A 57,671-nucleotide genomic window follows, 5' to 3' on the forward strand; every position below is an offset into this window, starting at 1 on the left:
CACGCGCTCAATTTTATCAATAAAAGGAATAAGGATGATAAGCCCGGGTCCTTTAACTGATTGAAACTTACCGAGCCTGAATACTACGGCACGTTCATATTCACGCAGAATTTTGAAAATTTGTGGGGCTAATAACACAAGAAATACGACAAGTGTAATTACCCATGTTATATATCCGGAAAAAATCTCAGTTGACTCCATTGTCAATCTCCTTATTTGGTGTGTACGGTTTTACGGTGACGGTTAGCCCTTCAAACTGGACAATCTCGCACCATTCGTTAGATTTAATTTTTTGATCAGAAATGGCGTTCCAGTATTCACCGGAAATAAGCACCCGGCCGCCATCCTGACTTACGGTATCAATAACTTTTGCTTTCTTTCCAATCAGTGCCTCCAGGCCGGTCCTATGCCCGGTAAATTGAGCTTTAATCCCGGACGTGGCTATCCATCCAAAAAAGATAACCATCATGATGGTTGCAGGAACCAGCCAATACCAATCCAGTTGCATATCCTTGGGAAATTCCTGGAAAAGCATCAATGCTCCAAGGAAAAATGAGACGGCTCCGCCAGTCATTAAAATTCCAAAAGTTGGCGTGAAGGCTTCAATAATAAAAAGGGCTACTGCCAATCCGATTAAGACAAATCCAGCAACGTTAATAGGCATGGTGGCCGAGCCATAGAGTAACAGAATCAGGGAAATGACTCCGGCAACTCCGGGTACAATTGCTCCGGGATTGGTGACCTCGCCTACAATCCCATAAATAGCGACCATAGTTAAAATCAGCATAATTTCAGGGCGCATAATGAAGCTGAAAAACTTCTCAGCAAAGCTCTCCTCAAGCCGGTTGATATTTGCCTGAGCTGTTTGCAAAGTGTCTCCTTCAAACTCCATTCCATCCATTTGAATCAATAGTTCGTTTAGGTCCGTGGAAATGAAATCAATTACATTAAGTTCGAGTGCTTCAGCTTCAGTAACGGCTTCACCATCTCTTACTGCAGATTTTGCCCATTCCGCATTTCGTCCCCGTTCTTTAGCGATGTTTTCTATGAAGCTTTCGGAGTAGTTAAAAATCTTTTTCTGCATCACCGAATCTTGCTGTCCGCCCCCCATAGAAACCGGAGAAGCTGCACCAATGGTTGTTGTAGGCGCCATAGCTGCAACGTGAGCGGCTAAAGTGATAAAGGTGCCTGCACTACCCGCATTTCCACCCGAAGGCGTTACGTACACCACAATCGGCATCTCCGAGGCCAACATGTTTTGTACAATGTCTTGGGTTGAAGTTAAGAGTCCGCCGGGGGTATCTAGTTCAATAATCAGGGCTTCATCCCCTCGTTCATTGGCAGTCTCCAATCCGCGGTTAATGTAATTGGTTGTGGTAGGCCCGATAGTTCCTTGAATAGAAATAACGGTAACTGAAGATGTTGAAACATCAGACTGAGCCAGGGCTGATAACGAAAAAACCGTAGCAGAAATCAGCGCCAGAATAAACAGTGATATATTTTTGATCATGTTCATATAAACCTAATGTAAGAGGTTGCTGAATGGTTCCTTATTGTAAGCAATCAGCGTAAAAGAACAAAAATCTATTCGTTTCGGATAGCCTGGACTGGATTGATCAGTGCTGCTTTAACAGAATGATAGCCAACGGTAACAAGAGCTATAATTACAATAATTATTCCTGCCCCAATAAAAATTAACGGTGCGCTGGAAAGGAGGTCGAAACGATAGGAGAAGTTTTCGAGCCAAGTGGAAGCAAAATAATAAGTAACCGGCCAAGCGATGATATTAGCAATTAAAACCAGGAGCAAAAAGTCCTTAGAAAGTAGCGTGACAATATTTGATACAGATGCGCCAAGGCTTTTTCTTATTCCAATTTCCTGCTTTTTCAGTTGGGCTGAATATGATGCTAAACCTAATAAACCAAGGCAGGCGATTAAAATACACAGGAATGAAAATGCCGTTGCCAATGAACTAATTGTATTTTCAGTTTCATAAATTTTATCGAGGCGTTCATCCAGAAAAGTATACTCAAAGGGATCAATCGGGTTAATTTCCTTCCAGACCTTTTCAAGATGAGCCAGTGCTGCCGAAGGATTGCCGGGAGCTAGCTCAACAGCAGTGTGTTCTATATACCCAAGGATAGGTTGAGTGCCTTCAACCAAGCGAAGGATTAGCGGCTCAATTTCTTTCTTCAGTGAGGTATAGTTGAAATCTTCCAAAACCCCAATTACTGTGAAAGGCTGCCGGTCACCGGTTGGCGGGTAGAAATAGAAAGTCTCTCCAATAGCATCTGCAGGAGTTTCTACATCGAGTTGGGACAGCATTTTCCGGTTGATGAGTATAGCATTATCGGCATCTGTCGAAAAATCTCGGGAGAATGATCTGCCGGCTAGAATCTCTAGGTCAAAGGTTTCGCTGACATCGTGGGTGACATGCAGAACGAGGTTTAATCCGTCTTGTGATTCTCCTGTACCTGCCGGCGTGTAGCGATAGTATTCTTGTTTTTCGGATCCCGGAATTTTACCTAATCCGGTTACAGATTCAACCTGAGCGTGGGATAAAGCTTGTTCTTTAAAGTTTGGAAACTCCCAGGCGGTCAGGTTTTGGTAGGTAGGTAACATGACCACAAAATTCTTATCAAAGCCAAGGTCTTTGTCTTGTATGTACTGAAGCTGAAGGTAGATTACCGCGGTTCCGATAATAAGTATAACGGACAAAGTGAATTGAAAAGTGACCAATGCCTTTCTGAAGAAGGTAGCGCCACGTCCATTTTGGGCATTTCCTTTTAAGACTTTTACCGGTTCAAACGAAGAAAGAAAAATAGCGGGATATGAACCAGCGAGTATTCCGACAAATGCTGTTAGCAGTAATAAACCCGGTATGGTCCACATATTTTGGAACAGGCCAAAAGTAAGCTCTTTATTAGTGAGCTCGTTGAAAAAAGGTAGTGCCAATACTACTAAAACAACTCCAAGTGTAATGGCGATAAAGGATACCAAAAAAGACTCTCCCATGAACTGGTAGAAGAGTTGCTTTCTGTGACCTCCTAAAACTTTCCGCATCCCAACTTCGCGACTGCGTTCAAGTGATCGTGCCGTCGATAGGTTCATGAAGTTGATGCAGGCAATAATCAGAATAAAACCGGCGACAGCCAGCAAAATGTAGATATAAGTGATTGAGCTATTTACCTCCATTTCCTGATCCCGATTTGAATAGAGATGGATGTCCTTGATGGGTTGAAGGTCAAGTTCAACCGATTCAGCAGTGGGCCAGCCTGAATAAGCGTAATAATAATTGTTTGCGATAGCTGGAAATTGAGAAACAAGTCCTTCCGTACCGGCTCCGTCTTTAATTTTTACATAGGTCCAGATGGGATTCCAAAGCCAGCTTTGATCGTAGTTTGGGCTCCCGGAATAAATTTCGTTCAGGCTGGTGAATGATGCTAACACATCAATCTTCATATGTGATTGATTTGGCCACGGTTCCATCACTCCGGTAACTGTCATATCGCGAATACCCTTATAACTCAGGGATTTACCAATTGGATTTTCTTCTCCAAAATATTTTTGAGCAAGTTCTTCAGTTATGACCAGTGAAAGAGGATTTTTAAGTGCTTCGGAAGGGTTGCCCTGAATCAGTTCAGCAGAAAAGACATCAAAGAAAGTGGAATCAACAAAGTAGAAATTGCTTTCCCGAAAAGAGATTTGATCTTCGCGATTCAGGAAGGTGTGGTTAGCTTCCTGCATGTCAAAAAAGCGAACGGTTTTGTCAATCAGGTTAGGGTAATCGGCCTGAAGGATCGGTGCCAAAAGGAAGGGTGTACTTGCTTGTTCTTCAGTACGGTCTTCAGAATCCATGGTTTGCACAACCCTGAATATGTTATCCGAATCGGTGTAAAACTCATCATAGCTTGATTCATTCAGAACATATAAAACAATAAGAAGGCTCGTTGCCAGCCCTATTGCCAACCCAAATATATTTATAAGAGAATACACCTTATTCTTAAGGAGATTCCTTATCGCAATCTTAACGTAATTTTTAAACATCAGCGATACCAATCACTTTTTTCAACCCACAAAACTTTATTGCATTCCCAAAGAATTTTTTAAAAGCCAAAATGCAGCGTTCTTTGGCTCAACGTATCACACTATTAGAGTAGCTAGCTCTTCGTTTGTTACAAAATACTTTATCTAATCTAGTCTTTAGGTACGAATGTGTTTAAAACTGATAGTTGGCCCTTTGTTTTTAATAATATTTAGAATAGCTTAAAAGGGTTAAGTAAAATAAAATAAGGTACAAATGAGATTTCAAAATATTCTATTATTCATCGTTGCGGGTACACTAATTACAGCATGCAGTTCAAGCAAGCAAACCTCTAACAAAACAACATCTGAACAACAAGCTAACTGTTCGTTGTCTGATTATGCAGAGTATTATAACAAGATCTCTCAAAATGCAGTTTGCGGAGAGAAGTATGAGGAAGGTTCCAACCTGTACGGATTAGGAGATATGAATGGCCCTGAAAGACAATCGGAAAGACTAGAAAGAATTGCACAATCAAATGCAAGAATGGAGCTTGGTCAAAAGGCTGCTGCATTTCAGAATAAAATTAAGGGCAGTATTACTGAAGTTCAGAACGCTGATGGTACAACTTCTTCAATTTTTAGTATGGAAATTGATGTACAGCTTAATAAAGTGTCAGAAGTGGCAAGTGCTTGTGAAGAAGGATCCAGAGGATTTGCATGCTACTCTCTTATGGAGATGCCAAAATCTGTACTTTTGGAATCCACAGCGACAGCACTTCAGGAAGAAAATGAAGAGCTTTATCAGAAATGGATGGCTTCTGAACAATACCAATCTCTATTGGCCGAGTCGACCGGTAAGTAATCAGGAAGCTTCCTGATTCAGGTATGGGATGATATAACTTCCCAGTAAATCAAAAATGGGCTCTTTATACGACCGGCGCTGAGTAGCTGTAGTTAATGAATTTGTGATGACTACCACGCTGTTTAGTTCCGGGATCATAAAAATGTATTGCCCGCCGTATCCCCAGGCGAAGAATACTTCTACTCCGTTAACGGGGCGATTCCACCACATATAACCATAATCATAGGGGTTGTAGTTACTGCGGGTGTAGCTTTTAAAAGAATCGGCTACCCATTGTTTAGACACAATACGTTGACCGTCGTAGGTGCCTCCGTTTAACATCATCTGACCAATTCTGAGTAAACCAGTGGGAGTGAGAGCTAAATTATTTCCTCCCATATAATAACCCTGAGGATCACGATCCCAGCCTCCAACTCTGACATCCAAAGGATCAAAAAGATTGGCCTCGGCAAAAGCTTTCGTACTCATCCCCGTAGCTTTTGTGAGGATAACGGAAAGCAGATGAGAGACTCCGGTGCTATATACCATAGTTCCACCCGGTTCTTCTTGAAAAGGCTGGTCTAACTGAAATTCTGCCCAATTATCACTAATAACCCAGGCGCCATAGTTATAAAAACTTGTGGTTTCTAAACCCGCCTGCATAGAGAGTAACTGCCGAACGGTAATTTCTTCTTTTTTGGGATTTGGGTTCTTTTCAAAATACTCCGGGAAATAATCACCGAGCGTTTCATCAGTAGAAATTTTGTTCTGATCTACTGCTATCCCAACCAACAGGGAGGTGACACTTTTTGAAGCCGACTTGATGTTATAAGGATGACTGGCGGAAGCATTTCTGAAATATTCACCACCCAGTAATTCTCCATCTTGTTGAATCAATACACTCCGGAGAGAAGAAATAGATTCAGCTTGTTTAAATACCTCGTCTAAGCTTAATGATTTTGCCGGAGCCTGAGCTTTGAGCGGTAAAGTCTGGATGATAAAAAGGCTAAGAAGCAGAAGTACCTGTTTTAAAAAAGGATTCATTCGTTAGTTTTATATCGAAAAGTTACCGGGATTCTATCATCAAACGGAGAGCCGATGTGATAGAGTTCCCATTCCGAATCGTAATTCATAATTCGTTCTCTGAGAATGGTGATGAGATCTTCGGAGCTGCCATTTTCGGAATGCCACTCAAAAGTCTCTACACGAAACTTCATATTTCGCTTTTCACCGTTTACGTGTACATCCAGATTGACAACGCTTTCTACATTTGGGACCGTAAATTGAACTCGTACATTATGCATAGCTTTTAGTCTTAAAGTTAGCTTTCCAGTGAGGCACCTCTACTCATAGCTCAAGAATAGTGCCATATTCACCTTTTAAAGCCCAAACGCCTTTCAGAACATATCCTGCAAGTGGATATGTCCGAAAGTGATACAGCAAGTGTGCATTTACGAACAGAAGCCGATTAATCTTGAGCTTTGTTATACTGCTTGTCCAGATACGGAATTCCCTCGGTAATCCAGTCAGCCGGTGGTACTTCTTTTACATAGTGATCAAACCATTCTTTCATTCGAATCTGGAAATCAATTTGGTTGGCTTCTCTTCCAAGGTGATGTCCTTCACCCGGATAAGAAAGCAGAACCACTTCTTTATCTAATCGACGGGCTGCATTATAAAACTCAAGTCCTTGCATCCAGTCAACAGCTCCATCGTCGGTACCGTGCAGGATCATAAACGGGGTTTCAATTTGAGGGACATAAAACATGGGATTTTCACGCTGATAAACATCCCGATGACTCCAGGGAGTAACACCTCGTCCCATTCGTACCTGACCGATTTCCATAATTCCGTGGTGATTCGTTCCGGTTCGGCCATAGATGTTGTTATAAAAACTAGTCAGATTTGTTGGAGGGGCACCCGTTACCACCGTCGCAAACATATCGGTTTGGGTGAGGATAAAAGAAGACTGATAACCTCCCCAGCTATGTCCCTGAAGACCAATTCTTTCCGGATCCGCATAGCCTAAATCAATCACTTTTTGGGTAGCTGAAGTGATACAATCAAGCGAGCTGGTTCCCGGGCGGCCTTCCTGAAAAACATTGTCCGGCATTAAAACCATGTAGCCATTGCTGGCATAAGTTGACATATGAGGACGATCATCATAAACAGGCATAGAATACTGGTTATGGCGATCCGACATCTTCTCGTAGAAATAGACAATCATCGGATATTGCTTGCCCGGTTCGTAATTGGCGGGAAGCGTTAACGTGCCCTGAAGCTTGATTCCACGGCTATTTTCATAGTCAACCAGTACGCGTTCTCCCCAAGCGTATTCCGCTTGTTGAGGGTTGGCATCGGTAACTTGCTTCAGGTTTTTAAAGCTGGAATTTGTTGCGTAATAATCTGGGAAGTCAACAAATGTTTCTTTTGTGAGGATGACGCGATCGGAGTCACGGGCTTTTTCCCAATCATCAAAAAGTGCATCTTCATAGATCAATGATTTGGGTGAATTGCCAATTTTGAGCTCATAGAACCCATTCATTTTAGTCCGTTCTCCAAAAGCGGTGAGCATTAAATTTTTAGATGCATCGATGTATTCTTCATCTTGATCAAGGGTTTCGTAGCGGAACCGTATTTTTTGATCTTCGCCTACTCCACGAGTGATGTTGGTAGCTTTGGAGCCATCGAGGGCAAGCATCCATAAGTCATATTTATGGTTTACGATGACGTTCTTTCCGTCTTTAGTCCATCCCGCTACACCGTAGGTTGGGTTTTCATGGGGGTAAGGGTGATCCATATCCATAAACTGTACCGGCGCCGAAGCAGAAAGATTAGTGTTTTTATTTTGCTGAAGGTCATACACAAAAAGCACCGTATCTCCGGCGGTAATATTTTGATACAGGTAATAACGGCCATCCGGTGAATACCCCAGCGTACGTTTTACTTCCTGTGCAAAGCGTGTTCGTTCTCCATTCTGAACATTCACCCGGTATAGGTCAGCCGGTGAAACTCCCCAGTTTACATCATCTATGTATGGGGTTTCATCCCGCCCAACCATAAACTGATTGTGGTTGGAAGTATTTAGCTCCTTCATCTCCTCATCGGTAAGACGGGTAAAAGCAGAGTTGTCCGGGTTGAAGGTTGCCACATATGTGAATCGGCGGTCGCGACCTGCTTGTTGCTCCTGAACGGTTTGAATACGATCGTCTTTCCAGTGAAATACATCAACGTTTGCAACGGTGTCTTTGGCCATTTTCAACTTAGGCTCTTGCATGCGGATTCCTAAAAACACGAGCTTTCCATCTGTACTCCATGACAGCCCACCGTTTTCACTGATAACCATTTCATCCGGGAAGTTCTGCTTGGATTCAGGGTCCAGAGTTGTTTTTGTGACTCTTGAATTCAATCCTCTGAATACCATTACCTTATTTTCGGAATGTAGCAGAGTATCTACCTTAATGCCTTTCAGTACAGCGAGTGCGGTTCCTTTTTTGTTCCAATCTTTGCGATGAGCGTCATCATCATCCCAGCTTAAAGTTGAATAGGTTGTGGAATCTGTATCAAGAGTTGTGAGGTTGCCCGAGGATAAATTTTTGAGATAGACTCCATTTCCGGTTTTATCGCTGGCATCAACCAGGTAAGCAAGGTGGGAGCTCTTTTTGTTGAATGCGAATTCTGAGACGTTACCAATATTGACAACACTTCCATCCTGCAGATTTCGGACAATCAGGTCACTGCCTTTATGCTTACTTTTGTCATCTTCCGGTTTCTGACGATGAACGGCCCAATAGTTTCCATCTTCAGAAAAAGCCATGGAAGCTGCTCGCTCAATAGTGTGCTTTTCTCCGGTTTGGAGGTTTAGCAGCTGAGCCTGATTATAAATTTTATCTCCTTTTTTACTCATCTTTCTTCGAGTTTCTTCATCAACGGTAAGGATGTAGGCAACCCAGCTATTGTCACTAGAAAAAGTGGCATTTTCGCCTAACGGTATTTCATAATGAGTTCGGTCGTTATTGAGAGAGATCACATGAAGGGTGTCATCGCCACCATTTGGCTGAAGTCCATAGGCCATCCAATTTCCATTATTTGAGATTTCAGCTCCCCTGATATGCGACCAGCGGTCGTAATCATCAACATTCAGGACTTTATTTTGAGCCCAAGCTGATGAGCTTAAAATCAAAGTAATCAGGAACAAACTAGAAATAGATAGTGCTTTTTTCATGATGGATGGAAGTTTAGGAATGGTTGAAAGCGATATAACTCTAAAGGACATTCATTATCAAGGAATCCAATGTTAAAACTTGTGAGCAAAGGGAGCAACTAATGGCCGTAGAAGAATCCCTTTAAAAGATCAGTTTTAGGAAGGGAGGATATTTTTTGGTCACCTTTCAGGAAGTCATTGATTTCAGAATAAGCTCTTTCCAGCTTGTCATATTCACCTTGTTTAGCAAAAACGGTAAAACTGTAAAGGCGTTCTTTGCCTTGCCAAACTGTAACCCGGTAATGTCCGGTTATATCGCGGTCGGTTCTAATTTCAAGCAGATCATAGTGGAAGGAGTGAATTTTACGACCGGGTTCTATTACGTTGGTGGCTTCTTTATCGCTTATTCGATCAAGAATACCAGAGAGATTAAAATCTGGGGGAGGAGATTCTTCTTTTGAAGATCCAAAGCCACCAAACAGTTTTTTAAAGATGCTCATATTATAAGTATCTGGACTGGAGGCTTTGGATTAGTTTGGAAAAATATAGATCGTTTTATCTAATAATTATTACAGGGGGTGAGCTACCTTCCGCATAAGTGCCATCCTTTTTAACGAGAATAGAATATACGAACCTTCCCACAGGAGCGTCTTGTTTAACTTTAAGCTTAAGCTTTTTACCGTCCTTCACTTCTATGTAATAACTATCACCTACCGTACTTCCGTCTTCTTTTGTGAAGAAAACGCTCAGTTTATCCGGGAACTGAAATAGAAGATCGGATCCTTCAGCCGACCATTCGATATCGTCTTTTCTATTTGCTTCAATTGGAAGCGGCCTGTTCCTTTCATCTACAACAAACCATGTACTGTCCATTTTTTTTACTGAGTACTTGATCTTTTTCATTTGTGAAACAGATGCTGTACTGACCACTGCTACTGCAATAAGTGCTACCCATGTTATTATTTTACTCTTCATTTGTACCTCTTTTTTTTAAACTCCGAATTGTGGAATAATGTACTTTATTGCCGAAATGAATCCTAATCACTGGGAGGAAAGTTATTTATTAACTCTTGAAATCGTTGATCAGATACCAACTCAGATAGTTCAGGCTGATTTAGAATATTCTCAAGAGGGTAGTCTTGTTCTACCGCTTTAATCATCAAATCGATAGCTCTTTCTCTGTTGCCCAAGTTTTCGTAAGCACTTGCTGCTCTGAATGTGATGCTCGGGACTTGAGGGGCCAACCTTAGTGTTTTTTCAATATAAAAAACGGACTTAACGGAGTCTCCGATATCGGCATAATAGGATCCTAAGACAGCATTAATGTTTACGTCATTAGGGTTGACCTTAAGCTGGTTCTCAGCAACTTCAATTGCTTTTTCGTAGTTAGCTCGTTCCTCTTCCTCTTTCCCTAAAAGACCTTGTACGGAAGCTAAATTACCCCAGATGGCATAATTATTGGGGTTATTTTCTAAAGCTAAAGCGTAATACTTCGCTGCTTCTGAATAGTTTGATTCCAAATAATTAACAGTACCTAAATTCGAAGCAGCCGATTCCGTTGGTTCAATTTCGTATGACTGTGCAAAATACTGTTTTGCCATTTCCCAGTTCGACTGATAGTAGTAAGCTACTCCAATATTTGAATATCCATCAAAATTGTCTGGGGTAAGTTGAACAACTCTATATAAAGGATCTATGGCTTTTTGGTAATCTCCATTTCGAAGGTAAAAATTTCCAAGAAGCTTATAACTGAGCCAATAATCCGGCTTCAAAGAGATCGCCTTTTTGTAAGTTTGTTCCGCTTCTTCATACATACCAAGATTATCGTAAGCTTCTGCTAAACCGCCATATGCTATTTCATTACCCGGTTCCTGTTCCAGAATGGAAGTAAATATTGCAACAGCTTCATCATAATCACCTGTACCGAGGTCAAGTAAGCCCATGGTTTGTTGGACCGGTATCAATTCACTGTTGATATCCATGGCTCTGTTCAGGTACAACTTTGCGGAGTCGACATAAGTTACACCACCCGATATTTCATATCTACGCCAATAAGATTCTCCAAGAGCAGCAAATGCTAATGCGTAATTTGGGTCCTCTTCTACCGCTTTTTTGAACAGTATAATCGCATTTTCCAAGTTGTCGCTTTGCGAGTATTTGTACAGATAACCAACTCCATTCAGGTAATAAGATGAGGCTGCCGGGATTTCGGTAGTCCCCTGAGCTAGCGTGGCCTTGATTCTATCATTTGTTGTTATGTCCAGCATTTCTATCAGCTTCAAGACCGTCTCAGTCTGAAGGTTCACTACATTATCTCCCGAGATATCGATTACACTTGACTTCAGCTGCCTTAAATTTTTAGCATCGATTAAATTGATGGTCAATCGTTTTCTATCGTTTAAATCCTGAAAACTACCGGTAACCGCTAAATTGACTCCGAAAAGTTTATATGCTTCTTGAGGAGATTGCACATTATTACTTAAAACTTCACTAGACGGTATAACCCATAAAGCATCTTTATAATTATCAATTTGGGAGAGCTTGCTGGTCATAGTTTCCAGGACGCCATCCAATAAAATACGGCTAGCATCATCATTACTTACATTCTTAAAGGGAATGATGGCTAATTTTTGAGTATCAGGTTCAGATGAAGCAATCTGCATTCCACCATAAATAAAAACGCCTATCAGTGAAATACTGATGATTATTGTTAGGGCTATTTTTAACGGTGTGAAATTGCCCTTTGAAGAAGAGTCACTTCTTGCAGAACTTCGAGCATGATTTTCAAATACCGATAAAATTTCGTCAAAGCTTTGATACCGTTCTTCTGGCTTTTTTTGTAAACATTTGTTGATGATTTCTTCTACGTATGACGGGATGTTTTCTGCACGTTCTTTTACCGGTGTCGGTTCTTCATCTAGAATCGAATAGGTGATTGCCTGCTCATAAGCGCCATCAAAGGGGAGTTCACCCGTGAATAATTGATATAGAACCACACCGTAAGCCCATACTTCAGAACGAATATCAGCATCTTTTCCTACTACCAACTCCGGAGCCATGTAGGTTGCAGTACCCGAATACTCTCCCGAACTTGTTTCTTTTGTTGATGATGAAAGCTCGGCTATCCCAAAGTCTAGAACTTTAACCTCACCTTCAGGGGTAACCATTATGTTACCGGCTTTAATATCTTTATGTATAATATCTTTTTTATGGGCTGCTCCTATTCCGCGAGCTACCTTTAATGCGATATCTTCTTTTTGTTTAATCGAAGCGTTTTGTTCAGATATATATGTGCCGAGTTCGACCCCATCGACATACTGCATGGCTATGAAGCTCCCATGCTCTGAATCCTCTATAGCATAAACTTGAGCAATGTTAGGATGACTCAAAGAGGCTGTTATGCGTGCTTCGTTTCTAAAGCGCTCAACTTCTGAGTCATTAGAACTTATTCTAGAGGAAATGAATTTTAAAGCTACTTTTCTTTTTAGCTTTGTATCCTCCGCAAGATAAACCATCCCCATGCCGCCTTCCCCAAGTTTTTGCAAAACCTGGTAATGAAGAATTTGCTTTCCAATCATTGCCTTTTAAATATTTTGAACAAATATGCTGTAACAGATACTGCGTAACTCTATTTTAATGTACATTAAATAATGTATTAATGGTTTATTTTTACTTGCTTGATCTAAAAAATACTTTCTAGCCCGTTATTATGGATGAGTTTCAAAAGCTTACTGACGAGAATCAGAAATTAAAATTAGCTGTAAACGAGCTGTCAATATTGAACAATATTGCTTCATCGATAAGCTCAACACAGTCTGTTGAAGAAATCATTGATATGATTGTATTGAAATGTGTAAAGCATTTACACGTTGAAGAAGGTACAGTCAGTTTATTGGTGAAAGAGGAAGAGGGAGAGATTTTTCACACCATGATCCGGAAGCAGGATCTTACACAAAAACAGGTTCCATTTCATCTAGATAATCAGATCACGGGATGGATGCTTTTGAAACAAGAACCGCTATTAAGTAATGATGTAATTAATGATTCCCGTTTTACACTTCCGGATAATAATGACAGGTCTATACGAAATATGTTGTGTGTACCTCTAATTGCAAAAGGGAAGCTGATTGGGTACCTAGCCGTTTTTAATAAAAAAAATGAAAAAGATTTTGAGGACAAAGATCGCCGGCTTTTGACAATCATCGCATCTCAATCTGCACAGATTATCGAGAATTCTCGACTGTATGAGGAAGAAAAAGAATATCTGCTTTTAAAAGAGGAAATGAAGGTTGCTACAAGAATTCAAAACAACCTTCTGCCTGATAGTAATCCTGAGATTTCGGGGTACGAAATAGCAGGGATGAATATTCCAGCGAAAGAAGTGGGCGGTGATTACTACGACTTTATAACTCTGAGTAATAGCAATCTAGGATTCTGCGTGGGTGATGTTACCGGAAAAGGAATGCCGGCAGCTTTGCTAATGGCTAATTTACAAGCTTCTCTGAGAAGTCAGGCTTTAATAAATTTAGGATCGAGAGAGTGTGTGTCCAACATCAATAAGTTGCTTCATCGCAATACAGACCCAAGTAAATTCGCGACATTGTTTTACGGAGTGCTGGATCCCGCCAATCACGAGATACACTATTGCAATGCAGGCCATGATCAACCCCTTATATTTAGAGGGAAGAAGCTATTTTCGAGTTTAGAAGCTACCGGTATGCTCTTAGGCGTATTAGGTGAGGCGGAATATGAAAGTGAAAAATTATCTCTGTTGCCTAATGATACTGTAGTTATCTATACAGATGGAATTACAGAGGCAATGAATAAGGATTACGAACAATTTGGTCTTGAGAGAACGATAAATGTTGTCGAAAAAAATTACTCTGAATCGGCTTCCTTTATACTCAAGGAAATTTATGACCAGGTTAAGTTACATTCAGATGGCTTTAAGCAAAGTGATGATATTACCATTATGGTAATCAAGAGGGTGGAATAAAGCCTATACTATTGGCGCTCAGTGAACATTTTATTATCTCTACCTTTAAGTTATAAATAGATTATGCTATTTCCTTGGTTTCTTCATAGGGATCATCTTTCAAAAGCACCCCATCTTTAAGGTTGATTATTCGATTGCCGTAGGAAGCCATTTTTTCCGAATGGGTTACCTGTATGATGGTCACCCCTTCATCATTAAGCTTCTTAAACATCTCCATGATTTGCTCGCTTTGTTCGGAATGGAGGTTTCCGGTGGGTTCATCGGCAAGAAGAAGCTTGGGGCTTCCGATGATAGCTCGGGCAACACCAACCACCTGTTGCTGACCACCTGATAGCTGGGGAGGGAATAAGTCTTTTTTAGCCACGATATTAAATCGATCCAAAATATCCGCGACCATGGCTTTGCGCTGTTTTCCTTTTACTTTTCTGTAGAGAAGGGGCATCTCAATATTTTCATAAACGGTGAGCTCATCGATCAGATGGTAGGCTTGAAATACGAAACCAATGTGGGATTTATGATAATCTGATTTTTTCCTTTCACTAAGGTTATGAACCGGCTCTCCGAGGAATTGGTATTCACCTTCTGAGGCATCATCAAGAAATCCGAGAATATTCAGCAGCGTTGATTTACCCGCACCACTTGGTCCCATAATAGTAACAAAGTCGCCTTCAACAATATCCAGATTAATGTCTTTTAGGATAAAAGTGCGCTGAAACCGCTTATCGATATACTTGTCGATGTTTCTTAGTTGGATCATGAGATAATGTGTGAAAGTGTTTCTGTGTTTACGTGTACTCTAACGTTAACACGTAAACACCTTCAAAATGTTAGTACGTAAAATTATTCACTTCTTAAACTTTCAGTTGGATTAATTAATGTAGCTTTGATGGACTGATAACTCACTGTGAGCCAGGCCACGGCAAGCGTTACCATCCCAGCCAAAAGAAAAATGCCGATGCCGAGTTCAATGCGGTAAGCAAAATCCTGAAGCCAGGTTTTCATTCCATACCAGGCAACGGGAGCTGCAATTACGAAAGCAATAGCGACCAGTTTTGTGAATTCTTTATTGACCAATAGTACGATATTACCTGAAGAGGCTCCAAGTACCTTTCGAACTCCGATCTCTTTGGTTTTCCGGATGACCATCAGCGATGCTAAGCCAAATAATCCAAGGCAGGCAATGATAATTGCGATGATGGAACCCGTAGCTACAATTCTACTCAACCTTTGCTCTTGTCGATATTGCGCATCCAAAGCCTGATCTACAAAGGTATAATTAAAGGGAGTTCCAGGGGCAACAGTAGCAAATACTTCCCGGATATTCCCTACAGTCTGTTGGATATCAGATGTTGTGAGGTTTACAGAAATTCTGGGATCAAATGAATTGCTAATACCCAGATTCTGGATTCCTGAAAAAAGAGTTTCAAATGACATAGACATAGCTAGCGGATCTACTGAGGTATGCAGAGATTCATAATGGAAGTTTTCAACCACGCCAATTACTTCATGATCAACAAACTCCGGTCCGGGTAAGCTCTCGCCTAAAGGGTTTTCCCAACCGAAATAATCAACCATCGCCTGATTTACAATGATAGCCCGGCGCTGATCGCTGGTGTTTTCTTCTGAGAAATTTCTTCCTTCTAAAACTTGAATACCAAGTGATGGAATAAAGTCCGCATCAACCACATTACCGTGGAAGTTACGGACTTGTTGTTCGTTATCTGTAAAGCCAAGCTGAAACCAACCACCGGTTTGAACCGGAGTGAAAGAAGAAACTGTAATGGAGCTTATTTCGGGTGAAGCCCCAAGCTGATTTTCAAGCAATTGCTTAATACGAGCAGCATTTTCAAATACATCATCAGGATCGTTTTGTGGAGTATTAGTGATACCTGTATCAAATACCAAAACCTGATCCTTTTGAAAGCCGAGATTTTTGTTTTGAACATAGTTTAACTGCTGTTGAATGGTGATGGTGCCAATGATCAGGGAAATAGAAAGAGCAAACTGCAATACCACCATAAACTGTTGGAAGCGCCCTTTTCCAGATGACATCCTAATTCGTCCCTTAAGTACTTCAATCGGCCGGAACCCGGATAAAACCAATGCCGGATATATGCCTGCAAATAAACTCACAATGATAGCAGTTACAGTAAGGCTACCTATCATACCGAGAGAGTAACTGAGGTTCAGCTCTGTTCCTGATAATTCATTAAAGAGAGGAAGTAAAAACTCAGCAAAGGTAAGACCAAAAACAAAAGCAATGACCGTCATCAAGAGAGCTTCACCCCAAAATTGATACATCAAATGTTGACGAATCGCACCGATAGTTTTTCGTATTCCTACTTCTTTAGCTCTGGATGTAGAACGGCTGATGGAAAGTGTCATAAAATTGACACAGGCAATGAGCAAAATGAGGAAGGCGATTACACTGAGTATATAAGAGTAAACAGGATCGCTTACAGAGGCGAGTCCGCCGGCAAGTTCCGTGTTAAGGTGAATATCTGTCAAAGGCTGAAGGTTAATTGTGTATTGGGTTTCTTCATACACATCGGGGCCTAAAGTGCTTTCCATCATAGCAGCAAACTTCTCGTCCAGTGTTGAGGGATCCACACCTTCGCTTAAAGTGAGATAAGTACTTCCATAAATATTAAACCAACTCTGCCGGCCCTGCTCAGAAATGAGGTTCTTAAGGTTTTCGTAGGGCATCAGAATATTGTAGGGAAGGCTCGAATTAGTTGGAGTGTCTTCAATGACGCCACTTATTGAAAATTCCTGATATTCATCTCCGATTCGAATGGATAACCCCTGTTGAACCGGATTCTGATTTCCAAAAAGTCGCTTTGCTACAGACTCAGACAACACTACCGATGAGGGGTTGTTGAAAATAGTTGATTTATCTCCCTGCAATAGCTCAAAATCAAACATCTGAAAGAAATCATCATTAACAACCAAGACTCCTTCACTTTGCGCTTCCGGTTTTTGAACAGTTTTGACCAGGTTATTGAAGTTAAATAGGTAGGTGATGTGTTCAACCTCTGGGATGTTATCCTGAATTGTTGGACTTAGGATCACCGGCGTTGCCGTGTTAGCAAGTACTCGTTGATCGGGGGTAGTCTCTTCGTACCATACACGGTACGTACGATCCGCCTTAGAATGAAATGAGTCGTAGCTCCATTCATTATGTACATATAATGCTATGAGGATACAGCAAGCAATTCCAGCTGCCAGTCCAAAAATATTGATAGACGAATAAACCTTGTTTTTAAAAAGGTTCCGAAAGGCGATTTTGAAGTAGTTTTTCAGCATAGAAATATCCTGTTAATTTTATCTATACCTAACTATTCAACTATCATACCAAACCGGGAAATAGTTATGAAAAGGGCTTTAAAGCCTAAAGAGAGCTACGAGCCTGTTCGCTATTAAACAGCAGGTGTACATTATCGAACAGTTTTGGTTTTTCCGTATTCAATACATAATTGAAAGGTATTAAACCAGCTAACAGGAATTTCCATCACGGGATAGGGTTGCGATAGGTGAATTCCTGCAGCCGGTTATTGTATTTTTAGTTTATTCACTCCGAAGTGTTTTAACGGGGTTTGCTGTGGCTGATTTAATGGCCTGAACTCCAATGGTAAACCAAGAAACAATCAGTACTGCTAATGAGCAAAGAACAAAAACCCATAATGAGACGGTGGTTTGTTCACTGAAGTTGTTTAGCCAGCGGTTCATAAAAACATAGACTAGTGGGAGAGCAAGAACCTGAGCTAAAATCACAAGCAAGGTAAAGTCTTTTCCAAGTAGCATCACGATATCGGAGACCGTTGCCCCCATCACTTTTCTGATGCCAATTTCTTTAACCCGCTGTTGAATACTATAGGAAGCCAATCCAAGTAGCCCAAGGCTTGCAATTAGGATAGCAATGAAGGCAAAAGCTTTAAATATATTACTAAGCTTTGCCTCAGAGCGGTACATACTGTCGAAGGTGGTGTCTAGAAAGAAATATTCAAACGGACGCTCTGGGTTAAAGGCACTCCACTTTTCCTCAATGCTGGCAGCAACATCTCTGATTTCATTTGAAGTAAGTTTGACTGATAAATAGTCGTGATAAAAAGTGCGTTTAAAAACATGAATAATGACAGGGTCTATTTTGTTGTGCAGAGAATTGTACTGGAAGTCTTCTACCACACCAATCACTTTTCCTTTCTTGCGAACTAAGTCTGTAACATAAAAGCTAAGAGTAAGCTCTTTATCTAACGGATTGTCTGTCCATCCCAGGCGTTTAGCTGCTGTTTCGTTTATGATAAATGCTTCTTCCTCATCGGTGGAGAATTCTTCAGAGAAATCTCTTCCTGAAATCAGATTTAGTCCAAGTGTTTCCAGATAACCAAAATCAACGGTAAGGGTTTGCATCCCAACCGAGTCGCCGGGGTTATCTTCAGGAGTCACCATAAAACCGTGAATGCCAGATTTTATACCTGGTAAACCAGAGGCGGCGGAGGCGGATTGAACTCCCGGAATTCGTTCAATCTCTTCTTTAAGCGTAGAAATGTTAAACTGATTAGCCGTTTCACGGATGGGCATGATCAAAACTTGCTCCTTTTCAAATCCCAGCTTTTTATTTTGAATATAGTCTAGCTGTTGGGTTATGATAATGGTAGCGAAGATGAGTGCAGTAGAAACACAAAACTGAAATACAACCAGCCCTTTTCGGAAAGAAGTAATCGATGACTTTTCGGTTATACTTTTTCCTTTTAGTGTTTGAATGGGCTTAAATGAAGACAAGTAAAAAGCAGGATAGCTTCCTGCTAAAATACCTATCCCAACTACAGCCAGAATAACGGGTACGATAATATTCCAATCAGCAAAATAAGACAGAGAAAGTTTGTAGCCGGTTAATTCATTGAAGTAAGGGAAAATAGCTTCAACAAAAATCAGAGCAAACCCAAAACCCAGTACAGTCATGATAATAGCTTCGCCTAAAAATTGGCCTATAAGCTGACCCCGAACTGCCCCCATTGTTTTCCTCATTCCAACCTCAAGGCCTCTTTTCGCAGATCTGGCGGTAGCCAGGTTCATAAAATTGGTGCAAGCGATGATGAGTATGAAAAGTCCTATTCCGGAAAAGATGTAGATGTAGGTAATGTCAAAATTAGCAGATATTTCATTCTGAAGGTTTGAGTGGAGATGAATATCAGAGATAGGTTGAAGGCCAAAACTGCTGGCCTCAGCGTACTCATTCCCATAATATTTTTCCTCAAATGCAGGAAATTGAAATATAAGGCCCTGTACATCCTCAGGCTTGTTTAACTGAACATAGGTATACATTGGGGGATGATATTTCACGTTATATTCCCAAGGTCTGAGGCGGCTCAAACTTTCATATGAGATAACATAATCAAACTGAATATGAGAGTTGCTTGGTGGGTTTAACGCAACTCCTGTAATTTCAAAATCAAAAGTATTTCTTGAGTCCTTAAGTCTTAAAGACTTTCCCATAGGATCTTCATCGCCAAAAAACTTTGTGGCTACTTGTTCTGTGATGACCAAAGTAAATGGTTTATCTAAAGCGGTAGCTGGGTTTCCTTTTTTTAAGGGAAAGGAAAACATTTCAAAGAATGAAGAGTCTGCCAAGACAATCCCATCTTCTTGGTAACTAGTGTTATCAGGTCCGGTGATTAACCCTGAACTTGGATATAAATGTGTAACCCTTTTTATGGTTGGAAACTCCATTTCCAAAGCGGGAGCCAGTGCTGAATAGGTAGTTGCATAGGTATCGGTATTGCCATCAGCTTTATAGCTCTCGGTTACTCTGTATAACTCAGTATAATTTTCATGAAATTTGTCATAAGAAAGTTCATGCATTACATATACAGTAATTAACATAACGCAGCCTAACCCAACAGATAAACCAAGAATATTAATAACAGAGTAAAGTCTATTTTTGAAAAGATTCCTGAGGGCAATTTTAAAATAGTTCTTAAACATAGCTAGCTCCGTTTTGTGGATACGTTGTTAATCAAATAGAAACAAGATTAGCTATCCAACTATCGTACCAAAGTTTAGAGAACCCCTTCAAAGCTCTCTAAATAAACTTTTGCTATGTAAGCCTGTTCGCTTTTAAACACCGGGTGTGCGCTTGTGGACAGTAAGGTTTAACGTATTTGAGTGTTTAAGTGCCTCAAACACTTAAACACTTTAGCACGTAACAAATCACTCACTCTTCAAACTCTGAACCGGATTCATGAGTGCAGCTTTAATGGACTGCCAGCTTACTGTTAGCCAGGCTATTACTACTGCAAGAAATCCGGAACCGGCAAAAATCCACCAGCTTAGCCCGGCGTTGTATGCAAAATCAGAGAGCCAGGTATCCATCATCCACCAAGAAACAGGAATAGCTATAAGGATGGCAATAAGAACCAGTTTGGTGAAATCTTTGGTAAGGTGAATAACCAAACTTTGAACGGTTGCTCCCAATACCTTTCGAACCCCAATTTCTTTAGCTCGCTGTTCTGCAGTAAAGGCTGATAAGCCAAATAATCCAAGACAGGAAATGATGACAGCAAAAATGGAAAAGTATTTTGCTAAATCTCCTATGCGCTGTTCACTCCGGTATAATGCGGCGTATTGGTCATCCATGAACTCATAGGCAAATGGATAGGTGGGGTTGAATTCTTTGTATTTATCTTCGACTTGAGCCAGCGTTTCCCGGATATTATCCGATTCTATTCGAACATAGGCAGAGCCTCCAAATTCACTTAAGCGAAAGAATAAAGGTTCAATATCATTACGTAGATTTTCATAATTGAAGTCTCTTACCAAGCCAATGATTTCTGTTTCTTCACCCCAAAGGGTAATGAATTGGCCAACAGGGTTATCGAGTCCCATGACGTTAGCAGCTACTTCATTAATAAGGATTCGGGAAGTATCGGCTCCAAATTCTTCGGAGTGCGTGCGCCCTGAAATTACCTCAAAGCCCATAGTCTCGACAAGGCCATAATCGGCTGATACATTTTCAAACAATATTTGTGTATCGGGCAGTTTGCCAGGCCAGTCTAATCCGGATGTATTTGAATTCCGCCCAAGGAATGAAGAATTAGACCTGGAAGCATTTACAACACCTGGAATGGTTTTAATCTGTTCTTTAAAGGTGTCCCAGTTATTGCGAACATCGCCCTCAACTGTGAATGTAATCAGGTTTTCTTTTTTATAACCCAGGCTTTTATTCTGTGTGTATTGAATTTGTTGGTACACCACGATGGTAGAGATAATCAGGATGACCGAAAGGGTGAATTGAAATACAACCAATCCTTTTCGGGCAAATGCCTCACTCCCCGAAATTTTAAGATTTCCTTTGAGTGTTTTAACAGCCTCAAAAGAAGAAAGATAGAAAGCGGGATAACTTCCGGCTATAAACCCGGTAAAGAGAGCGGTTCCCAAGAAGATCAATAGAAGTGTTGGGTCTCCATATTGTACATCAATGGCTTTACTGGTGAGGTCATTAAATACCGGGAGGCTCAATTCAACAAAAAACACAGAAACAATCAGCGAGAAAAAAGTGATCATCATAGACTCACCGAGAAATTGACCAATCAATGAACCCTGACTGGCACCGATTGACTTTCGGATTCCAACTTCTTTTGCCCGCTTAGTTGCTTTAGCCGTGCTTAAATTCATAAAGTTGATACAGGCAATTAACAAGATGAAAATAGCAACTACAGTAAATAGGCGAACATAATCGATGCGGCCACCGGTTTGTACTCGATTCTCAAACTGACCATAGAGATATAAATCAGCAGAAGGATACACGAAAAGTTCGACATTGGAGTCATCTTCATCCTTCTGCTGTACAAAATCAGCAATCTTTCTGTTGAGGGCATCCACATCAACACCGGGGTAAAGCTTAGTGATGGTTCGGGGACCGTTATTTCCCCAGGAAGTTGCCCAATCATTATTGGCTAACCAGTCTTCAAAGGGGAGTACGTAATCAAATTGGAAGCTGGAATTTTCAGGCAGTTTTTCAAAAACACCAGTTACAGTATGGACAGCATTTGAATTCAGGGTAATAGATTCACCTACGGCATTTTCGGTTCCAAAGTATTTTACCGCAATCTCTTTTGATACAACGACCGTTTTTGGACTATTGATAAGTTCATCCCGATTGCCATGAAGTAAGTTGATGTCAAGAATGTGGAAGATATCGGGCCGTGCATAAAACCCGGTTTCCTTTAAAGATTTACTCTCTTTTGTGAATAGATACTCCACAGGCCAAGTGTAAGTTGAGGTGTACTGGAATTCAGGTACTTCCTCTTTAAGTGCGGGCGCAAGAATACCGGGTGTCGAAAGGGTAGTCATGACATCCGCAGAGTAGGACTGATGCTCCATAACCTGATATATCTGGTCAACATCAGCATGGAAGCGATCATACTCAAGTTCATCGAGTACCCAAAGCAGAATCAAGATACTGCAAGCCATCCCAATGGAGAGCCCGATAACATTAATTAGAAAAGAACTTTTGTGACGTTTGAAACTCCGAAAAGCAGTTTTAAGATAATTTTTAAACATGGTCTAACCCGATTAAGTGTTGCGGGGATTACACGTCTAAAATCTTAAATCGTTACAGAGAAAATTGTTTTTCCTTAGAGAATAGTTCTTTTACGTCCATAAAGTATCCACTTTTAAAAGGGGAAACTTGTTTGTGGAGCGTTATTAATAGACTTCGATATTGGAAATGACAGGAGCCGCTTTAGAGTCAATAATCTTAACCCTGATCTTTTCAGTCATGACAGGACCAATTTCCAGAATTCTCTTATACCCTATGGTGGTTTCATCTGCAGCTTTGCTCCAGCTTTTTCCATCCCAGAGTTCTATTTCAAAAGCTTTAACGCGCTGTCCAAGCTGGATGTATTCCTGCAACACGATGTATTTAACTTCTTGGGATGATCCAAGGTCTAATTCTAAAGTTCCGGTATGAATTTCATCATCCGTAGCCCAATACGTTTCCGGGTCGTTATCGATGACGTTACCCGGACTAAACCGACGGTCAGATCCTCTGAAAGTATTAGTGGTGACTTGAGCATTCATAGCCAGATTCTTGCCAAACTCACGGTCAAGTAAGGCTCTCCATTCTTTTAAAGCCTGCACGTCATTTTCATGGAAAAGCCCTCGTTGATCGGGTGGGATATTGAGTAATAACGTAGAGCCGCGACCGACAGAAGTTAAGTAGGTATCGAGCAATTCGTTCGGTGTTTTAACGAGCGAATCTTCTTTTTCATGATAAAACCAACCCGGGCGGATAGAAGTATTTACTTCGGCCGGAATCCAATCAGTCCCGTCGATAGAACCGGTATTCAATAAGCCACCAATTCCGGGTTTCCCGGCATAGATTGTGTCTGGGGTGATGGTATTCCAGTTGGTCTTTCCGCCTACACCATTTTCATTTCCAGCCCATCTTAAATCGGGTCCGGCATCACTGAAGAACAATACATCCGGCTGCATATCCGAAACATGGGCAAGGGTAGCAGGCCAATCATAGTAATTCTGTTTGTCGATGGTTCGGGTTTCATTTGCGCCACCGTAATAGCCGTCACCACCATTGGCTCCATCAAACCACATTTCAAATACATCACCATAATTTGTGAACAATTCAGTAAGCTGATTTCGATAGTAGGTTATGTATTCGGGTTGCCCATACTTGGGATGATTGCGATCCCATGGAGAAAGATATATACCGAACTTTAACCCATATTTTTTGCAGGCATCAGAGAGCTCCTTGACGATGTCTCCCTCGCCATTTTTGTAAGGACTGTTTTCGATGGAATGATCTGAATATTCGGTGGGCCAAAGCGAGAAGCCATCATGGTGTTTTACGGTAAGTATTACTCCCTTAAAGCCCGTTTCCTTCAAAACCTGAGTCCATTGCTCGGTATCAAGTTGAGCAGGGTTGAAAAGCTCCGGAGACTCATCCCCAAACCCCCATTCTTTATCGGTGAATGTATTGATGCTAAAGTGAATAAAAGCGTTCATTTCCATCTGATGCCACATCATCTGATGTTCATCAGACACGGGGCCGATTGGAGAGGGCGCTGCTACTTGAGAAACTGCTGAGAAACTACCGAACAGTAAAGCGAGCAAAGAAAGTGTGAGTTTCGGAAGGCTGAGTGGGTTTTTCATAAGAGTAGGCTTGAAGCTAAAAAATAGAAAACCATCAATCGGTCATTGATTTTTTCAGAATTGTAAAAAATTTCTACGAATATATTTTTACGATGATAATGAATAATTCCTATTTAATTTCGTTTTCATTAAGCACTAAAAATTCATCAATACATTGGGTCTAAAAAGCTTTTTTGTTTTCATAATTCTCATAGTCATCTTTACAGTGACGATACAAAATGAGACCTTAGCGTGGCAGAATTCGCCATCTTCGGAAAAGAAGAAATTTAACGTGGCTGAGCTCACCATTAAAGAAGTTCATGCTGCTTTCAAGAAAGGGAATCTCACGGCTGAAGAACTGGTAACTATTTACCTGGATCGAATTCAAAAATTTGATCAGCCTACAAAAATTAACGCTATTACCGCGATTAATAAACAGGCCCTGGAATCGGCCCGCCTGCTAGATGAGGAATTTAAAACCACTGGCAAACTTCGTCCTCTCCATGGAATTCCTGTAATTGTGAAGGAAAATATCAATGTGGCAGGCATGGAGACTACGGCAGGTTCATTGGCACTCAAAGGCTATATGCCAAAAGAAGATGCTTCCATCGTGGTTCGGTTAAAAGAAGCGGGTGCTATAATCCTTGCAAAATCGAACATGGCTGAATGGGGAATTAACTCAAACGTAACCATCAGCTCTTTGACGGGAGAGACTCTGAATCCGTATAACACGGCCTATGCTACAGCTGGTTCAAGCGGAGGTACGGCTGCGGCTATAACATCAAATTTTGGAATGGTTGGAATAGGAACGGATACAGGCGGTTCAATTCGTGGGCCTTCATCACACAATGCATTGGTTGGAGTTCGGCCCTCCATGGGTTTGACAAGTAGGAAAGGAATTGTTCCTCTTAACCTCCGAAATGATGTTCCCGGTCCCATGACGAGAACAGTTGAAGATGCAGCCAGAGTCGTGGAAGTAATAAATGGCTACGATCACAAGGATCCTATTACTGAGTTTGGTAAAGAAAAAAAGCCGGATAGCTACACAAAATATTTAAAGCGGGGTTCCCTATCCGGGGTGAGGGTTGGGGTATTTAGAAAGCTCAGTGATTATGCAAGCCCAGCGATGAATGATTTATTTGATCAGGCTATTGAGGGTTTAAGAGAAATGGGAGCCATCATCATAGATCCTTTTGAGGTTCCAGGATTCGATGCACTTCGCCACAATCAATGGTGTGCTGTTTTTCAGGATGATTTGAATGCCTTTTTAGAAGAAATTGGTGAAGATGCTCCCTTTTCAGACTTAAAAGAATTAGTGGCTTCCGGTAAGTACTCCAAGTATATCGAAAGCGATCTTATCAACTATCAGCAATATATGAACCAACAGGGCGAAACAGTTTGTGGCGGTCCTTTTTCCGATACAAAAAGAATTGCTTTTCGAGAGGCTATAGAAAGCAGCATGAACAGGAATAGAGTAGATGTAATTATTTACCCGTCCTGGAATAAACCACCTGTGAAAGCAAGTACCTATCACACGCTGGGAGATAATAATCATATCATAGCTCCGCATACTGGGCAACCGGCAGTCACCGTTCCCATGGGGTTTTTAGATGAAAATCTGCCGGCTGGAATTCAGTTTTTAGGCCGAATTTTTGAGGATCATAAAGTGCTGAGTTATGCTTACGCTTATGAAGTGGGCACGAAGCATAGAAAGTCTCCAAATTTACCGCATGCCGTCAATACAGCTCAGAGAAAACAGGGTTTGAAAAAATCGACCGGATCTGCTAGCGGTTATTAGACAGATCTTTAATAAAATCCGGAGTAAGGGGATCATCCTCAAAAAATGTCCGATCTACTCCACGACTGATAGCCCATCGATCAATCCAGGAAATACCCCACGGTCCGTAACGGGTTACCGGTGTTTGATAAGATTCGTCTTCTAAAACTTCTTCCTGAGAAATAAAGGAATATCCATAGCTCACATACATTTCTGCTAAGTCATCCAGATAGTGAGCATTCAGAAGGTTGGCATGAATCAGAAGGGTTTGTGGGATATTTCTGCCAAATAAAGTCTCTGACGATTTTTCGTAGAACTGAAGTTTTTCTTCCATGTATTCCACATAAGTTTCTCCAACCTTTCCCATCAGTTCACGGTCATTTCGGCTATATGCAATGTGGTAGGCTTTGGCAAAAATGTAGTCTTCATTATCAATGGTAACGGGAGCCGGAGTGTATCCATTTTGTTGAAGAAACCTGCGAAGGGAATCGGCATGTGATTGGGAAGTGCCAATTCGCAAGTAAGGATGCCGGAAATATCGGTAAGGGAGGTCATGTTTTTGGGAAAGAGGTTTTGTGATTTTTTCTCCTCTCAGAACATTAGCGGAGAATCTATGAAAAGGTGTTTCATGATAATTGGGATGACTAAAGGTATGATTACCCAATTCAAAACCATTGCTTAGCCAAAGTTCTAAAAGTTGAACCTTGTTAGAATCCAGTTTGCCATCATCATAAAGTTTACCCTCATTCACATAGCCAATGGCTGGGATACTATACTCCTCAAAAGTTTTGATGAGTTGAAGAGTAAGTTCCTTTTGGAACTCAGGATCTTGAATACCATAATGAACAACTGGAAGGTCATCTACAGTGACGGCCATTTGTTGTTGAGCAAATGCAAAGGAACTAAAAAGAGTAAGAACTAAGGCTACAAAAAATATTCTATTCACTTTTCAAACTATCTACAGGATTTGCTAAAGCAGCTTTTATGGATTGCCAGCTTACCGTGAGGATGGCGATGAATGCTGCAATTATTCCAACAGACAGAAAAACCATAACGCCGATATCGATGCGGTAGGCAAAGTTGGTGAGCCATTGCTCCATGAGATACCAAGCTATGGGGGCTCCAACCAGAAATCCGATTCCCACTAACTTCAGGAAGTCAGATGACAGGAGGGCAACAATTCCTGCTACAGAAGCTCCTAATACTTTTCGTATTCCAATTTCTTTAGCCCGGCGCTCTATGAGGAAGGAGGAAAGTCCGATTAAACCCAGGCAGGCTATGAATATCGCCAATCCTGAAAAGACCATTGAAAGGTCACGGGTTCGTAATTCTGATTGATATAAGGCGTTCAGTTGCTGATCCATGAATTCGAACTCAAATGGTCGGTGGGGAGCAATATTGTCCCAGGTATTTTCCAGTGACGCTATTGTTCCTCTGATGTTTTCCGGAGCAACTTTAATCAGCAGGTAATTATACATTTGTTCATGCATGAATAGTGCGAGAGGTTCCACTTCTTCTCTTAAAGACTGGTAATTGAAGTCTTTCATAACTCCTACCACTTCTCCTTCACGGTTACCTACTACGTTAAAAAATTGACCGATGGCTTCTTCCGGTTCCCAGCCGTGTGCACTTGCGAGTTTCTCATTAATCAAATACCGGTAGCCTTGCTCACGGGTGTAAGTAGGATTTTTGGGAAAGCCAGTGCCAGCAATTAGCTCGATGCCTAAAGTCTCCGTTAAGTCGGCGTCGGCCGCTCCAGCAGCTGTGCCTATAGCTTCCATGGTGGAATTGTGTACAGAACCATATCCCCCAAAAACTTTACCGGGGACGTTAGACATATAGGTGGCATTAACGACTCCCGGCTGTCGAAGTATCTCTTCTTTCAGTAAGTCTTGTTTGTCAGCAAGCTGATTATCCCGTGCTGGTAGTACAATCACTTCTTCCTTGTCGAAACCCAGATCTGAAGTAAGTATGAAATTTGTTTGTTGAAATATGATGACGGTACAGAGAATGAGAAAGGTTGAGATCCCAAATTGAGAGATAACCAATCCTTTTCTGAGAATCCCTCCGGAAGCTTTTTCACCAAGAATTCCCTTCAGTACTTTTACAGGTTGATAGGAGGAAAGCAGAAAAGCCGGATAACTTCCAGCCAATGCTGCGGTAAAAAGTGTGATCACAGCCAATAAAATCAGAATAGAAGGATCCGTAAAAAGATTAAAGCTAACATCCTGCCCAAGTAGCTCGAAGAAAGGAGCTTTGAAAAACTCAACCAACAGTAGTGCAATACCTACAGAAATCATGGTTAGCAAGATTGACTCACCATAAAACTGCCGGACGAGCTGTCCTTTTACCGCACCCAAAGCCTTCCGAATTCCCACTTCAGCTCCTCTTCTGGATGAACGTGCTGTAGCCAGATTTACGTAATTAATAATGGCAATCAGCAAAACCATGATGGCAAGGAAAATGAAACCTATCACATTCTGCATGCTGCTCATGGGCTGAATCTCAAAATCAAAGTTTGAGTTGAGATAGAGATCAGTGAGTGGAGTGAAATTCAGTCCCCTGATCCGTTCTTCGGGTAAGTTGTTAGCTATAAAAGTAGCCGTTGTATTCTCAATCAAAGGAATTGAGCTCTCATTATTGAGAAGAAGGTAGGTATAGAAATTTGCGGCACGAATATTGGAATCATCAAGTTGAGACCACCTCTGAATCGTATTTAATGAGGCAAGATAATCGAAATCGAAGTGTGAGTTTGTAGGAACATCCTTGATAACTCCGGTTACCTCAAAGTCGATATCGGTATTGGAGATGCGGGCATTTACGGTCTCACCCATAGGATTTGCAGAACCAAATAGCTTTCTCGCTGTTGACTGTGGAAGAATCAAAGACCGAGGGTCGTCAAGTGCTGTTTCAGGGTTACCTGCGATAAATTCAAAACTAAAGACCTTGAAGAAGCTGGAATCAGCATACATGAAATGGTCTTCCTGAAATTTATTTTGGCCACTAGTAATAATGGCTGGGCTGTAACGGGTAGGTTCATAAAGGCGAACCCATTCTTCTACTTCTGGCGATATCTGATTCAAGGTTGGAGCTACCATAGATGGGGTAACGGCAATGGGCCGTTGTTCCCCGGTATCCATACTCACCCGAACGATCCTTTCAGATTTTTCGTGAAACTGATCGTAGCTAAGTTCATGCCGAACATACACCAGTATTAACAGGCAGCAAGCCATGCCAATGGCTAAACCAGAAATGTTTATCGCCGAATACCCTTTGTGTTTTTGGATATTCCGTAGTGCAATTCTAATATAATTCTTAAGCATGGTACAAAGTGTTTATGCGTTGAATTGGTAATGTGTTGAAGTGTTCATTGTTAGCGTTGGAAAACACGTAAACACCTAAACACTCAATCATTTTCACACATGAAAGCCTTCCTGCATATTCTCGGTTACCACATGGCCATCAAATAGGTGAATGACACGACGTGCGTAATCAGCATCATGCGGAGAGTGAGTTACCATTACAATGGTGGTTCCGGCTTCATTGAGTTCAGCTAACAGCTTCATCACTTCGTCTCCATGATCAGAATCCAGGTTACCAGTCGGCTCATCAGCAAGGATTAGTTTGGCGTTTGCTACTACGGCTCGGGCAATAGCTACACGCTGCTGCTGTCCACCAGATAGTTGCTGAGGAAAGTGATTGCGGCGGTGCATCATACTCATTCGTTCGAGTGCGGCTTCTACTTTTGTTTTACGCTCTGCTGAATCAACACCGAGATAGAGTAATGGTAATTCTACATTCTCGAATACCGTGAGTTCGTCAATCAGGTTAAAACTCTGAAAAATGAAGCCGATGTTCCCTTTGCGAAGCTGAGCACGTTCCCGTTCTGAGTGGGTTGATATTTCATGGTTTAGAAAGTGGTATTCACCATCAGACGGATTGTCGAGCAGTCCCATAATGTTTAGAAGCGTCGATTTTCCACAACCGGAAGGTCCCATAATAGCGACAAATTCCCCTTCTTTAATTTCAAGGTTCACGTTGCTTAACGCAGTCGTTTCCACATCTTCCGTGGTATATACTTTTTTAAGGTTTTTTGTTTGAATCATGATGTTTGGCTTTAGTTGATTTTATTGTGGAACGCGGATGACACTGATTCTGTGGATTATCACGGTTTTATAATATTTCTGCGGTCATCTGCTAAATCAGTGTCATCAGCGTTCAATTCAAGTGTTTTATTCAAGTACGAGTACTTCATTATCCCCAAAGGTATCATAGCTGGATGTAATGACTTTCTCGCCGGGGGAAATTCCGCCGAGGACTTCAAAATATTCCGGATTCTGTCGGCCCAATCTCAGATCTCTCCGATACGCTTTGCCGTCATTTTCATTCACTACAAAAATCCAGTTACCGCCGGTGGTTTGATAGAACCCTCCGCGAGGAACCTGAACCGCACTCGCCGATTCACCCAATTCCAATCTGATGCGTAAGGTTTGCCCACGACGCAAGCCTTCCGGTGCATTATTCACAAATTCCATGTCCACCTCAAACTGCCCGTTGTTAATGACCGGGTAGATTTTGGTAATCAACAGTTTGTGGTCTCTTCCGTCGAAAGTAAAGGAACCCTCAAGTCCACGTACAATACGGGAGAGGTGATATTCATCTATAGCGACCCGGACTTTGTAGCCATCCAAAATATCAACCTGACCAATTCGCTCGCCGGAAGAAATAGATTGCCCCTGATTTAATTCGATAGTGCTTAACTGCCCAGCAATTGGAGCCGTCACAGCGAGGTTATCCAGAATTTGCTGAACGGCATTCAGGTTTTGGAACATACGGTCTTCCGAGTTGTTGAGCTGCCTCAGCTGAGTGATAGTTTGAACTGAATCTTTTTTGTAAGACTCATAGGTGAGTTCATATCTCTTTCTCTGGTATTCGTAATTTTCTTTAGTTGTCTGAAACTCCTCTTCTGAAATCAGACCTCGATCAACAAGCTTTTGCTGGCGCTCAAATTGAGACTTTAGAATTTCTTTTTGAGATTCCGCATTAGCCAGCTGCTCCTGAAGTTGTAATGTATTTTGTTCCAGATTCAGACGGGAATTTCGGACGTTATTAATTTGATCATATAAACCCGATGTTTGCTGCAGTACCTGAAGCTGAAGACTTGAGTTGGTAAGTGTCAGAATGGTATCGCCTTCCTCAACCATGGTGCCGGATTCTAGAAAGACTTCCTGCACAACACCGCCTTCAATAGCATCAAGGAAAATAGTTTGTATGGGTTGAACGGCTCCGGTAACCTGAATGAATTCCTGAAAAGTATCTTCCTGTACCGTTGAAATTGTAATTTTATCCCGTTCCACATTCAGTGTTGATCGCACATCCATAAACCAAAACGCATAAATACTAAGTCCGATAAAAGCGGCTCCGCCAAAAATCATCAGGATGCGTTTAAGCGTCCATGTTTTCTTTTCTATCTTTCGATCCATTCCCATCCGTAAATGTCCTGCTCTATTATTTTGAATTACTTTCTTAGCATTAGTTCAATATACGTGCCAAACTAAGCCAACTGATCTAATAAGTGAATTAGAGGTGATTCTTTCAAGATTAATGTTCACATTCCAACATTGAATGTTCGATATCGAACACTTATTTCATAAGTTTCACACATTAGACTACTTCAAAAGAACAATGTTACAAACGGTATGATATTGGCATAGCGTATAGCGCAAAGTGTTTTGCGCTTAGCGTTTTTTAGGCGACTAAAATTATGGTATAGAATGGCAAAATTTAGATTTCAAGACTTAGAGATATGGCAGATGGCTATTGATATAGCAGAGGAGTTGTTTGAAATAGCTGATGAACTTGAGCAAATGAAGCTATTTAGGTTTGCAGATCAACTAAGAGGCTCCGGGCTGAGTATGTCGAATAATATTGCAGAAGGTTCTGGTTCTGGCTTTCCTAAAGTATTTAAGCGTTACCTCGATCATGCCCGAAGTTCGACATTTGAAAATGCGAATGTAATCGTGGTTTTATATAGAAGGGGTATAATCTCAACCGAGAAACACGAAAATTTGCTTGATAAACTCGACCACCTAAGTCGAAAAATCACCAATTTTAAGAAAACTTTATAAGAGCTAAGCGCAAAACGCTCTGCGCTTAGCGAGAATAGATTATGAAAAAAACCGGTCGAATTTTAGTTGTTGATGATGACACGGATGTATTGAATGCAGCCCGACTGTATTTGAAGCAGCATGTGGAAAAAGTAGATGTGGAGAGTAATCCCAAGCTCATTCCAACACTGATGAAGGAGTACGATTACGACGCTATTCTTCTGGACATGAACTTCCACGAAGATGTAAGCAGTGGAGAAGAAGGCTTTCACTGGCTTGAGAAGATTTTGGAGATGGATCCCGCTATGGCTGTGGTGTTGATTACTGCATATGGCGATGTGGAGAAAGCAGTTCAGGCCGTTAAAACCGGAGCATCTGATTTTGTACTGAAACCATGGCAGAACGAAAAATTATTGACTACCGTCACCTCAGCTATGAACCTCAGTCAGTCCAAGAGAGACTCGCAAAAACTCCGAACTGAAAACGCCGCGCTAAAGGCTGATATGGAGCAGCCCTATCAAAATATTATCGGGAAAAGCCGGGCGATGGAACAGGTTTTTCAAACCATTGAGAAGGTAGCCAAGACGGATGCCAACGTTCTGATTACGGGTGAAAACGGAACCGGAAAAGAATTGGTAGCCCGGGCACTGCACCGTCGCTCCAACCGAAGTGAAAATGCATTCATCACAGTTGATATGGGAGCCTTACCGGAGACCTTATTTGAGAGCGAGCTCTTTGGTCACGAGAAAGGAGCCTTTACCGATGCCAAGGAATCCCGGGCAGGAAGATTCGAAATTGCTAACGGAGGGACTCTATTTCTGGATGAAATTGGGAATCTGCCGGTACAGCTTCAGCCCAAATTACTGTCTGCATTGCAAACACACGAAATTCGAAGAATAGGCTCCAACAAAACCACCAAAATTGATATCCGTCTGATTTGTGCAACGAATGTTGCTTTAGGTGAAATGGTAGAGAAACAAGAGTTCCGGCAAGATTTGTTGTACCGGATTAATACCATCGAAATCAAACTTCCACCACTCCGGGAAAGAGCGGAAGATATTCCACTGCTGGCCGAACACTTCCTCAAACAATATCGAACCAAATATAAAAAGGGGATAACCGGAATTATGGATCAGGCTATAGATCACCTTAAAGAATATCACTGGCCGGGTAACATCCGGGAGCTGGAGCATGCGGTTGAACGCGCCGTTATTATGACGGATGAGAAGCAACTTCAAAAAGGCGATTTCTTGCTAACTTCAGTTTCAGGAAAAGACCATCAGTTGCCGGTTTCCGGTTTAAATCTGGAAGAAGTGGAAAAGACGGTTATTCGAAAAGCGATGGAGAAACATAGCGGAAATATCTCTCACGCAGCGGATGAGCTGGGTTTAACTCGGGCATCGCTCTACCGGCGTTTGGAAAAATATGGGTTGTAGACTCTTAACTTGTCATCTCGCAGCGAATGCCCGAGATCTGGATGGTGAAAAAATAACAGCATGAATTATAGAATTAGATTCCTGCCTGCGCAGGAATGACTTTAGAAAAAATGATCAAAAGCTTTAGACTTGGAATTATAATCCGCATTCTTATGCTGGCTGCGTCACTGTTGTTGGTGATGTATCTTGTGCTTGAGACGGAGTACTACGTCAGCATGGCTATTTTAAGCCTGGTTATTGTCGGGCAGATTATCGCTTTGATTACTTATCTGGAACGGACCAATATCTTACTCACCCGCTTTTTAGAAGCCATTCGCTATTCCGATTTCACCGGCGCTTTTCGGAATCATGGGCTGGGAAGTAATTTTGATCAGCTTAATGCTGCTTTCAGTGATGTGATCGATAAGTTTAAAGATGAGCGAAGCAAGAAAGAGGAAAGCATTCGGTATCTGGAAACGGTTGTGCAGCATATTGGAATCGGCTTGGTTTGTTTTAATGGTCAGGGTGAAGTTGTGCTGTTGAATACCGCGGCTAAGCGTTTGTTTAAAGTAGCAACACTCAGAACACTTGATTCCCTGAAGTCTATTTCAGAAACACTTTATAAAACAGTAAAAAAGCAGAAGGGTGGGAACAGAAGTCTGATTCGGGTATCCATTCAAAATGAAACCCTGCAGCTTGCGATGTATGCTACGGAGTTCAGGATGAGAGATGAAGCTTTTAAGCTGGTTTCTTTTCAGAATATCCATACAGAACTTGAAGAAAAAGAGATGGAAGCCTGGCAAAACTTAACCCAGGTTCTTGCCCATGAAATCATGAATTCAATCACGCCGATTTCATCACTTTCCAGTACGGTAAAAATGCTGCTTGAAGAGAATTCGGTGACTAAAGAAAATCATGTAGAGCTAAATACTGAAACGGTCGAAGATGTAACCGATGCGTTGACCACTATCAGTAAGAGAAGTCAGGGATTGATGCGATTTGTGAATTCCTATCGCGATTTCACCCAAATTCCTGAACCGAGTTACGAACTATTTAAGGTGAAGGAGGCTCTTGATCGTACTGCTAGTCTGATGAGAACCGAAGCGGCTAAAGATGGAATTGAGATTATGGTCGAAGTTGATCCTGAAAGCCTGGAGCTTACCGCTGATCCTCATTTGGTGGAGCAAATACTTATTAACATCGTAAAAAATGCAATTCGGATATTATCGGATCAGGAAAATGGAAAAATCTGGATGCGAAGTGGAATTGAGGAATCAGGGAAAGTAAGTATTCAAATTCAGGATAATGGTCCCGGCGTGAAGAAGGCGATGAAGGAGAAGATATTTATTCCGTTTTATACGGTGGGGAGTAATGGAAAGACCAAGGGTTCTGGTATTGGACTGAGCCTTTCCCGACAAATTATGCGCCTGCATGGCGGGAGTTTAATTTTAACTACAGAATCCGGCAAAGGGTCTACGTTTACGATGAGGTTTTAAGTAAGAAGATTAAGCCTTTTTCAGATGCTGAATCAAGTTCAGCATGACAACTTCTTTTTTGGAATGATGCTAAAAACTATCACGGGTCATTCCTGCGCAGGCAGGAATCTAATTACTGGAACAATATCAATGCAGTATTAAAAAGTACCCGGGTCTCGGTCATTCGCCGCGAGATGACAACTATCGCTCCTTAAACCTCCCCATGTAAATACTTCAGCCTTAGCGGCTCCTCTAACTTCTCAATAGCATAGCGAAGCATAGTCCGGGGCATGTTTTGGTAGTACTTTCTCAGGAACTCCTCTTCTGTTTCTAAGTCTCGGTTTCCAACTTCACGAAGCATCCAGCCAACGGCTTTGTGGATCAGATCATGATCATCATCTACTAATATCTCAGCAATTTTGATTGTATCTGTAAAATCTTCTTGTTTGATGAAATGGTAAGTCGTAATCATGGCGATACGCTTTTTCCAGAGGTCATCAGATTGAGCAAAGTCATATAATAAACCTCGTTCTTTATCCTCCAGAAAAGGGCCAAGAATTTTATGGCATGAGCTATCCACAATATCCCAGTTGTTCATAGCCGGTAAGTTGTTGAGGTACAATCGAGTCATTTCTTCGAGCTCATCTACCCCACCTTTTTCAACTTTGTAGGTCATCAGCATTACGGCTGTCAGTCGTACTTCATGAAATTCATTTTGTAGCAATTTCTCAATTTCATTGGCAGGCAGATCCCGATACTCCTTAGCTATTTTTCGTTGATCGGGGACTTTGATCCCCAGAAACTTGTCACCTTCCCCATATTCACCGGGGCCGGATTTAAAGAACCTAGTTGAGTGCTTTGCCTTTTCAGGGTTTGCAAGGTTTTTGAGTTGGGCTATAACTTCGGAGTGTTTCATAAATCAGAAATAAAAAGACCTCCCAATTAAGGAGGTCTTTTTAAAATTAGCAAGATCTATTTTCTGTATTCTGGCTCCGACGCAGAGCGTCAGGAGCCAGATGGTAGCCAGGTTGTATTATGAGATTACTAACCTCTGCCTACAACCCTCGTGCCGATCGCTCTGCGTCGGCACGGAAGTTAGTGACTGCCAAAGCAAGTACACTGTAACCCGGCTGCTTCGAGGGTTATGGCATGCCAGTCGAATTCATCGCTGTAGCCATTACGCTCCCACCAGAATGGAAGTCGCTCATTCATTTGATTTCCAACTTCATTCATAGTAGCGGCATCAAACAAGCGACCATTCATCATAGTGTGAGTCACGGAATTTGTGTTTTGAATATCTTCAAGCGGATTTTCGTCCAGAAGAATAAGATCGGCCAGTTTGCCTTCTTCAATAGAGCCAATGGCGTGATCCATTCCGAGGTAATGAGCCCCGTTGATGGTCGCTACACGTAAAGCTTCCATGTTCGACATTCCGCCCTGCTCAAACATCCAAAGCTCCCAATGAGCACCTAATCCCTGAAGCTGACCGTGAGCACCAAGGTTTACTTTAACCCCGGCATCGTTAAGCATTTTGTCAGATTCGGCGGTCAGGATATGTCCGTTTACATATTCTTCGTCCGGAATCATTTCACGGTGACGAGATCTTGGGTCAATAACTCCACGGGGAGTAAACGTAAGGAGTCGCTCATTTTCCCAAACGTTGGTTTTTTGATACCAGTAATATTCGCCACTCTTACTTCCGTAGTTAACCACGTGGGTTGGAGTGTATCCGGTTTCGCTGGCTGCCCAAAGATTCACTACATCTTTATAAAGAGGAGCCACGGGTATGTTATGCTCAATGCCGGTATGTCCGTCTAAAATCATACTCATGTTGTGGGTGAAGGTTGAGCCACCTTCCGGCATCACCATCATCTCCAGCTCCTGAGCTGCTTTGATTACCTGCTGGCGCTGATTTCTTCTGGGCTGATTGTAACTCTTCACAGAAAAGGCGCCCCATGCTTTTGTTCGATTCAACGCAAACAGAGCATCATCATAACTATTGATTTCTGCTTTGATGGAACCATCAGCACCGTAAAGAATTACGCCAGTTGAGAAAACTCTTGGCCCAACCATGTTTCCGGCTTTGACTGCCTCTGAATGGGAGAAAATCATTTCGGAATTTGAAGAAGGATCGTGAACGGTTGTCACCCCATAAGCCAGATTCGCAAAATATTCCCACTGTTGCTGTGGACTTATACCCAATCGGAAGTTTCCAACATGGGCATGTACATCAACAATACCTGGCATAATGGTTTTGCCGGAAGCGTCGATTACTTTTGCTCCGGATGGAACTTCAACATTAGCTCCAAGAGCTACAATTTTGTTGCCTTCAACAACAACGGTTCCACTTTCAATAACTTCATTATCATCGTTCATGGTGATGATGCGGGCATTGGTGAAAGCAATAGAGCCTTCAGGAACGTAAGATTCTAATTCCAAGCCAAGACTGATGCCTTCGGTTGGAGGTTCTGGGAGGGAATCCGGAGCTCCTTCAACAAACTCAAAGGAGTTCTTAAGATCTACCGTGAAATATTCTTCGCCAAGCGTCCAGTGCAGCTTGTCGCTATTAGCCGACCAATGCATGTGATAACCAGCCTCAGAAGAAACCTGCTTAACCGGAATAGATCGTGTATTTGGATTCAGCTCTATGGTTTGACCTGTTTTCGGAACGGGTGCAATATATACCTTATGAAGGTTTGAGAAAGCCATCCATTCGCCGTCCGGACTTGGCACAAATTCATGTCCATAGCTGGAAGTGAAATGCGTTTTCTCGTCTTCACCGCGAAGATTTACACTTCGGTAAGACTTGTTGATCCCTCCAAAAATATATCCACCGCTTTGATAATAAATACGGCTTCCATCGGCATTAAATCTTGGGAAGGCTCCGCCATCCGTGATCATCATTTCACTACCACCATTCGCCGGGATAGTGTAGATCCCCGGATTTAAGGTATGAACAAATCCCTGCTGACCATTTCCACTTTCTTTGCGGAATACAATCGTCTTGCCATCAGGAGAGAAAGACGGTTCGCGATAAATGCCTTTTTCACTGGTTACTTTTTTAGGGGAGGAAGCATTTCCGCGACGGTTAAAAGTCACGACGTTAATAGCTCCCATATTCTCATCACTCCAGCTTACATAAGCCAGTGAATTTCCATCTGGGGAGAAGTTAGGTTCGAACTCAAAATCAGAACCACTGGTAAGCCTTTTCGGGGTTCCATTAGGAAGTTCTTTTATCCATAAAAATCCAGCAGCACCAAAAACTACCTTGTTGCCATCTGGAGAGGTTCGCAGTTGGCGTACAGCTTTTGCAGTAAACTTATCAGCTTCAATATTTTGCTTAAAACGAACGGCCTTAACAATTTCATGGGACGATTCTGCTTCAAAAGGAATAATCTCTGAGTTTCCGGTTTCGGTGTCAATCTTGTTGATTTTACCGTTGGCCCAAATCACAATATGCTGATTGTCAGGCATCCAGTTGTAGTTGGCATTAGGGCCAAAAATAGCCCAGGCTTCCTGCATGTCTTTACTCAAATTATCATAAACAGGTTTTTCAAGACCAGACTTCAAATCTCTGATATATAAAACGGACTTAGTTCTCACACGACGGACAAAAGCCAGCTTCTCTCCATTCTGAGAAATCTGTGGCCGGATTGCACCTCCATTACCACCAGTCACGGTCTCAATATCTCCCTCTTCCCGGTCGTATCGTTTAATAGCATAAATCTGACTGTTGGGATCTTTGTTGTATTGGAAATAGCCACCCGGATAAACGGCTTCACTGTAATACACATATTGGCCATCGGGAGAAACCCATGGCTCACCAAGATCTTGCTGGGCATTCGGTTTTTCAACGAGCTGAATTCCAGAACCACCGCTTTTGTGGTACATCCAAAGTTCACCGGCTCCTAAAGAACGGGTAGAAGAAAAGTGTTTTTTAGCGATGATGTATTCACCATCTGGAGTCCAAACGGCATTATTCAAAAGCCTGAAACTTTCATCCGTTACCTGATGGGCATTTTCGCCATCTATGTCCATAACCCAAATGTTATCTCCGCCACCGGCATCGCTGGTAAAAGAAATATGTGAGCCGTCGGGACTAAATCGTGGCTGAATCTCATAAGCGTTTCCACTTCTAAGCGCAGTAGCTTCACCGCCCGAAACTGGGATGATGAAAATATCCCCTAGCAAATCAAAAACGATGTGTTGCCCATCCGGACTTACATCCAGATTCATCCAGGTACCCTCATCGGTTGTGAAGGAGACAGGGGTTGTTTCGCCTAAAGGTGGGTCAGTAACATCCCATTCATCTTGGGCTTGTACTGTTGAGAATAAAAGTAAGAGGGAAAATAGAGTGGCTAAGTGTTTCATAAGTTTTTCAAGCATAATTTGGTTGCACCGATTATACCAAAATAATGAGTCAAATTTGAGTGAAGGTTTAAGTAGTATTTTTACTTTCTTGTAGATTCTTAATTTAGATGCTGGAATAAATTCCTCATATTTGACTGGTTTCAGCTTAATTAAACTAGTGAGTTTGAAAAGAATACTACTAACAGGGGTGTTAGGACTTATACTTTGCGCATCTAATGCTCAAGAATATAACATCAAGACCTATTCGGTGAATGACGGGTTGCCATCTAGCACGGTTTATGATGTTCACCTTGATGATAAAGGATTGGTATGGTTTGCTACCTCCTATGGCTTAGCAAAGTTTGATGGCTTTGAATTTGAAAATTTCGGCTTGGACCAGGGATTAAGGGATGAGCTGATCTACGATATTTTTGAAGATTCAAAGAACCAATTTTGGGTTTCTACTGAGACAGGTGGGGTTGGATTTTTACGAGGAGATACGGTGATCTATGAGCCTGAATTTGCCCACTTAGACTCGATGCTCATCAATTTTATAACAGAATCTCCGGATGGGGAAGTATGGTTTGGTACAAACGCTCACGGTGTTCAGATTTGGAGTGATTCTTCATTTACTGCTTTAGACACCCTAAACGGGCTCCCAAGTAATCAGATCTGGGATATCCAATTTTTACGAGACAACGAGGCTTGGATTGCTACCATGAATGGGGTAGCAGTATATGATGAAGGGGAAGGGATTCAGCAGGCCTGGACTTCTAAGGATGGATTGAGTGGCGGAGCAGCCTATCAGGTTTTTGAAGCTTCCGACAAAACCATTTGGATTCCAACAAGTGACGGAATTACACTCATCAGCCCTGATAATGAATTGAGTACCATCAAAGAAATAAACGGGGAGCGATTAGCATATGTCTACAATGTTAATCAGGATGATGACGGTTTAATCTGGATAGGTACCGAAAGGCGAGGGCTATATTGGTTTGATGGGGAAAGCTACACACACATCACAAAGAAGAATGGTTTGAGTAGTAATTACATCTACCGATTAATAAAGGCGGATGATGGAGCTATTTGGGTAGCCACGGATGGGAATGGAGTCAGCATCTTTAAGGACAAGCAGTTTATGTTCTATGGAGAAAGCTCAGACGTAAATTCTGGCGGTATATATAGCATACTTGTGGCGGATGATGGAACCATGTGGTTTGGTAAGGATGGAGGGCTGGGTAGCTATCGCAACGGAGTTTTTAACTCATATCCTATTCCTGATAAAATAGGTGGTACGGACGTGGAGGATGAAATTTGGGACATCGAGGAGCTTCCCAATGGAAATCTTTTGTTGCTAACTTATGATTATTGGCTGCTGGAATTTGATGGGGAAAGTTACAGCATGTCATCATTATTGGCCCCTCTTTACTATTACTATATAAACGATATTGATGTTGACGAAAATGGAGAGGTATGGATTGGTACAGAGAATTTACTGCTGAATTATAGCAATGGGGAAGTAAAAGAGTTTAAGCCTAGCGACGAATACTGGGAGTCGTATGTAAACCTGGTTTATAAAGACAGCAAAGGCAATATCTGGTTGGGAACAGAAGGTGGTTTGGCCAAATTTGATGGCACAGAATTTATTTATTACAACGAAGAAAATGGATTAAAAGGCCCAAGTATATATGAGGTCAAAGAGGATGGCAGAGGCAATATCTGGGTGGGTACCAACAAAGGCTTATCCGTAATTAAGAGTTATGGGGAATCATGGGATTCTAAGAAGATTGAATTTTTTGAAGCTGATGAACTATTCCTACCGGAGACTATTTCACTGTTGTTTGATGATGATGGTGGGCTTTGGCAAGGTACCAATGCCGGGATCAATTACTACGATGTAGAGAGTTGGTATGAAAACGGACAAATGGACAAAGTTCACTTTTCACTACAGGATTATGGAAAAGGGTTGGAGTTTAATGGAGCCGCTGCTGTAATTGGTCCGGATGAAAACCTATGGTTTGGTACAGCAAGGGAAGGGCTGTTAAAGTATGAGCCGGATGTTAAACCTACCCAAATTAGAAATAGAGCGCCCCAAACTTTTATTAGAAGGGTGATTGTAAATGGTGAAGCAGTCTATAATCAAGAAACTTCAACCAAAGAAGTATCCGAAATAAACCTCGATTACAATCAAAATAATATAGAAATCGAATATGGGGCTGTTTCGTACAAAGACCCTAACCGCATTTTCTACCGACACAGGCTTGCTGGCTTTGACGAGGATTGGGATACAGAATTTGATAAAAGGGAGGCTGTTTACACAAACTTAAATCCTGGTGAATATACTTTTTCCGTCATGTCTAAATCGACCAGTTCGGATTGGAGTGAGATGGTATCTACAATCACCATTAATATCGCTAAACCATTTTGGTCTAGCTGGTGGTTTATTTTATTGATGATATCACTGATCGGGGGAACGGCATTTTTCTTATTAAAGACTTATATCAATGTAAGAGAGAAAAAGAAATTGGAGGGACTGGTTGAAATCAAAACGGCAGATTTGCAATCTGCTGTTGACGAAAAAGAAGTGCTGATTAAAGAAATCCACCACCGGGTGAAAAACAATATGGCCGTAGTTTCCGGTCTGTTGGAACTGCAGTCCTGGCAAATGAAAGATGGTAAGGCAAAAGCCGCACTTGAGAACAGCCGACTTCGAATAAAGACCATGTCTTCAATTCATGAGAAATTGTATAAAAGCATGAATTTTGCGGATGTGGACATTCAGGAATTTGTTGAAGATCTGATAAAGAATGTGTCCGGATCACTTAAAGCTATTGATAAAGAAATCACGGTAAAACACTTTGTAGAGATTGAAAAACTGAATGTAAACAAAGCTATCCCATGCGGACTCGTTCTTAATGAACTAATCTCAAATGCTTTTGAGCATGCTTTCCCGAATGTAGAGGAAGGAGAGGTAGAAGTAATATTCAAAGAAAAAGATGGCCTGTATTATCTCTGTGTAGAGGATAATGGGATCGGAATGCCGAACGGGATTTTAACCAACACAAGGCCTTCACTCGGTCTCACTCTGGTTCAATCACTTTCAGAACAGATATATGGAGATCTCACTGTGAGTGAAGGCAAGGGAGCTAAAATCGAAATCACTTTTCCAAAGTAACACCCGTTGACTAGCTTTTTGCTTTAAACTTTCTGATGAAGTTTTTAGTGAAATCAGAAAGCACTAACCGCCCGCTTATCTCAGCACGCTGTTCCAGCAGAAGATCCCAGTCTTCAGATCCTTTCCACAAAATAGCTTTTAGATCGCGCATAGCTTCAGGACTACTATTAGCTAATTGTGTCGCTAATTCCCTGATAGCCTGATCAATGTCATAAGTGGAGTCAAAGATTTTGTTGTATAGCCCATTGTTGTAAGCCCACTCTGCGTCGTACCAGTTGGTTGCATCAATGGAAAGAGCAGCGAAGGCACTTTTTCCTACTTTACGTTCTACAGCCGGGCCGACTACAAAAGGCCCAATCCCAAGGGCAAGTTCACTTAGTTTGATGGAGGCTTTTTCTTCAGCAAAGGTGTAATCTCCTGCTGCTGCTATACCAACTCCGCCACCTACGGTTTTACCATGCACTCGTACAATGATAAGCTTAGGGCAGGTTTTCATGGCATTCAAAACATGAGCGAAACCCATAAAGAATTTTTTGCCTTCATTGTAATCCTCAATGGATATCAATTCATCAAAAGAAGCACCAGCACAAAAAGCTCCGTCTCCGCGACTTTTGATTACAAGTACCCGAATTTCTTCACTATTTCCTGCATTGGTGATGGTATCAGCCAACTTCCTGAGAATAGCTCCGGGCAGGGAATTCCCTTTAGGATGATAAAACTCAATAGTCCCAATGTTATTCTTTACCGATAAATTAACAGCTCCGTTTTCTTCTGACATGTTTGTTCGTGACTTAGCTATGATTATAATTTCTTCTATGGAATTCAGAATTCACGACACAGAACTCTGAATAGCTTTATAGTAACCATCAAGTAAGCGGCTTACTTCCTCAATAATGTTATTTAAATGATCTGTGTTTCCATAATTTAAATCCTTAGCAAGGATAATATAGTACCTGCATTCCTCTAAACTTCCATGTGAAATATTTAGGAACCGCAAAGTATCCCTGGTTCCGCGCTTTTTAAACCCTTCAGCAATATTGGCGGGTATAGAAACAGCTGCTCTTCTAAATTGAGAGTTCAATCCATAGAGTTCATGTTTCGGAAAATTCTTAGTGTATTTATAGGTCTCTAATACAAATTGATGTGCTTTTTGCCATACAATCAATTCTTTAAATGTTTTTGCTGGTTTTCTCATTGTTTCAAGTTTATTCTGATTTCAGAATTCTGACTACTGAATTCTTTTACAGTAAGAGCCATAAAACCAGAAATCCTTACAGAATTTTTAATTACTTACTCTTCATCAATATCCAGCTTGTGTTTCCGCTTCATTAAGGTCAAAATCGTGTACTCAGCCACCAGAGCATTTTCCTGGTTGGTGACTTCCACATCCCAGTAAACCACACCAAATGGGAATGGATCGTCTTTCTTCTGCTGACGAACATTCTTTCGTTTTAAAATCAGTTTTGCCTGAATGGTATCGCCGGGAGCAACCGGAGCTACAAATCTAAGATTCTCCAATCCATAGTTTAACATCACAGGTCCTTCATCCGGGTGCACAAATAATCCAGCAGTAGCCGAAAGCACGAAATAACCATGAGCAACAATCTTCCCGAAAAGTGATCGGGATGCAGCATCAGGATCGGTATGGGCATAAAAATGATCACCGCTCAATTCGGCAAACTCTTCAACATCTTTATCAGTAACCGTTCTTTTATCGGTTGTAAAAGCTTCCCCAATTTTCAATTCCTCAAAATATTTCTGAAAAGGATGTTTGCCCGATTCGGTAGTTTCTGCTCCTGAAATATGTTGCTTTACAATATTCCGGAGTGTAGTAGGGGATCCCTGTAGGGCAATTCTTTGCATGTTATGAAGCACTGCGCGAGCCCCGCCTAATTCTTCACCACCTCCGGCATGTCCGGGGCCGCCATGAACCAAAGAAGCAATTGGGGATCCATGTCCGGTCGACTCTTTAGCTGAATGCCGGTTAACTACCATGAACCGACCGTGGTAAGGAGCACATCCCATCGTTATTTTGTGAGCCAGCTCATCATCTGCAGTAAAAAGGGAGCCAACCAATGATCCATCTGATTTATTTGCGAGCTCTATAGCCTCATCGGTTGAAGAATAGGGCATGACGGTGGTCATAGGACCAAAGGCCTCAAGCCGATGCACATCATCTACCTGCATAGGTTTGTGGCAAACCAAAATGCGTGGTTCTGTAAAGGCACCAGTGGGAGTTTCATTGTTTGAAGCATACACCGTATCCGTAACATCAGCCAGCTGTTGCAACTGCTCTTCAAACCGGTCGGCTTGATCAGCACTTGCTAATGGACCCATTCGTATATCTTCTTGAGCAGGGTCCCCAATGGTGGTTTTTTCAAGACGGGATTTCAGTGCTTCAATTACAACTTCTGCTCTTTCTTTTGGTACGATTGTTCTCCGGATAGCCGTACATTTTTGCCCGGTTTTAACGGTCATTTCCTGTGCGACTTCCTTCACAAAGAGATCAAACTCCTCCATGTCGGGAGTTACATCTTCCCCTAAAATCGAGCAGTTTAATGAATCAGCTTCCAAATTAAATGGAACATTATTGGCAATGATATTCGGATGAGCTTTTAGCTTCTTGCCTGTTATAGCCGAGCCCGTAAAAGCTACCATATCCTGACTATTTAGGTGATCCAACAAATCTCCGGGTTTATCAGCGGCTATAAACTGTATACTTCCTTCAGGAAGGATTTCTGATTCAACCATATCCTTAAAAACTTCCCAGGCTAAATAAGCTCCCGTGGGAGAGGGTTTCACAATAACGGGCATCCCTGCAATAATAGCCGGCGCTAGCTTTTCCAACATCCCCCAAACAGGGAAATTGAACGCATTGATGTGAACAGCAACGCCTCTTCGGGGGACACAAATATGCTGCCCCATGAAAGTCCCTTTTCGGGAAAGTCGCTCGGTATCTCCTTCAACATGCCAGGGGAGATCAGAAAGTTCGCGACGGGATTTGCTGGAAATTCCAAAAGCCGTTAAAAGTCCCCCTTCAATATCAATCCAGGAGTCTTTGCGAGTGGCACCCGTTTGTGTGGAGGTTTCATAATATTTCTCCTTTCGCTCCATTAGGTATTTGCCTAAGAACTTAATGGCAAAAGCACGCTCGTGGATGGTCATCTCACGAAGTTTTGGTCCCCCAACTTTCCGGGCATATTCGAGCGCTGACTTGTAATCAATATCAGCCTCAACCATTTGAGCAACCGGTTCATTAGTAACCGCGCTGAAAAGATCTTTTTCGGTTCCTTTTTCTAGCCACTTACCTTCAATGTAACTCGTTACTTTCATTCCTTGCCTTTTGTTGGTTCGCCTAATCGTTTAGGGTGATTATCAGATTCTTGTAATTCATCAAAAGCATGCTGGAAGGTCTTCATCAATTCCATATAGTTTTCAGAATCTTTAACCTCAGATTCCAACCTTCTGCTTTTCAATGACTCATTCTCAGCGGCTTTAATAAAGCGCCAGAATTCAAACTGTACCGTTTCTCCTTCATATTCCAAATAAATAAACCCTTGTTCGTCCACCGATTTGTATGAAAAAGTTCCTTTTCCAAATCCCCCGGACATTTGTTCTACAGAACTCATGTACTTGTAAAGGTCTTTCGATTTACCTTTCAGATAACCAATAGCCTTAGCAATATTCCAGCAAAATATTTTATCTCCGGTTCTCCAGTGCAACATTTCAGGATACCAGGTATGAGGAGGCTTGCCTTTTTTATCATTTCTAAACCAACTCATGAATTATATGATTTTGAATTGTCTGATTCTGCTAATTCAGTATATGCTTTTTGAAAATTGCTGATCAGCTCCATATACTCTTTAGAACCTTTTTGCTTTTCTTCGGTCATCTTGCTTTTCAATGTCTCATTTTGGGCATACTTGATAAATCTCCAGAATTCAAAATGCTTGAGTATGCCATCCGGATCAGTTAAATAGATTTCCCCATTCTCATCCACAGACTTATATGTAAATGTTACTTTACCTATTACTTCGTTGGGGGAGATATATTTGCTTATATCTTTGCTCTTAACTTTCGCTAATCCTATAGCTTTAGCAATATTCCAACAATAAACCTGATCTCCTTCTTGCCAGTGTAGAATTTCAGGATACCAGGTATGAGGCGGCTTGCCTTTTTTATCGTTCTTAAAAAAACCCATTACTCTTTGTTCTTAATTTTTGACCAGTTTTCATATCCCATTTCCTGATCTTTCCGATCCTCTGGAACTTCGCGTAGCGGTTCACATTCTTTTAAGGTCTCATGTAATTCGCCGGGAAGTTGTCTATATAATTCAGTTCCTTTTGATTTCCAAGAAGCCATTTCATCGGTAACATCCTTAATGATTTTAGCAGGATTACCCACAACTACCTTTCGTTCAGGAATTTCCATTCCTTCAGGCACAAATGCCAATGCCCCGACTATGGATTCTTTTCCAATTATCACGTTATCCATGATGACGGCATTCATTCCAATCAGACAATTCTTCCCAAGATGCGCTCCATGAATGATAGCTCCGTGCCCCACATGCGCACTTTCTTCTAAAGTGACTGTCACTCCGGGAAACATATGGATGGTGCAATTTTCCTGAACATTACATCCATCTTTGATCACAATTTTTCCCCAGTCTCCACGAATAGCTGCTCCAGGACCGATGTACACATCTTTCCCAATAATCACATTTCCGGTTACCGCAGCCTGTGGATGTACAAAGGCCGACTTATGAACGACCGGTTTGTAGCTATTGAACTCATAAATTGCCATAGAGAACCATTTTTTGAACCGCAAAGAGCGCTAAGGCTCCGCAAAGTTCGCAGAGCAATTCTTAGCGAGCTCTGCGAAAACTCTGCGCTCTCTGCGGTAGATAATTATGTTTTTTCGAGGATTACAGCCATTCCTTGTCCAACTCCAACACAAAGCATACAAAGCGCATATTTGTGTGATTCTTTCTCGTGAAGTTCAACAGTGGCTGTCTGTAACAATCGCTGACCGGTCATTCCAAGTGGATGTCCCAATGCAATAGCTCCGCCATTTGGGTTGAGTCGGGGATCATTATCGTCCATTTCCAGCATTCGGGTTACACCGAGCGACTGTCCGGCAAAGGCCTCATTTAACTCAATTACATCCATGTCTTCCAATTTCATGCCTGCTCTTTTTAAAACTTTTTGAGCTGCTTCCACCGGACCTAATCCCATAATTCTCGGTTCAATTCCAGAAACAGCATGAGCCACGATTCGTGCTTTTGGCTTTAGACTGAAGTCTTTGACGGCTTGACCGGATGCGACCAATAAAGCTCCGGCACCATCATTTAAGCCCGATGCATTTCCGGCTGTTACGGAACCGTCTTTTTTGAATGCGGGTCGAAGTTTTCCTAAAACTTCAGCAGTAGTATCCGGGCGCATGAATTCGTCGTGCTCAAATAGTATCGGGTCTTGTTTTCTTTGTGGAATTTCAACAGGTACAATTTCTTTAGCGAGTCTTCCGGAATCCCGTGCAGCACCTGCTTTCTGTTGACTCCAAGCTGCAAACTTATCCTGATCTTCCCTGCTGATTTTATGCATCTCGACAACATTTTCAGCGGTAGTGCCCATTCCGTCGGTACCATACATTTCATCCATTTTTGGGTTGATGAATCGCCAGCCAAAAGTAGAATCGTGCATTTCCGTCGTTCCGGAGTAGGGTGAAGAGCCTTTACCTAAGACCATCGGTCCGCGTGTCATATGCTCCACTCCGCCCGTAATAAAAAGATCCCCTTCTCCAGCTTTGATGGCATGGTAGGCTTTCACAGTGGCACTCATTCCCGAGGCACATAATCGGTTCACCGTTTCACCCGGAACAGAAACAGGAATTCCAGCCAATAATGAAGCCATGCGTGCAACATTTCGGTTATCTTCCCCAGCCTGGTTTGCACATCCAAAAATCACATCCTCAATCGCTTCAAGGTCAATTTCCGGATTTCTTTTGATGAGTTCCTTAATGGGAATCGCAGCGAGATCATCGGCTCGAATGGAGGACAAAGCCCCTTTTAGCTTTCCAATGGGAGTTCTGATTCCGTCTATGATATATGCATCCATAGTATTTAGATAATAGTAATTAGTATTGAGTCTCTACTTTAATGAATTAGATAGAGAATAAATCATTTTTTGTATTTCAGTGATCATTTCTGATAGAGACGTATAATTTTCGTTACTCAAAAAACCTAAGTTTTTTGCTATCAATAATTGAGTTTCTAGTTCTGATCCAGATCCGTATGCAATATTCAGAAAGTGCTTGAATTCTTTTTTGGATTTTCTACCAGCACCTTCGGCAATATTTGAGCTGATGGAAACTACGCTTCTTCTGATCTGTGAAGTAAGCCCAAATTTCTCCTCAGAAGGAAAGTTTTTAGTATGCGAATATACATCGGTAGCAAGATCTACTGCTTTTTTCCAAACTGATAATTCTTTGAATTGATGCATATCTAAAAATACTAAATACTAAAATCTCACTACTAAGTACTATGACTCTTCCCGGTCCTATAAACCGTTCCCCTGAACTCAGCAACCAGCTCTTCATTCTGATTTACCACCTTCACTTTATAAACACCAATCGTCCGGCCATTTTGGAGTTCTTCGGTCTCAGCAACCAGTATATCACCAACTGATACTTTCTTGGTAAAGTTTATGTTGTTCTCTAAAGCCAGCGAAATTGAGCCTCGAGAATTAGAAGCGAAAGCAAGAGCGCTATCAGCTAATGAAAAGGTAATTCCACCATGGCAAACTCCAAATCCGTTAGTCATTTCTTCCCGGACTTCCATTGAAATTTTGCAATATCCAGGCTCGGATTCAATAACTTCAACTCCCATCCATTGTGAGAAGGGATCGTTGGATAGCATCTGGTTGGTTATAGGGTGGATTTCTTTACTCATAGGTGTTTGGTTGAAGCTTTCAGTCTTCAGCTCTCAGTCTTGGTCCAAGCGGACGCTTAAACTATTCGAAAATAGAATTTAACTGAAAGCTGAAGTCTGATAGCTGATAGTTTTTTCACTCATAAAAATTCTCTTGTTCAGCTACCTTCTTCTTCAGCAACGGATTTGGCCGATATCGATCTTCCCGATATGTAACCTGAAGAGCTGTCATTTGGTCGAGTACATTCTTGAGTCCAATTTCATCGCCCCATTTCAGTAACCCTTTTGGATAATTTACGCCATTCTGCATAGCTAAATCCACATCTTCAACGGAAGCAATATTCATAAACACAGCATCACAAGCCTCGTTGATCAACATAGTAAGGATACGGTTAAAGATGGTTTCTCCGAGCTCCTGATCTTTTTTAGGTTCTGGATTTTTTGCTCCTTCCCGATAATCATAAAACCCACGTCCTGATTTTCGACCAAGCCACCCAGCTTCCACCATTCTTTTCTGAGCAAAGGAGGGTTTAAATCTCGGATCATAATAAAAAGATTCAAAAACGGTGCTGGTCACTTCATAATTTACATCGTGACCTATCAAATCCATCAGTTCAAAAGGCCCCATTCGAAAGCCGCCAATTTCTTTCATGGCCCAGTCGATGGTAGCGGCATCAGCGATGCCTTCTTCGTAAATACGAAGTGCTTCTCCGTAAAACGGACGCGCAACACGATTCACAACAAAACCGGGAGTGTCTTTTCCGGAGACCGTGATTTTGTCCCAGCTTTTGATAAATGTTTTTGTTGCGTTGAAGACATCATCATCGGTAGCAATTCCCGGAATAACTTCCACCAATTTCATTAAAGGAGCAGGATTGAAAAAGTGAACACCTAAAAATCGGCCGGGCTTTTTAAGGGCTGCAGATATGGCTGCCACGGAAAGGGATGAGGTGTTGGAAGCGAGCACACAATCCTTGGAAACAATGCCTTCCAAACGAGCAAAGGTATCTTTTTTAACATCCAGATCTTCGATAATAGCTTCAATCACGAAACCACATTCACCAAACTTGGTAATGTTGTCGACAAAGTCGATTCGGCCTAAAATGCCATCTACTTCATCCTGAGTCATTCGCTCTTTCTCAACCTGACGGGCAAGGATACTTTCCAGTCCCGCTTTTGATTTTTCAAGTTGACCGGGATAGGCATCATACAAATAAACGTGGTGACCTTGAGTAGCCGCAACCTGCGCAATTCCGGTTCCCATTGTGCCTGCACCTACTACACCAATTTTAGCATCGTCTTTAATCATAAGTAAATATCGTTGTTTATCGTCTGAAAAATCGCTTCCAAGATAAGGATTATGAAGCGGAATACAGCCCGAATTTCAGAGTTTAATATCTAAGTTTTCTTAGCCTGATTTAGGTATCCGAGATGCGTGTGTTTGAAATTATCATCGAACTTTAAACCATATCCGAAAATCCGGTCAAAGCAGGAGTGTCCAAAGAATACAATTCCTATGGTTAGTAATAGCGGAAGTTGAGTGAAATATCCAAGAAGGATTAACCCAACCATTAAGCCTTTATGATGAAGCAGGTTGTAGAAAAACGCCCCGGTTTTGGTGTTGATAAGATAGGCTGCAAAGGATATATCCGGAAGGAAAAACAATAAAACATACATCCACCAAGAGTATTCTGTGGTAAGACCGAAGAGCAAGACTGATCCTATAAACAGAAAGACTTCTTCAATTATGAGAAGTGCGTTGAGCTTGGGTGATAATTCAATATTCATTTCTGGAGATTTATTTACCGTTGAATTCAGGTTTTCGTTTTTCAATGAAAGCCTGAACGCCTTCGTTATAATCATGAGTTTCTCCAGCTTCCGCCTGGAGCTTGGCTTCCAGCTGCATCTGGGATTCCAGATCGTTGGAGAAGCCGGCATTAAAACCTCGTTTTGTAAGTCCAAATCCTTTGGTAGGCATTTTGGCTAATTTTGTAGCAATGGATTTAGCTTCTTTCAGGAACTGATCAGCAGGATAAGATTTCCAGATCATCCCCATTTCAACGGCTTCTTTAGCCGATACTTTTTCACCCAGAAAGGTCAATGCAGTAGCTCGTGCCAGTCCGATCAACCTAGGTAAGATGTACGTTCCTCCGCTGTCAGGGATAAGTCCAATTTGCGAGAAGGATTGAATGAATCTAGCATCTTCACTGGCTATTACAATATCACAAGCCAGAGCAATGTTGGCTCCGGCACCCGCCGCTGTTCCGTTTACAGCACAAACGACCGGCTTTTCCAGCTCCCGAATTCCTTTGATAATGGGAATGTAAGTGTGATGAACAATTTCACTTAAATCACGATCGGGATCATCCGAAACTTCGGTGGCTTCAGCCAAATCTTGTCCGGCACAAAAAGCACGGCCTTCTCCGGTAAGTAAAACGCACCGAACTTCATCATTGGATTCCGCTTCCATCAAGGCCTCCTTAAGCTGATCGGCCATTTCAAAATTGAAGCTGTTGAGTTTATCGGGCCGGCTCAGCGTAATGGTAAAAACACCGTTTGCTAAATTAGAAAGGATCATAGAATCACTCATAAATAAGCAGGAGGTTTTCGGTTAGTTAGAAAAAGGGTAGTTCCTGTACAAGGAATTGTACTCGGTAACAGTGTAGGTGTCAACGTTTAATCTGCTGGTGTGTGGATAGAATCCGGTACCATCAAACTTATTTCTCAGGAGTATATCTTTTAGCAGCCACCCGGTGGTTTTGAGCGCTTTACTAAACTTATAATTTTCCTGAAAACTGGTTGAAACTGTATAGTCTGGATGAAATGAAAGATAGTCATTCGGAATAAATGAAAATTCTGTTGAAAGGCTATCCGTACTCAAAGTAGATGGGGAATGCATGAGTTGGGCATGTGCAGAAGTAGTGCAAATCACTATGAGGAAGGTGACGAATAATACCCTCATTCTAAATACATTTGAAGTGTTCAAAAGGTTGATCGCAATTATCACAAAAATATTGAGACTTACAAGCTGTTGACCCAAATTGACTCACCAATTTTGTATCAAAAGATTCACAAAAAGGGCAGGGAATAACTTTAGTGCTGGATAGGCTTTTCAGGAAATCGCCTTCTTCTTCTGTTTTTTCGGGAGGAGCGATACCATAATCCTTAAGTTTGGCTTTGGCTTCTTCAGTCATCCAGTCAGTCGTCCAGGTTTCGGCGAAATCCAGTTTTACTTTGAAGTCTTGGACGCCTCGTTCTTCCAGTTTTTCATTCACAAGCTTCTCAATGGCATTCATTGCCGGACAGCCGGAGTAGGTGGGGGTGATTTTAACTAAAACCTGATCGCTATCAATCTCAACTTTGCGAGCAATTCCCATCTCCACAATATTCAACACCGGAATCTCTGGATCAGTAACTTCTTTAAGGTAGTCCCAAATTTGCTCTTCGGTATGTGTTTGAAGGATCATATTAGTAGTGAGATTTTAGTATTGAGTAGTGAGTTTGAGACTTGGAAAACTCAGTACTCAAATCTCACTACTCAACACTAATAAATTATTTCCACTCTGCATCGGGTTGGGAGCGTCTTAGAAACTGCATTTGGGCTAATAGATGACCAAGGTGCTCGGTGTGAATTCCCTTGCGGCTTCCGGTCATCATAAATTGATCCCAATCGGGAATATCTAATGTTGCTTCGGTCAAGGTTTCATCAATTAACTTTTTTACGTCATCTTTGAATGTCGAAGAATCAATACCGATTCCTTCTTTAATCATTAACTCGTCAACTTCATCCATATAGAAGAGTTCTCCGAGATACATCCAAAGTTCGTCAAAGGATTCCTGAATACGCTCGTGACTTTCTTCGGTTCCGTCCCCAAGTCGTAAAACCCATTCCCGGCTATGGCGAAGATGGTATTTGATCTCTTTCAGGTGCTTGTTGATCATACCGGCAAACTGCTCATCACTAGCTTCTTTCAATTTTTCATATTGGAAATAGCTGAAAGCGCTGAATAAAAACTGTCGCGCAATTGTAAACCCGAAATCACCTTTTGGCAATTCACAAAGCTGCAGGTTGGTAAAGTCCCGGTCGTCCCTAAAGTAGGCAAAATAATCTTCGTCATGACCTTCATCCTCAATTTCTGCAGCATATTCATACAGAGCAGTGGCATGACCAATTAAATCGAGAGAGATGTTCGCCAATGCTAAATCTTCCTCAAGTTGAGGCCCATGTCCGCACCACTCGGCGTTTCGCTGTCCCAGAATTAGTCGGTCGTCAGCCAGTCTTAATAAATAAGTTAGAAAAGCTTCTTGTTTGGTCAATTTTTCTGTCGCTGTACTCATGATCTTTTCTTAACGGCTCTTGGTACACTGTAAAATTGAGGATGTCGATAAGGCTTGTCATTGGCCGGATCAAAGAAAGGCCCCATATCATCCGGTGTTGAAGCCGTGATGTGCTTTGATTCAACCACCCAGATACTCACCCCTTCATTTCGGCGGGCATAAGTATCTCTGGCGTTTTGAAGAGCCATTTCTTTATCAGAAGCATGTAAACTGCCGGCATGCTCATGGGGTTTTCCCGATTTAGGTTGAGTGAAAACCTCCCACAGAGGCCAATTGTCTTTATGTTCGTTATTGTCTGACATTAAAACTTGTTATGAAATTAAGTCGTCATGCTGAACTTGATTCAGCATCTGAATTAACCCAGATCCCGGATCAAGTCCGGGATGACAACGAGGAATTAATTACGTAAATCAGGACGCCTTTTCCTGGCTCAGTTTCTTCTTGCGGGCATAAGCATTCGCCGCTTCCCGAACCCATTCGCCATTTTCATGAGCAGCTCTGCGGTCTTTGATGCGCTGTCGATTCATCACACCATTACCTTTGACTACGTTCCAGAATTCATCCCATGGAATTTCGCCAAACTCCCAGTGACCACTTTCTTCATTATACTCTAAATCCGGATCGGGAAGAGTTACTCCGATTGCTTCAGCTTCCATTACCATACGGTCAACAAAATGCTGTCGAAGTTCATCATTGGTTTTCAATTTCACTTGCCACTTGATAAGCTCAGCGCTGTTTGGGGAATCAGAATCGTGTGGACCAAACATCATAAGACTTGGCCACCACCAGCGATTTACAGAGTCCTGAGCCATTTTTTGTTGCTCAGGGATTCCATCAGCCATCTTGGCTAACATCTCGTATCCCTGCTTCTTGTGAAAGCTTTCTTCCTTACAGATACGAACATTTGCACGGGAATAAGGTCCATAAGAAGAACGTGCCAACATAGTTTGGTTGACAATAGCAGCACCATCAACAAGCCAGCCTATGGCGCAAATATCGGCATAGGTCATAGTTGGGTAATTGAATATGCTGGAATATTTGGCACTGCCGTAAAGGTATTGATCAACAAGTTCGTCGCGTTCAATACCTAAAGTTTCGGTAGCGCTGTATAAATAAAGTCCGTGACCGGCTTCATCCTGAACTTTAGCCAGGAGCACCAGCTTTCTTTTTAAAGAAGGAGCTCGTTCAATCCAGTTGCCTTCTGGGAGCATCCCTACAATTTCGGAGTGAGCATGCTGACTCATCATCCGAATTAACTGCTGGCGATACCGTTCCGGCATCCAGTCTTTGGGTTCAATTTTTTCTCCCGCATCGATGCGAGCTTGAAATTCGTCTAACTTTTCTTGATTCTCCATGTGGAAGCGCTTTTTTATTTCGTAAATTAAACATTACGAATATTATAATCATTCAGAATATACCCTAAAACTCATAGAAATTCTGAGAGCAGGACTTCTGAAACGAATTTTTAAGAAAGTAAGAAAATGGCTGACCAACAAGATACGCTCAAACGACCGGTTGAAGAGAAATTTGATGATCACCTGGGCCTTCAGGACGTCGATTATGTAGAACATTATGTGAACAACGCTAAGCAGGCGGCTCACTTTTACATCACGACTTTTGGGTTTGAATTGAAAGCCTACTCCGGGTTGGAAACGGGTATCCGTGATCGGGCGTCCTATTATTTGGAACAGGGAAATATCCGGTTTGTACTTTCAGCTCCTCTCAACAGTAACTCACCCATCGCGAAATTCACGAATAAACACGGTGATGGAATCAAAGATATAGCCATGCATGTAGAGGATGTGGACCGAGCGTTTAACGAATCGGTGAAGCGTGGAGCAGAGCCAGTATTGGAGCCTCATGATTTGAAAGATGAGCACGGCACCATCCGAAAAGCAGCCATAAAAACGTACGGAGATGTCATTCACTCCTTTATTGATCGTTCAAACTATAAAGGGCTTTTTATGCCGGGATTTCAACCCAAAGAAAGCTTAGTTAAAACAGAATCGGTTGGGGTGGAGTTTGTTGATCATTGCGTAGGAAATGTAGAATTGGGTAAAATGGATGACTGGGTAGCGTTTTACAGAGACGTACTTGGCTTTACCCAATACATCAGCTTTGATGACAAAGATATTTCTACTGAATATTCTGCTTTGATGAGTCGTGTGATGGCCGGCGGACGGGGAATGATCAAATTCCCCATCAACGAGCCGGCTGATGGCAAAAAGAAATCTCAAATTGAAGAATACCTGGATTTCTTTGAAGGCCCCGGCGTGCAGCACGTGGCTTTATTAACCGGAGATATTATTGACACCGTTACCAAACTCCGAGATCGTGGTGTTGAATTCCTGAAAGTGCCTACTACTTATTATGAGGAACTGGAAGATCGGGTTGGTGAAATTGATGAGCCTACCGAAAAACTCGAAGAACTGGGCATTCTGGTTGATCGCGATGACGAAGGCTATCTGCTTCAGATTTTCACAAAACCGGTTGTAGATCGGCCAACACTGTTTTTTGAAATTATCCAGCGAAAAGGAGCCCGAGGTTTTGGAAAAGGAAACTTCAAAGCCCTCTTCGAAGCCATCGAACGCGAACAAGACGCTCGAGGAAATCTCTGATAAATTTTAAATGCCTAAATGTTGAATGTTAAATGGACATCAAGCCATTTAACATTTAAAATTCAAAATTTAACATTATGTATTACCACGCATTAGGAAAGATTCCGCATAAACGTCATACCATATTTCGCCGGCCGGATGGTGAGCTGTACACCGAGGAGTTATTCGGAGCAGAAGGGTTTCATGGGAATAGCTCGCTGCTTTATCATCATCACATGCCAACGCGGGTGCTGAAAATTGAGGAAGGGGCAGAAATATCCGTTAAGAAAGCAGATGAGAAAACACTGCGGCACCGGTTGCTGAAAACGAAAGATATTCCGGCAGGGGGAGATCCCATCACCGGACGGAAAGTGCTGATGTTTAATAATGATATTCAGATTGGAACGGCTCGGCCGACCGGAAATATGGATTACTTCTATCGCAATGGAGAGCATGATGAACTGCTCTTTATTCACGAAGGTGAAGGGCATGTTCAGTCCGTATTTGGCCGTCTCGATTTTGGCTATGGCGATTATATTTTTCTCCCAAGAGGCACAACGTATCAAATGAATTTTGAGACGGATGAAAATCGGTTTTTGTTTGCTGAATCAACCGGGCCTATCGATTTCCCTAAGAGATACCTTTCTGAAATGGGACAGTTCATGGAGAACTCTCCGTTTTGTGAACGGGATTTCAGGTTGCCTTCTGAGCAACTTTTTCATCCTGAAGAAGGTGAATTTGAAGTACGAATTAAAAAAGATGGCCGGTTCCATCACTACACTTTTGATCATCATCCTTGCGATGTGGTTGGTTGGGATGGCTACTTGTATCCGTGGATTTTCAACATCAAAGATTTTGAACCGATTACCGGCCGCATCCATCAGCCGCCTCCAGTTCACCAAACTTTCCGTGGGCATAATTATGTGGTATGCAGTTTCTGTCCACGCAAGTTTGATTATCATCCCGATTCCATTCCGGCGCCCTATAACCACTCTAACGTCGATTCAGACGAGATGATCTATTATGTGGAAGGCGACTTCATGAGCCGAAAAGGAATTGGTTATGCAGATATCACCCTGCATCCCGGAGGCATTCCCCACGGACCGCAACCCGGAAAAGCAGAAGCAAGCATCGGAGCCGAAGAAACCGACGAATATGCCGTGATGATCGATACCTTCCATCCGATGTATGTGACGGAAGAAGCCATGCGGTTAGATGATCCAAGCTACCCGTATTCCTGGCTAGAGGATAAGTAATGATAATGATATGGAACGCGGGTGACACAGATTGAAGGAT

Annotated in this window: 46 protein-coding genes (1 of these 46 only partly in view); 9 read left to right on the forward strand and 37 right to left on the reverse strand. The window is 41.9% G+C overall.

Going from position 1 to position 57,671, the window contains the following annotated elements; all coding sequences use genetic code 11:
• From CL667_16335 to CL667_16345, 3 genes are all read right to left on the reverse strand, one after another.
• On the reverse strand, nt 1-201 hold the 5' end (the start) of the coding sequence (locus tag CL667_16335) for a hypothetical protein (protein MAL19266.1). The gene continues 633 nt to the left of window position 1, outside the view; 201 of the gene's 834 nt are visible here — the first part of the coding sequence; its start codon is at nt 199-201; its stop codon lies off the left edge, out of view.
• Entirely contained in the window at nt 188-1,516 is a 1,329-nt protein-coding gene (locus CL667_16340) for a hypothetical protein (GenBank protein MAL19267.1), read from the reverse strand. Before CL667_16340 ends, CL667_16335 begins: the two co-directional genes overlap by 14 nt.
• Nucleotides 1,517-1,584: 68 nt before the next feature.
• Entirely contained in the window at nt 1,585-4,047 is a 2,463-nt protein-coding gene (locus CL667_16345; GenBank protein ID MAL19268.1) for a macrolide export ATP-binding/permease MacB, read from the reverse strand.
• Nucleotides 4,048-4,300: 253 nt separating this feature from the next.
• Between CL667_16345 and CL667_16350 the strand changes: the two genes are divergently transcribed.
• Complete coding sequence (locus tag CL667_16350) at nt 4,301-4,888, forward strand: hypothetical protein (protein MAL19269.1); 588 nt, start codon at nt 4,301-4,303, stop codon at nt 4,886-4,888.
• Here CL667_16350 and CL667_16355 read toward each other — a convergent pair whose 3' ends face one another.
• From CL667_16355 to CL667_16380, 6 genes are all read right to left on the reverse strand, one after another.
• A complete protein-coding gene (locus CL667_16355; protein MAL19270.1) occupies nt 4,889-5,911 on the reverse strand; it encodes a 6-aminohexanoate hydrolase in 1,023 nt (340 codons plus the stop codon).
• Nucleotides 5,908-6,171 carry a hypothetical protein gene (locus tag CL667_16360; GenBank protein MAL19271.1) on the reverse strand — a complete coding sequence of 88 codons (264 nt, stop codon included), beginning with the start codon at nt 6,169-6,171 and terminating at the stop codon, nt 5,908-5,910. Before CL667_16360 ends, CL667_16355 begins: the two co-directional genes overlap by 4 nt.
• Nucleotides 6,172-6,335: 164 nt before the next feature.
• Nucleotides 6,336-9,092: a peptidase S9 gene (locus CL667_16365; GenBank protein ID MAL19272.1), complete on the reverse strand. Its 2,757-nt coding sequence runs from the start codon at nt 9,090-9,092 to the stop codon at nt 6,336-6,338.
• Between the two features lie 98 nt (nt 9,093-9,190).
• On the reverse strand, nt 9,191-9,571 hold the full coding sequence (locus tag CL667_16370) for a hypothetical protein (protein MAL19273.1): 381 nt from the start codon (nt 9,569-9,571) through the stop codon (nt 9,191-9,193).
• Between the two features lie 55 nt (nt 9,572-9,626).
• Nucleotides 9,627-10,046 carry a hypothetical protein gene (locus tag CL667_16375; protein MAL19274.1) on the reverse strand — a complete coding sequence of 140 codons (420 nt, stop codon included), beginning with the start codon at nt 10,044-10,046 and terminating at the stop codon, nt 9,627-9,629.
• 62 nt (nt 10,047-10,108) lie between these two features.
• Entirely contained in the window at nt 10,109-12,649 is a 2,541-nt protein-coding gene (locus CL667_16380) for a hypothetical protein (GenBank protein MAL19275.1), read from the reverse strand.
• Nucleotides 12,650-12,780: 131 nt separating this feature from the next.
• Here CL667_16380 and CL667_16385 point away from each other — a divergent pair, with 131 nt between their 5' ends.
• Nucleotides 12,781-14,067: a hypothetical protein gene (locus CL667_16385; GenBank protein ID MAL19276.1), complete on the forward strand. Its 1,287-nt coding sequence runs from the start codon at nt 12,781-12,783 to the stop codon at nt 14,065-14,067.
• Between the two features lie 61 nt (nt 14,068-14,128).
• On the opposite strand, the gene CL667_16390 is transcribed toward CL667_16385, so the two are convergent.
• The 5 genes from CL667_16390 to CL667_16410 form a co-directional block, all read right to left on the reverse strand.
• The gene (locus CL667_16390; protein MAL19277.1) at nt 14,129-14,824 is read right to left on the reverse strand and encodes a phosphonate ABC transporter ATP-binding protein; all 696 of its coding nucleotides are present in this window, start codon (nt 14,822-14,824) and stop codon (nt 14,129-14,131) included.
• Nucleotides 14,825-14,907: 83 nt separating this feature from the next.
• Nucleotides 14,908-17,373 (reverse strand): macrolide ABC transporter permease, encoded by a 2,466-nt coding sequence (locus tag CL667_16395; protein MAL19278.1) that lies wholly within the window; start codon nt 17,371-17,373, stop codon nt 14,908-14,910.
• Nucleotides 17,374-17,634: 261 nt separating this feature from the next.
• Nucleotides 17,635-20,052, reverse strand: a complete 2,418-nt coding sequence (locus CL667_16400) for a cell division protein FtsX (protein ID MAL19279.1) — start codon at nt 20,050-20,052, stop codon at nt 17,635-17,637.
• A gap of 225 nt (nt 20,053-20,277) precedes the next feature.
• Nucleotides 20,278-22,629 (reverse strand): transporter permease, encoded by a 2,352-nt coding sequence (locus CL667_16405; GenBank protein ID MAL19280.1) that lies wholly within the window; start codon nt 22,627-22,629, stop codon nt 20,278-20,280.
• 144 nt (nt 22,630-22,773) lie between these two features.
• Nucleotides 22,774-24,237 carry a glycoside hydrolase family 29 gene (locus CL667_16410; GenBank protein MAL19281.1) on the reverse strand — a complete coding sequence of 488 codons (1,464 nt, stop codon included), beginning with the start codon at nt 24,235-24,237 and terminating at the stop codon, nt 22,774-22,776.
• 271 nt (nt 24,238-24,508) lie between these two features.
• Here CL667_16410 and CL667_16415 point away from each other — a divergent pair, with 271 nt between their 5' ends.
• Complete coding sequence (locus tag CL667_16415; GenBank protein ID MAL19282.1) at nt 24,509-26,014, forward strand: amidase; 1,506 nt, start codon at nt 24,509-24,511, stop codon at nt 26,012-26,014.
• On the opposite strand, the gene CL667_16420 is transcribed toward CL667_16415, so the two are convergent.
• The 4 genes from CL667_16420 to CL667_16435 all read right to left on the reverse strand — a co-directional run bounded on the left by CL667_16420 (nt 26,001) and on the right by CL667_16435 (nt 31,482).
• The gene (locus CL667_16420) at nt 26,001-26,870 is read right to left on the reverse strand and encodes a polysaccharide deacetylase-like protein (protein ID MAL19283.1); all 870 of its coding nucleotides are present in this window, start codon (nt 26,868-26,870) and stop codon (nt 26,001-26,003) included. The two genes, CL667_16415 and CL667_16420, sit on opposite strands and share 14 nt — an antisense overlap.
• Before the next feature lie 61 nt (nt 26,871-26,931).
• On the reverse strand, nt 26,932-29,316 hold the full coding sequence (locus tag CL667_16425; protein ID MAL19284.1) for a hypothetical protein: 2,385 nt from the start codon (nt 29,314-29,316) through the stop codon (nt 26,932-26,934).
• A gap of 93 nt (nt 29,317-29,409) precedes the next feature.
• Nucleotides 29,410-30,099, reverse strand: coding sequence for a phosphonate ABC transporter ATP-binding protein (locus CL667_16430; protein ID MAL19285.1), 690 nt, complete (start codon nt 30,097-30,099; stop codon nt 29,410-29,412).
• A 126-nt stretch (nt 30,100-30,225) separates the two neighbouring features.
• Entirely contained in the window at nt 30,226-31,482 is a 1,257-nt protein-coding gene (locus CL667_16435; GenBank protein MAL19286.1) for an efflux transporter periplasmic adaptor subunit, read from the reverse strand.
• Nucleotides 31,483-31,767: 285 nt separating this feature from the next.
• On the opposite strand from CL667_16435, the gene CL667_16440 reads away from it, so the two are divergent.
• The 3 genes from CL667_16440 to CL667_16450 all read left to right on the forward strand — a co-directional run bounded on the left by CL667_16440 (nt 31,768) and on the right by CL667_16450 (nt 35,011).
• Entirely contained in the window at nt 31,768-32,121 is a 354-nt protein-coding gene (locus CL667_16440; GenBank protein MAL19287.1) for a four helix bundle protein, read from the forward strand.
• Between the two features lie 41 nt (nt 32,122-32,162).
• On the forward strand, nt 32,163-33,536 hold the full coding sequence (locus tag CL667_16445) for a sigma-54-dependent Fis family transcriptional regulator (protein ID MAL19288.1): 1,374 nt from the start codon (nt 32,163-32,165) through the stop codon (nt 33,534-33,536).
• A gap of 95 nt (nt 33,537-33,631) precedes the next feature.
• A complete protein-coding gene (locus tag CL667_16450; protein ID MAL19289.1) occupies nt 33,632-35,011 on the forward strand; it encodes an ATP-binding protein in 1,380 nt (459 codons plus the stop codon).
• Nucleotides 35,012-35,201: 190 nt separating this feature from the next.
• Here CL667_16450 and CL667_16455 read toward each other — a convergent pair whose 3' ends face one another.
• Nucleotides 35,202-35,906, reverse strand: coding sequence for a DNA alkylation repair protein (locus tag CL667_16455; protein MAL19290.1), 705 nt, complete (start codon nt 35,904-35,906; stop codon nt 35,202-35,204).
• A 179-nt stretch (nt 35,907-36,085) separates the two neighbouring features.
• Nucleotides 36,086-39,361 (reverse strand): amidohydrolase, encoded by a 3,276-nt coding sequence (locus tag CL667_16460; GenBank protein MAL19291.1) that lies wholly within the window; start codon nt 39,359-39,361, stop codon nt 36,086-36,088.
• Between the two features lie 187 nt (nt 39,362-39,548).
• Between CL667_16460 and CL667_16465 the strand changes: the two genes are divergently transcribed.
• Nucleotides 39,549-42,515: a hypothetical protein gene (locus tag CL667_16465; GenBank protein MAL19292.1), complete on the forward strand. Its 2,967-nt coding sequence runs from the start codon at nt 39,549-39,551 to the stop codon at nt 42,513-42,515.
• A 10-nt stretch (nt 42,516-42,525) separates the two neighbouring features.
• Here the strand turns inward: CL667_16465 and CL667_16470 are convergent, their stop codons facing one another.
• The 17 genes from CL667_16470 to CL667_16550 all read right to left on the reverse strand — a co-directional run bounded on the left by CL667_16470 (nt 42,526) and on the right by CL667_16550 (nt 55,133).
• A complete protein-coding gene (locus CL667_16470) occupies nt 42,526-43,293 on the reverse strand; it encodes an enoyl-CoA hydratase (GenBank protein MAL19293.1) in 768 nt (255 codons plus the stop codon).
• A 51-nt stretch (nt 43,294-43,344) separates the two neighbouring features.
• Nucleotides 43,345-43,710 carry a four helix bundle protein gene (locus CL667_16475; protein ID MAL19294.1) on the reverse strand — a complete coding sequence of 122 codons (366 nt, stop codon included), beginning with the start codon at nt 43,708-43,710 and terminating at the stop codon, nt 43,345-43,347.
• 95 nt (nt 43,711-43,805) lie between these two features.
• Nucleotides 43,806-45,848 carry a phenylacetic acid degradation bifunctional protein PaaZ gene (locus CL667_16480; GenBank protein ID MAL19295.1) on the reverse strand — a complete coding sequence of 681 codons (2,043 nt, stop codon included), beginning with the start codon at nt 45,846-45,848 and terminating at the stop codon, nt 43,806-43,808.
• Nucleotides 45,845-46,297, reverse strand: a complete 453-nt coding sequence (locus tag CL667_16485) for a hypothetical protein (GenBank protein MAL19296.1) — start codon at nt 46,295-46,297, stop codon at nt 45,845-45,847. Before CL667_16485 ends, CL667_16480 begins: the two co-directional genes overlap by 4 nt.
• The gene (locus CL667_16490; GenBank protein MAL19297.1) at nt 46,294-46,716 is read right to left on the reverse strand and encodes a hypothetical protein; all 423 of its coding nucleotides are present in this window, start codon (nt 46,714-46,716) and stop codon (nt 46,294-46,296) included. Before CL667_16490 ends, CL667_16485 begins: the two co-directional genes overlap by 4 nt.
• Nucleotides 46,716-47,318, reverse strand: coding sequence for a gamma carbonic anhydrase family protein (locus tag CL667_16495; GenBank protein ID MAL19298.1), 603 nt, complete (start codon nt 47,316-47,318; stop codon nt 46,716-46,718). Before CL667_16495 ends, CL667_16490 begins: the two co-directional genes overlap by 1 nt.
• Nucleotides 47,319-47,422: 104 nt before the next feature.
• Complete coding sequence (gene pcaF / locus CL667_16500) at nt 47,423-48,628, reverse strand: 3-oxoadipyl-CoA thiolase (GenBank protein ID MAL19299.1); 1,206 nt, start codon at nt 48,626-48,628, stop codon at nt 47,423-47,425.
• Between the two features lie 33 nt (nt 48,629-48,661).
• Nucleotides 48,662-49,012 carry a four helix bundle protein gene (locus tag CL667_16505; GenBank protein MAL19300.1) on the reverse strand — a complete coding sequence of 117 codons (351 nt, stop codon included), beginning with the start codon at nt 49,010-49,012 and terminating at the stop codon, nt 48,662-48,664.
• A 32-nt stretch (nt 49,013-49,044) separates the two neighbouring features.
• Nucleotides 49,045-49,461 (reverse strand): phenylacetic acid degradation protein PaaD, encoded by a 417-nt coding sequence (gene paaD, locus CL667_16510; protein ID MAL19301.1) that lies wholly within the window; start codon nt 49,459-49,461, stop codon nt 49,045-49,047.
• Between the two features lie 115 nt (nt 49,462-49,576).
• On the reverse strand, nt 49,577-50,749 hold the full coding sequence (locus CL667_16515; protein ID MAL19302.1) for a 3-hydroxybutyryl-CoA dehydrogenase: 1,173 nt from the start codon (nt 50,747-50,749) through the stop codon (nt 49,577-49,579).
• A gap of 89 nt (nt 50,750-50,838) precedes the next feature.
• The gene (locus CL667_16520; protein ID MAL19303.1) at nt 50,839-51,222 is read right to left on the reverse strand and encodes a hypothetical protein; all 384 of its coding nucleotides are present in this window, start codon (nt 51,220-51,222) and stop codon (nt 50,839-50,841) included.
• A gap of 16 nt (nt 51,223-51,238) precedes the next feature.
• Entirely contained in the window at nt 51,239-52,018 is a 780-nt protein-coding gene (locus CL667_16525; GenBank protein MAL19304.1) for a 2-(1,2-epoxy-1,2-dihydrophenyl)acetyl-CoA isomerase, read from the reverse strand.
• A 33-nt stretch (nt 52,019-52,051) separates the two neighbouring features.
• Entirely contained in the window at nt 52,052-52,321 is a 270-nt protein-coding gene (locus CL667_16530) for a hypothetical protein (GenBank protein MAL19305.1), read from the reverse strand.
• An 82-nt stretch (nt 52,322-52,403) separates the two neighbouring features.
• Nucleotides 52,404-52,907 carry a phenylacetate-CoA oxygenase subunit PaaJ gene (gene paaJ / locus CL667_16535; GenBank protein ID MAL19306.1) on the reverse strand — a complete coding sequence of 168 codons (504 nt, stop codon included), beginning with the start codon at nt 52,905-52,907 and terminating at the stop codon, nt 52,404-52,406.
• An 85-nt stretch (nt 52,908-52,992) separates the two neighbouring features.
• The gene (paaI, locus tag CL667_16540; GenBank protein MAL19307.1) at nt 52,993-53,778 is read right to left on the reverse strand and encodes a phenylacetate-CoA oxygenase subunit PaaI; all 786 of its coding nucleotides are present in this window, start codon (nt 53,776-53,778) and stop codon (nt 52,993-52,995) included.
• A complete protein-coding gene (locus tag CL667_16545; protein ID MAL19308.1) occupies nt 53,775-54,080 on the reverse strand; it encodes a 1,2-phenylacetyl-CoA epoxidase subunit B in 306 nt (101 codons plus the stop codon). Before CL667_16545 ends, paaI begins: the two co-directional genes overlap by 4 nt.
• Nucleotides 54,081-54,188: 108 nt before the next feature.
• Nucleotides 54,189-55,133 carry a 1,2-phenylacetyl-CoA epoxidase subunit A gene (locus CL667_16550; GenBank protein MAL19309.1) on the reverse strand — a complete coding sequence of 315 codons (945 nt, stop codon included), beginning with the start codon at nt 55,131-55,133 and terminating at the stop codon, nt 54,189-54,191.
• A gap of 183 nt (nt 55,134-55,316) precedes the next feature.
• Here CL667_16550 and hppD point away from each other — a divergent pair, with 183 nt between their 5' ends.
• Together hppD and CL667_16560 are read left to right on the forward strand one after the other, a co-directional pair.
• Nucleotides 55,317-56,396, forward strand: a complete 1,080-nt coding sequence (hppD, locus tag CL667_16555; protein MAL19310.1) for a 4-hydroxyphenylpyruvate dioxygenase — start codon at nt 55,317-55,319, stop codon at nt 56,394-56,396.
• Between the two features lie 77 nt (nt 56,397-56,473).
• A complete protein-coding gene (locus tag CL667_16560; protein ID MAL19311.1) occupies nt 56,474-57,631 on the forward strand; it encodes a homogentisate 1,2-dioxygenase in 1,158 nt (385 codons plus the stop codon).
• The last annotated feature ends 40 nt before the right edge of the window (nt 57,632-57,671 follow it).

It is taken from the genome of Balneola sp. (genome assembly GCA_002694685.1).
Taxonomy (GTDB): domain Bacteria; phylum Bacteroidota; class Rhodothermia; order Balneolales; family Balneolaceae; genus Gracilimonas.

Coding starts and splice junctions, on each gene's coding strand:
- CL667_16495 (MAL19298.1), bottom strand. CDS start 47,318: ATGGCAATTTATGAGTTCAATAGCTACAAACCGGTCGTTCATAAGTCG.
- CL667_16525 (MAL19304.1), bottom strand. CDS start 52,018: ATGATCCTTTCTAATTTAGCAAACGGTGTTTTTACCATTACGCTGAGC.
- CL667_16470 (MAL19293.1), bottom strand. CDS start 43,293: ATGTCAGAAGAAAACGGAGCTGTTAATTTATCGGTAAAGAATAACATT.
- CL667_16405 (MAL19280.1), bottom strand. CDS start 22,629: ATGTTTAAAAATTATCTTAAAACTGCTTTTCGGAGTTTCAAACGTCAC.
- paaJ (MAL19306.1), bottom strand. CDS start 52,907: ATGATCCTTCAAACACATACCGAAGAGCAAATTTGGGACTACCTTAAA.
- CL667_16505 (MAL19300.1), bottom strand. CDS start 49,012: ATGCATCAATTCAAAGAATTATCAGTTTGGAAAAAAGCAGTAGATCTT.
- CL667_16420 (MAL19283.1), bottom strand. CDS start 26,870: ATGGCCGTCACTGTAGATGACCTTCCAGTTGTTCATTATGGTATTCAA.
- CL667_16455 (MAL19290.1), bottom strand. CDS start 35,906: ATGAAACACTCCGAAGTTATAGCCCAACTCAAAAACCTTGCAAACCCT.
- CL667_16545 (MAL19308.1), bottom strand. CDS start 54,080: ATGTCAGACAATAACGAACATAAAGACAATTGGCCTCTGTGGGAGGTT.
- CL667_16480 (MAL19295.1), bottom strand. CDS start 45,848: ATGAAAGTAACGAGTTACATTGAAGGTAAGTGGCTAGAAAAAGGAACC.
- CL667_16560 (MAL19311.1), top strand. CDS start 56,474: ATGTATTACCACGCATTAGGAAAGATTCCGCATAAACGTCATACCATA.
- CL667_16360 (MAL19271.1), bottom strand. CDS start 6,171: ATGCATAATGTACGAGTTCAATTTACGGTCCCAAATGTAGAAAGCGTT.
- CL667_16385 (MAL19276.1), top strand. CDS start 12,781: ATGGATGAGTTTCAAAAGCTTACTGACGAGAATCAGAAATTAAAATTA.
- CL667_16410 (MAL19281.1), bottom strand. CDS start 24,237: ATGAAAAACCCACTCAGCCTTCCGAAACTCACACTTTCTTTGCTCGCT.
- CL667_16460 (MAL19291.1), bottom strand. CDS start 39,361: ATGAAACACTTAGCCACTCTATTTTCCCTCTTACTTTTATTCTCAACA.
- CL667_16345 (MAL19268.1), bottom strand. CDS start 4,047: ATGTTTAAAAATTACGTTAAGATTGCGATAAGGAATCTCCTTAAGAAT.
- CL667_16490 (MAL19297.1), bottom strand. CDS start 46,716: ATGGGTTTTTTTAAGAACGATAAAAAAGGCAAGCCGCCTCATACCTGG.
- CL667_16355 (MAL19270.1), bottom strand. CDS start 5,911: ATGAATCCTTTTTTAAAACAGGTACTTCTGCTTCTTAGCCTTTTTATC.
- CL667_16445 (MAL19288.1), top strand. CDS start 32,163: ATGAAAAAAACCGGTCGAATTTTAGTTGTTGATGATGACACGGATGTA.
- CL667_16380 (MAL19275.1), bottom strand. CDS start 12,649: ATGATTGGAAAGCAAATTCTTCATTACCAGGTTTTGCAAAAACTTGGG.
- pcaF (MAL19299.1), bottom strand. CDS start 48,628: ATGGATGCATATATCATAGACGGAATCAGAACTCCCATTGGAAAGCTA.
- paaD (MAL19301.1), bottom strand. CDS start 49,461: ATGAGTAAAGAAATCCACCCTATAACCAACCAGATGCTATCCAACGAT.
- CL667_16400 (MAL19279.1), bottom strand. CDS start 20,052: ATGTTTAAGAACTATTTTAAAATTGCCCTCAGGAATCTTTTCAAAAAT.
- CL667_16435 (MAL19286.1), bottom strand. CDS start 31,482: ATGGGAATGGATCGAAAGATAGAAAAGAAAACATGGACGCTTAAACGC.
- CL667_16375 (MAL19274.1), bottom strand. CDS start 10,046: ATGAAGAGTAAAATAATAACATGGGTAGCACTTATTGCAGTAGCAGTG.
- CL667_16425 (MAL19284.1), bottom strand. CDS start 29,316: ATGCTTAAGAATTATATTAGAATTGCACTACGGAATATCCAAAAACAC.
- CL667_16550 (MAL19309.1), bottom strand. CDS start 55,133: ATGGAGAATCAAGAAAAGTTAGACGAATTTCAAGCTCGCATCGATGCG.
- CL667_16340 (MAL19267.1), bottom strand. CDS start 1,516: ATGAACATGATCAAAAATATATCACTGTTTATTCTGGCGCTGATTTCT.
- CL667_16515 (MAL19302.1), bottom strand. CDS start 50,749: ATGATTAAAGACGATGCTAAAATTGGTGTAGTAGGTGCAGGCACAATG.
- CL667_16430 (MAL19285.1), bottom strand. CDS start 30,099: ATGATTCAAACAAAAAACCTTAAAAAAGTATATACCACGGAAGATGTG.
- paaI (MAL19307.1), bottom strand. CDS start 53,778: ATGAGTACAGCGACAGAAAAATTGACCAAACAAGAAGCTTTTCTAACT.
- CL667_16350 (MAL19269.1), top strand. CDS start 4,301: ATGAGATTTCAAAATATTCTATTATTCATCGTTGCGGGTACACTAATT.
- CL667_16440 (MAL19287.1), top strand. CDS start 31,768: ATGGCAAAATTTAGATTTCAAGACTTAGAGATATGGCAGATGGCTATT.
- CL667_16475 (MAL19294.1), bottom strand. CDS start 43,710: ATGAGAAAACCAGCAAAAACATTTAAAGAATTGATTGTATGGCAAAAA.
- CL667_16370 (MAL19273.1), bottom strand. CDS start 9,571: ATGAGCATCTTTAAAAAACTGTTTGGTGGCTTTGGATCTTCAAAAGAA.
- CL667_16485 (MAL19296.1), bottom strand. CDS start 46,297: ATGAGTTGGTTTAGAAATGATAAAAAAGGCAAGCCTCCTCATACCTGG.
- CL667_16395 (MAL19278.1), bottom strand. CDS start 17,373: ATGCTGAAAAACTACTTCAAAATCGCCTTTCGGAACCTTTTTAAAAAC.
- CL667_16390 (MAL19277.1), bottom strand. CDS start 14,824: ATGATCCAACTAAGAAACATCGACAAGTATATCGATAAGCGGTTTCAG.
- CL667_16365 (MAL19272.1), bottom strand. CDS start 9,092: ATGAAAAAAGCACTATCTATTTCTAGTTTGTTCCTGATTACTTTGATT.
- CL667_16450 (MAL19289.1), top strand. CDS start 33,632: ATGACTTTAGAAAAAATGATCAAAAGCTTTAGACTTGGAATTATAATC.